Origin of the sequence: Antarctobacter sp. (assembly GCF_048262615.1) — a bacterium.
GTDB lineage: Bacteria > Pseudomonadota > Alphaproteobacteria > Rhodobacterales > Rhodobacteraceae > Antarctobacter.
Window position 1 is genome coordinate 1 of record NZ_JBLXFB010000023.1, and the last position, 55,960, is coordinate 55,960.

The 55,960-nt window shown below is 63.3% G+C and carries 55 protein-coding genes (1 of these 55 cut by a window edge); 30 read left to right on the plus strand and 25 right to left on the minus strand.

Annotated features, from left to right (window positions below; all coding sequences use genetic code 11):
* Together ACN0S5_RS19195 and ACN0S5_RS19200 are read left to right on the plus strand one after the other, a co-directional pair.
* The coding region (locus ACN0S5_RS19195; protein WP_417210495.1) for an electron transfer flavoprotein subunit alpha at window positions 1–87 on the plus strand (87 nt) is incomplete at its 5' end.
* 186 nt (window positions 88–273) lie between these two features.
* On the plus strand, window positions 274–1,098 hold the full coding sequence (locus ACN0S5_RS19200; protein ID WP_417210419.1) for an MBL fold metallo-hydrolase: 825 nt from the start codon (window positions 274–276) through the stop codon (window positions 1,096–1,098).
* A 296-nt stretch (window positions 1,099–1,394) separates the two neighbouring features.
* Here the strand turns inward: ACN0S5_RS19200 and ACN0S5_RS19205 are convergent, their stop codons facing one another.
* Window positions 1,395–2,516, minus strand: a complete 1,122-nt coding sequence (locus ACN0S5_RS19205; protein ID WP_417210420.1) for an NAD(P)H-dependent flavin oxidoreductase — start codon at window positions 2,514–2,516, stop codon at window positions 1,395–1,397.
* 493 nt (window positions 2,517–3,009) lie between these two features.
* Between ACN0S5_RS19205 and ACN0S5_RS19210 the strand changes: the two genes are divergently transcribed.
* The 6 genes from ACN0S5_RS19210 to ACN0S5_RS19235 all read left to right on the plus strand — a co-directional run bounded on the left by ACN0S5_RS19210 (window position 3,010) and on the right by ACN0S5_RS19235 (window position 8,588).
* Entirely contained in the window at window positions 3,010–3,864 is an 855-nt protein-coding gene (locus ACN0S5_RS19210; protein ID WP_417210421.1) for a transketolase, read from the plus strand.
* Entirely contained in the window at window positions 3,861–4,904 is a 1,044-nt protein-coding gene (locus ACN0S5_RS19215; RefSeq protein WP_417210422.1) for a transketolase family protein, read from the plus strand. Before ACN0S5_RS19210 ends, ACN0S5_RS19215 begins: the two co-directional genes overlap by 4 nt.
* A 49-nt stretch (window positions 4,905–4,953) precedes the next feature.
* Complete coding sequence (locus ACN0S5_RS19220; RefSeq protein ID WP_417210423.1) at window positions 4,954–5,706, plus strand: SDR family NAD(P)-dependent oxidoreductase; 753 nt, start codon at window positions 4,954–4,956, stop codon at window positions 5,704–5,706.
* Between the two features lie 73 nt (window positions 5,707–5,779).
* Window positions 5,780–6,745: a TRAP transporter substrate-binding protein gene (locus tag ACN0S5_RS19225; protein WP_417210424.1), complete on the plus strand. Its 966-nt coding sequence runs from the start codon at window positions 5,780–5,782 to the stop codon at window positions 6,743–6,745.
* 1 nt (window position 6,746) lies between these two features.
* Window positions 6,747–7,319 carry a TRAP transporter small permease gene (locus ACN0S5_RS19230; protein ID WP_417210426.1) on the plus strand — a complete coding sequence of 191 codons (573 nt, stop codon included), beginning with the start codon at window positions 6,747–6,749 and terminating at the stop codon, window positions 7,317–7,319.
* 12 nt (window positions 7,320–7,331) lie between these two features.
* Window positions 7,332–8,588 carry a TRAP transporter large permease gene (locus ACN0S5_RS19235; protein WP_417210428.1) on the plus strand — a complete coding sequence of 419 codons (1,257 nt, stop codon included), beginning with the start codon at window positions 7,332–7,334 and terminating at the stop codon, window positions 8,586–8,588.
* Here the strand turns inward: ACN0S5_RS19235 and ACN0S5_RS19240 are convergent.
* Complete coding sequence (locus tag ACN0S5_RS19240) at window positions 8,585–9,580, minus strand: LysR family transcriptional regulator (RefSeq protein ID WP_417210429.1); 996 nt, start codon at window positions 9,578–9,580, stop codon at window positions 8,585–8,587. The two genes, ACN0S5_RS19235 and ACN0S5_RS19240, sit on opposite strands and share 4 nt — an antisense overlap.
* 469 nt (window positions 9,581–10,049) lie before the next feature.
* Between ACN0S5_RS19240 and ACN0S5_RS19245 the strand changes: the two genes are divergently transcribed.
* From ACN0S5_RS19245 to ACN0S5_RS19260, 4 genes are all read left to right on the plus strand, one after another.
* The gene (locus ACN0S5_RS19245; RefSeq protein WP_417210431.1) at window positions 10,050–10,988 is read left to right on the plus strand and encodes a LysR family transcriptional regulator; all 939 of its coding nucleotides are present in this window, start codon (window positions 10,050–10,052) and stop codon (window positions 10,986–10,988) included.
* A 96-nt stretch (window positions 10,989–11,084) separates the two neighbouring features.
* On the plus strand, window positions 11,085–11,627 hold the full coding sequence (locus tag ACN0S5_RS19250) for a thiamine pyrophosphate-binding protein (protein ID WP_417210432.1): 543 nt from the start codon (window positions 11,085–11,087) through the stop codon (window positions 11,625–11,627).
* Window positions 11,615–12,211 (plus strand): thiamine pyrophosphate-dependent enzyme, encoded by a 597-nt coding sequence (locus ACN0S5_RS19255; RefSeq protein WP_417210433.1) that lies wholly within the window; start codon window positions 11,615–11,617, stop codon window positions 12,209–12,211. Before ACN0S5_RS19250 ends, ACN0S5_RS19255 begins: the two co-directional genes overlap by 13 nt.
* Window positions 12,212–12,219: 8 nt before the next feature.
* Window positions 12,220–13,701 carry an aldehyde dehydrogenase gene (locus tag ACN0S5_RS19260; RefSeq protein ID WP_417210434.1) on the plus strand — a complete coding sequence of 494 codons (1,482 nt, stop codon included), beginning with the start codon at window positions 12,220–12,222 and terminating at the stop codon, window positions 13,699–13,701.
* A 409-nt stretch (window positions 13,702–14,110) separates the two neighbouring features.
* Here the strand turns inward: ACN0S5_RS19260 and ACN0S5_RS19265 are convergent, their stop codons facing one another.
* Entirely contained in the window at window positions 14,111–15,220 is a 1,110-nt protein-coding gene (locus ACN0S5_RS19265; RefSeq protein WP_417210435.1) for a DUF475 domain-containing protein, read from the minus strand.
* Between the two features lie 526 nt (window positions 15,221–15,746).
* Here ACN0S5_RS19265 and ACN0S5_RS19270 point away from each other — a divergent pair.
* The 6 genes from ACN0S5_RS19270 (at window position 15,747) to ACN0S5_RS19295 (ending at window position 21,289) form a co-directional block, all read left to right on the plus strand.
* Window positions 15,747–16,571, plus strand: a complete 825-nt coding sequence (locus ACN0S5_RS19270; RefSeq protein ID WP_417210436.1) for an IclR family transcriptional regulator — start codon at window positions 15,747–15,749, stop codon at window positions 16,569–16,571.
* A gap of 17 nt (window positions 16,572–16,588) precedes the next feature.
* Window positions 16,589–17,371: an RraA family protein gene (locus ACN0S5_RS19275; protein WP_417210437.1), complete on the plus strand. Its 783-nt coding sequence runs from the start codon at window positions 16,589–16,591 to the stop codon at window positions 17,369–17,371.
* A 66-nt stretch (window positions 17,372–17,437) separates the two neighbouring features.
* Window positions 17,438–18,445 carry a tripartite tricarboxylate transporter substrate-binding protein gene (locus tag ACN0S5_RS19280; protein WP_417210438.1) on the plus strand — a complete coding sequence of 336 codons (1,008 nt, stop codon included), beginning with the start codon at window positions 17,438–17,440 and terminating at the stop codon, window positions 18,443–18,445.
* A gap of 3 nt (window positions 18,446–18,448) precedes the next feature.
* Complete coding sequence (locus tag ACN0S5_RS19285; protein ID WP_417210440.1) at window positions 18,449–19,000, plus strand: tripartite tricarboxylate transporter TctB family protein; 552 nt, start codon at window positions 18,449–18,451, stop codon at window positions 18,998–19,000.
* Window positions 19,001–19,035: 35 nt separating this feature from the next.
* On the plus strand, window positions 19,036–20,544 hold the full coding sequence (locus tag ACN0S5_RS19290; protein ID WP_417210441.1) for a tripartite tricarboxylate transporter permease: 1,509 nt from the start codon (window positions 19,036–19,038) through the stop codon (window positions 20,542–20,544).
* A gap of 460 nt (window positions 20,545–21,004) precedes the next feature.
* Window positions 21,005–21,289 (plus strand): hypothetical protein, encoded by a 285-nt coding sequence (locus tag ACN0S5_RS19295; protein ID WP_417210442.1) that lies wholly within the window; start codon window positions 21,005–21,007, stop codon window positions 21,287–21,289.
* 47 nt (window positions 21,290–21,336) lie between these two features.
* Here the strand turns inward: ACN0S5_RS19295 and ACN0S5_RS19300 are convergent, their stop codons facing one another.
* The 10 genes from ACN0S5_RS19300 to ACN0S5_RS19345 all read right to left on the minus strand — a co-directional run bounded on the left by ACN0S5_RS19300 (window position 21,337) and on the right by ACN0S5_RS19345 (window position 29,771).
* Window positions 21,337–21,789: a hypothetical protein gene (locus tag ACN0S5_RS19300; RefSeq protein ID WP_417210444.1), complete on the minus strand. Its 453-nt coding sequence runs from the start codon at window positions 21,787–21,789 to the stop codon at window positions 21,337–21,339.
* A gap of 248 nt (window positions 21,790–22,037) precedes the next feature.
* A complete protein-coding gene (locus ACN0S5_RS19305; protein WP_417210445.1) occupies window positions 22,038–22,526 on the minus strand; it encodes a MarR family winged helix-turn-helix transcriptional regulator in 489 nt (162 codons plus the stop codon).
* A gap of 20 nt (window positions 22,527–22,546) precedes the next feature.
* Window positions 22,547–23,725 (minus strand): NAD(P)/FAD-dependent oxidoreductase, encoded by a 1,179-nt coding sequence (locus ACN0S5_RS19310; protein ID WP_417210446.1) that lies wholly within the window; start codon window positions 23,723–23,725, stop codon window positions 22,547–22,549.
* Window positions 23,722–24,045 carry a 2Fe-2S iron-sulfur cluster-binding protein gene (locus ACN0S5_RS19315; RefSeq protein WP_417210447.1) on the minus strand — a complete coding sequence of 108 codons (324 nt, stop codon included), beginning with the start codon at window positions 24,043–24,045 and terminating at the stop codon, window positions 23,722–23,724. Before ACN0S5_RS19315 ends, ACN0S5_RS19310 begins: the two co-directional genes overlap by 4 nt.
* 10 nt (window positions 24,046–24,055) lie before the next feature.
* Complete coding sequence (locus ACN0S5_RS19320; protein WP_417210448.1) at window positions 24,056–25,279, minus strand: cytochrome P450; 1,224 nt, start codon at window positions 25,277–25,279, stop codon at window positions 24,056–24,058.
* A 16-nt stretch (window positions 25,280–25,295) separates the two neighbouring features.
* Complete coding sequence (locus ACN0S5_RS19325; RefSeq protein WP_417210449.1) at window positions 25,296–26,006, minus strand: ABC transporter ATP-binding protein; 711 nt, start codon at window positions 26,004–26,006, stop codon at window positions 25,296–25,298.
* Entirely contained in the window at window positions 25,999–26,745 is a 747-nt protein-coding gene (locus ACN0S5_RS19330; protein WP_417210450.1) for an ABC transporter ATP-binding protein, read from the minus strand. The genes ACN0S5_RS19325 and ACN0S5_RS19330 overlap by 8 nt, the downstream gene beginning before the upstream one ends.
* Complete coding sequence (locus ACN0S5_RS19335; RefSeq protein WP_417210451.1) at window positions 26,732–27,688, minus strand: branched-chain amino acid ABC transporter permease; 957 nt, start codon at window positions 27,686–27,688, stop codon at window positions 26,732–26,734. The genes ACN0S5_RS19330 and ACN0S5_RS19335 overlap by 14 nt, the downstream gene beginning before the upstream one ends.
* A 1-nt stretch (window position 27,689) precedes the next feature.
* Complete coding sequence (locus ACN0S5_RS19340) at window positions 27,690–28,550, minus strand: branched-chain amino acid ABC transporter permease (protein WP_417210452.1); 861 nt, start codon at window positions 28,548–28,550, stop codon at window positions 27,690–27,692.
* A 57-nt stretch (window positions 28,551–28,607) separates the two neighbouring features.
* Window positions 28,608–29,771, minus strand: a complete 1,164-nt coding sequence (locus ACN0S5_RS19345; protein ID WP_417210454.1) for an ABC transporter substrate-binding protein — start codon at window positions 29,769–29,771, stop codon at window positions 28,608–28,610.
* Window positions 29,772–30,492: 721 nt separating this feature from the next.
* Between ACN0S5_RS19345 and ACN0S5_RS19350 the strand changes: the two genes are divergently transcribed.
* The 4 genes from ACN0S5_RS19350 to ACN0S5_RS19365 all read left to right on the plus strand — a co-directional run bounded on the left by ACN0S5_RS19350 (window position 30,493) and on the right by ACN0S5_RS19365 (window position 35,340).
* A complete protein-coding gene (locus tag ACN0S5_RS19350; RefSeq protein WP_417210455.1) occupies window positions 30,493–32,508 on the plus strand; it encodes a hypothetical protein in 2,016 nt (671 codons plus the stop codon).
* A gap of 3 nt (window positions 32,509–32,511) precedes the next feature.
* Window positions 32,512–32,772, plus strand: coding sequence for a hypothetical protein (locus ACN0S5_RS19355; RefSeq protein ID WP_417210456.1), 261 nt, complete (start codon window positions 32,512–32,514; stop codon window positions 32,770–32,772).
* A gap of 92 nt (window positions 32,773–32,864) precedes the next feature.
* Window positions 32,865–34,115, plus strand: a complete 1,251-nt coding sequence (locus ACN0S5_RS19360; RefSeq protein ID WP_417210457.1) for a hypothetical protein — start codon at window positions 32,865–32,867, stop codon at window positions 34,113–34,115.
* Entirely contained in the window at window positions 34,108–35,340 is a 1,233-nt protein-coding gene (locus ACN0S5_RS19365; protein WP_417210459.1) for a Dyp-type peroxidase, read from the plus strand. Before ACN0S5_RS19360 ends, ACN0S5_RS19365 begins: the two co-directional genes overlap by 8 nt.
* Here ACN0S5_RS19365 and ACN0S5_RS19370 read toward each other — a convergent pair.
* A complete protein-coding gene (locus ACN0S5_RS19370) occupies window positions 35,328–36,299 on the minus strand; it encodes a YcaO-like family protein (protein ID WP_417210460.1) in 972 nt (323 codons plus the stop codon). The genes ACN0S5_RS19365 and ACN0S5_RS19370 overlap by 13 nt on opposite strands.
* A gap of 68 nt (window positions 36,300–36,367) precedes the next feature.
* On the opposite strand from ACN0S5_RS19370, the gene ACN0S5_RS19375 reads away from it, so the two are divergent.
* The 3 genes from ACN0S5_RS19375 to ACN0S5_RS19385 all read left to right on the plus strand — a co-directional run bounded on the left by ACN0S5_RS19375 (window position 36,368) and on the right by ACN0S5_RS19385 (window position 39,756).
* A complete protein-coding gene (locus ACN0S5_RS19375; protein WP_417210462.1) occupies window positions 36,368–36,697 on the plus strand; it encodes a hypothetical protein in 330 nt (109 codons plus the stop codon).
* A 32-nt stretch (window positions 36,698–36,729) separates the two neighbouring features.
* Complete coding sequence (locus ACN0S5_RS19380) at window positions 36,730–38,355, plus strand: hypothetical protein (protein WP_417210463.1); 1,626 nt, start codon at window positions 36,730–36,732, stop codon at window positions 38,353–38,355.
* A 255-nt stretch (window positions 38,356–38,610) separates the two neighbouring features.
* Window positions 38,611–39,756 (plus strand): Hint domain-containing protein, encoded by a 1,146-nt coding sequence (locus ACN0S5_RS19385; protein ID WP_417210464.1) that lies wholly within the window; start codon window positions 38,611–38,613, stop codon window positions 39,754–39,756.
* Between the two features lie 26 nt (window positions 39,757–39,782).
* Here ACN0S5_RS19385 and ACN0S5_RS19390 read toward each other — a convergent pair whose 3' ends face one another.
* Genes ACN0S5_RS19390 through ACN0S5_RS19410 form a run of 5 tightly spaced genes read right to left on the minus strand, consistent with a single transcriptional unit; the run spans window position 39,783 to window position 44,355 of the window.
* Entirely contained in the window at window positions 39,783–40,088 is a 306-nt protein-coding gene (locus tag ACN0S5_RS19390) for a DUF4387 family protein (protein WP_417210465.1), read from the minus strand.
* Window positions 40,085–41,434: an acyclic terpene utilization AtuA family protein gene (locus tag ACN0S5_RS19395; RefSeq protein WP_417210466.1), complete on the minus strand. Its 1,350-nt coding sequence runs from the start codon at window positions 41,432–41,434 to the stop codon at window positions 40,085–40,087. The genes ACN0S5_RS19390 and ACN0S5_RS19395 overlap by 4 nt, the downstream gene beginning before the upstream one ends.
* On the minus strand, window positions 41,434–42,939 hold the full coding sequence (locus ACN0S5_RS19400; protein ID WP_417210468.1) for a tripartite tricarboxylate transporter permease: 1,506 nt from the start codon (window positions 42,937–42,939) through the stop codon (window positions 41,434–41,436). Before ACN0S5_RS19400 ends, ACN0S5_RS19395 begins: the two co-directional genes overlap by 1 nt.
* Window positions 42,940–42,949: 10 nt before the next feature.
* A complete protein-coding gene (locus ACN0S5_RS19405; protein WP_417210469.1) occupies window positions 42,950–43,390 on the minus strand; it encodes a tripartite tricarboxylate transporter TctB family protein in 441 nt (146 codons plus the stop codon).
* Window positions 43,390–44,355: a Bug family tripartite tricarboxylate transporter substrate binding protein gene (locus ACN0S5_RS19410; protein ID WP_417210470.1), complete on the minus strand. Its 966-nt coding sequence runs from the start codon at window positions 44,353–44,355 to the stop codon at window positions 43,390–43,392. The genes ACN0S5_RS19405 and ACN0S5_RS19410 overlap by 1 nt, the downstream gene beginning before the upstream one ends.
* Before the next feature lie 98 nt (window positions 44,356–44,453).
* Between ACN0S5_RS19410 and ACN0S5_RS19415 the strand changes: the two genes are divergently transcribed.
* The 3 genes from ACN0S5_RS19415 to ACN0S5_RS19425 are packed head-to-tail and all read left to right on the plus strand — an operon-like array spanning window position 44,454 to window position 47,490.
* A complete protein-coding gene (locus ACN0S5_RS19415) occupies window positions 44,454–45,119 on the plus strand; it encodes a response regulator transcription factor (protein WP_417210471.1) in 666 nt (221 codons plus the stop codon).
* Window positions 45,116–46,486, plus strand: coding sequence for a sensor histidine kinase N-terminal domain-containing protein (locus ACN0S5_RS19420; protein WP_417210473.1), 1,371 nt, complete (start codon window positions 45,116–45,118; stop codon window positions 46,484–46,486). The genes ACN0S5_RS19415 and ACN0S5_RS19420 overlap by 4 nt, the downstream gene beginning before the upstream one ends.
* A complete protein-coding gene (locus ACN0S5_RS19425) occupies window positions 46,459–47,490 on the plus strand; it encodes an ABC transporter substrate-binding protein (RefSeq protein WP_417210474.1) in 1,032 nt (343 codons plus the stop codon). Before ACN0S5_RS19420 ends, ACN0S5_RS19425 begins: the two co-directional genes overlap by 28 nt.
* 29 nt (window positions 47,491–47,519) lie before the next feature.
* Here the strand turns inward: ACN0S5_RS19425 and ACN0S5_RS19430 are convergent, their stop codons facing one another.
* From ACN0S5_RS19430 to ACN0S5_RS19445, 4 genes are all read right to left on the minus strand, one after another.
* Window positions 47,520–48,485, minus strand: a complete 966-nt coding sequence (locus ACN0S5_RS19430; protein ID WP_417210475.1) for an ABC transporter ATP-binding protein — start codon at window positions 48,483–48,485, stop codon at window positions 47,520–47,522.
* Window positions 48,482–50,365 (minus strand): dipeptide/oligopeptide/nickel ABC transporter permease/ATP-binding protein, encoded by a 1,884-nt coding sequence (locus tag ACN0S5_RS19435; protein WP_417210477.1) that lies wholly within the window; start codon window positions 50,363–50,365, stop codon window positions 48,482–48,484. The genes ACN0S5_RS19430 and ACN0S5_RS19435 overlap by 4 nt, the downstream gene beginning before the upstream one ends.
* On the minus strand, window positions 50,362–51,309 hold the full coding sequence (locus ACN0S5_RS19440; RefSeq protein WP_417210478.1) for an ABC transporter permease: 948 nt from the start codon (window positions 51,307–51,309) through the stop codon (window positions 50,362–50,364). Before ACN0S5_RS19440 ends, ACN0S5_RS19435 begins: the two co-directional genes overlap by 4 nt.
* Window positions 51,310–51,447: 138 nt before the next feature.
* Entirely contained in the window at window positions 51,448–53,037 is a 1,590-nt protein-coding gene (locus ACN0S5_RS19445; protein ID WP_417210480.1) for an ABC transporter substrate-binding protein, read from the minus strand.
* Window positions 53,038–53,140: 103 nt separating this feature from the next.
* Between ACN0S5_RS19445 and ACN0S5_RS19450 the strand changes: the two genes are divergently transcribed.
* Window positions 53,141–53,830, plus strand: coding sequence for a DUF1028 domain-containing protein (locus ACN0S5_RS19450; protein WP_417210481.1), 690 nt, complete (start codon window positions 53,141–53,143; stop codon window positions 53,828–53,830).
* Here ACN0S5_RS19450 and ACN0S5_RS19455 read toward each other — a convergent pair.
* Both ACN0S5_RS19455 and ACN0S5_RS19460 read right to left on the minus strand, forming a co-directional pair.
* Window positions 53,800–54,708, minus strand: coding sequence for a glutaminase (locus ACN0S5_RS19455; protein WP_417210496.1), 909 nt, complete (start codon window positions 54,706–54,708; stop codon window positions 53,800–53,802). The genes ACN0S5_RS19450 and ACN0S5_RS19455 overlap by 31 nt on opposite strands.
* A gap of 11 nt (window positions 54,709–54,719) precedes the next feature.
* Window positions 54,720–55,493, minus strand: a complete 774-nt coding sequence (locus ACN0S5_RS19460; protein ID WP_417210482.1) for a FadR/GntR family transcriptional regulator — start codon at window positions 55,491–55,493, stop codon at window positions 54,720–54,722.
* 398 nt (window positions 55,494–55,891) lie between these two features.
* Between ACN0S5_RS19460 and ACN0S5_RS19465 the strand changes: the two genes are divergently transcribed.
* A protein-coding gene (locus ACN0S5_RS19465; RefSeq protein WP_417210484.1) for a hypothetical protein crosses the window boundary here: on the plus strand, window positions 55,892–55,960 show its 5' end (the start). It continues 72 nt past the right edge of the window; only the first 69 of its 141 coding nucleotides appear in the window; the start codon lies at window positions 55,892–55,894; its stop codon lies off the right edge, out of view.

Below are 55,960 nucleotides of genomic sequence, written 5' to 3' on the forward strand. Positions count from 1 at the left end.
GAAGAGGCGCCGATCTTTCAGGTCGCCGACTACGGCCTTGTCGCCGACCTGTTCCAGGCCGTCCCGGAACTGACCGAAAAGCTGTGAGCGGGGGACTTCATGCCCAACCGCCGCGCCGGGACCAAAGGACATACGGCATTTGTCGGGTCTTTACCGCCAAAGGGCCTTTCGGGCCGTTGGACCCGGCGGATACGATTGCAAAACGAACGGGTGCCCCTGTCCATTCGGGGCGGCCAGCCTGTCCGCGACCCCCGATAGTGAGGACTGCCGCGCATGTTTCTTGAAGAACCGCAACCGCTCCGGGCACAGAGCACGCATGTCACCGAGGGTGTCAAAAGGCTCGTGGCCAACAACCCCAGCAAGATGACCTATCACGGGACAAATACCTACATCGTCGAGACATCCGGCAAGACCTTTGTCGTCGATCCCGGACCAGTGGAAGACAGCGCACATTTCGAGGCGATCATTGCGGCGCTGCAAGGAAAGCCCGCAGGCATATTGGTCACACATCACCATTCGGATCATTTCGGGGCGGCCCCCGCATTGCGGCAACGGACGGGCATGCCGGTTTTTGTGTCGCGGGCTTTTCCGGACGACGCCTTTGAACCGGATGGCTATCTTGTCGACGGGCAGAAGATCGCCGGGCTGACCGTTCTGCATACGCCCGGTCACGCAAGCGACCACCTGTGTTTTGCCACAGAGGACGGCGTTCTGTTTTCCGGCGACCACGTGATGAGTTGGAACAGTACAATTGTCAGCCCGCCAGACGGCAACATGCAGGACTATTGTGCGCAACTCCGGCGGCTGATCGAACTCGACAGCCGGATCTATCTACCGGGCCATGGTCCGGTGCTGGAAGACCCGAGACCCTATGTCGAACGATTGCTCAGCAACCGAATGCGTCGGGAAAAGGAAATCCTCGACCACCTGACATGCACACCCGCCACCGTCGAAACGATTGCCAAGGCGGTCTACCGGAAAACCGATCCGCATATCGCGATGGCCGCGGAGCGAAATGTGGCGGCGCACCTTGAAAAGCTGTGCTCAGAATCGCGCGTTGTCGAAAAGGCCGGGCTCTGGAGGCTAGCAGGCCATTGACCACAGGGACAATCTCCTGCCTACCCAAACGGGCCGGGTTCGGTTGGGCCGGGGCAGCCCGCAAGACATAACCACAAGACATGACCGCAAGACTTGACCGCAACGTGCAAAGCCCGGTTCATTCAGTTGATGCCCCATTGAGAGATCGACGCCTGCGCCGCGACAGGAACGGCCAGAGCCCCCCTTGGAGCGGCAGGCGGCGCGCTTGATATCGGGGGGCGTGGCTGCTCCCTTCCCCCTTGCGGCCATTGACATGAAGTCCGGAGCCAAGACGCCCGTCGCCGCCGTCAGCGACCTCATTCGAGAAGGGAATTCATCGCCTCCAGAGCGTCCGCGAAGTCTTCCTTGAAGTCCTGAACCACAGCCGAGGTTGTGCGGATCGCGTCGATCAAACCGACGCCCTGTCCCACATAGTAGCTGACCATGTCATGTGCCTTTGCGTTGCCCTTGTCTGCGGCCTGTTCGGCCTTGTTGAGCGCGGGTATTGCAATCACGCCCTGTAGCGGCATCCCAAGTGGTTCGGGCGCACCGGGTGCCGACCAGGCGTCATGCCAGGTCGAACGCAGTTGACGGCACATCTTGCCGGTGCGCGCCGTCGACCGCACTGTATCGCGCGAACTCGCCTTCAGCATCTTGTCGCGGAATGCGTCCGAAACTTCAGAGTCCGAGGTCGCAAGCCAGACCGAACCGGTCCACGCCCCCTGCGCGCCGACCGCCATCATCCCGGCCATCTGTCGCCCGTTGACGATGCCGCCAGCGGCCAGAACCGGCACGTCGCGGCCCACCTGTTTCAAAGCGCGCAGGACTTCGGGCACCAGCACAAGGGTTGACACCTCGCCGCAATGCCCCCCCGCCTCCGTGCCCTGCGCCACGATGATGTCGACTCCTGCCTCGACCTGACGGAGCGCGTGTTTCGGTGCTCCGACCAAAGCGGCGACCGGCACCCCATGCGCCTTGGCCATGTCGATCATCGGCTTGGGGGCCAAGCCCAGCGCGTTCGCAATCAGCTTGATCGGGTGGCGAAAGGCCACCTCCAGCAGTTCCTCTCCTACCGTCGCCGAAATGGTCGGGGCGCGCAGCAACTGATCGTCCCGTGAGAATTCCAGATCGTGGTCTCTCAAAATTCCGGCTATGAAATCCTTGTGGGCCTGCGGGACCAGCTCCATGAGCTCTTCCTGCGTTGCACCCCGTTTGGCGTTGGTCTTCTCGGGGAAAACCAGATCCGCGCCATAGGGCATCCCGTCCACATTCCTGTCGATCCAGGCAAGCTCCTGTTCGAGTTCCTCCGCCGTGCAGCGCACACCACCGAAGACGCCAAAACCGCCGGCCCGACTGACCGCCGCCACAACGTCGCGACAGTGACTGAAGGCAAAGAGTGGAAACTCTATGCCCAGAAGTCTGCAAATATCGTTGTTCATGAGAGCCGTCCTCCTTGCATAATGGTCGTACCATTTAATGTTTAATCCGTAAAGAGGGGTCGACGCGGCGCCTGCCTTTGAAAATGGACGGCGGGCAGCGCCTGTGTGTCGATCTGTGCAGCAGGCTGATAGCGCGCCATTTCCTGACGCTGGCACGGCGCAAATATCAGGCAGCCCAGCGCCAGATCGGGCTGCAAAACCGCCATGGCCAGAGCGGATACAGGCCCAGACCCATGCCGGATCAGGAGCAAGGCAGGTCTTCGGCGCGCACCGGCATGAGGATCAAGGTCAGGCCCGGACACCCTTTCTAACGCACCGCCCAAGGCGGCCCCTCCCCCGTGGGTCTGGCGCACAGGCCGTCGAAAGCCAATTCGTGCCACCCCAATAGTTGTTAAGCTATGGCTAACGAAACCTGTAATACACGGTTCAGGACGGGATCGCCGGGATCAGATAGTCACACCTCCAACGGCAACGCCGCCAAAGGGAGGACACCATGACGGCAGAGGGTCGCGATCACGCGATTTCGAACGTTTCACTCGCACAACGCGCGTGGAACATCCGGCGCAAGGCGCTTTTGATGGGTGAGGTGCAGGGGCAGGGCTATATCGGCCAGGCCCTCGGTGTGGCCGATGTGCTGGCCGCATCCTATTTCCACGCACTCCAATACCGCGCCGAAGATCCCGAGTGGGAGGGGCGCGACCGTTTCTATCTCTCCATCGGTCACTATGCCATCGCGCTCTATTCGGTGTTGATGGAGGCAGGCATCCTGCCCGAGAACGAGCTGGAAACCTACGGCATGGACGACAGCCGCATGCCGATGTCCGGCATGGCGTCTTACACGCCGGGCATGGAGATCACCGGCGGGTCACTGGGCCACGGTCTGGGCATCGCCGTTGGCGCGGCATTGGGGCTGAAGCGCAAGCAAAGCCCGGCCTTCGTCTACAACCTGATGTCCGACGGCGAACTGGGCGAAGGGTCGACCTGGGAGGCGGTGATGTCCGCCGTTCAGTGGAAGCTCGACAATCTGATCTGCCTTGTCGACTTCAACAACCAGCAGGCCGACGGCCCGACGCGGGACGCGCTTGCGCAGGGTGACGAGGACAAGAAATGGGCGGCCTTTGGCTGGCATGCGCAGCGGGTGGACGGCAACGACATGGATGCGATCGTCGCGGCCTTCGACGCGGCCCGGAATACCGACCACGCCGGTCCGCGCGTCATCATCTTTGACACCAAGATGTGCAAGGGCGTCGACTTCCTCGAAGCCCGTGAAATCACCCATTTTGTGCGTGTCGAAGCCGACGAATGGGCCAAGGCCCTGACCAAGCTTGAAGAAGGAAAGCCGCAATGACCCTCGCCTCGATGAAGCGTAAGTACGAGCCGCGCACCGTCCAGCTGGGCCCCGACGGTCAGAAGGTTGCAACCTCCGCGATGATCGCCTCCCTGGCGGCAGAAGGGTATGACACAGTGGCGGCGCCCTTTGGCCATGCTCTGGTCGAAGCCGCAAAGAAGGACGACAAGATCGTCGGCCTGTCTGCCGATCTGGCAAAATACACCGACCTGCATGTCTTCGCCAACGCGATGCCGGACCGGTTCTACCAGATGGGCATGGCCGAGCAGTTGCTGATGTCAGCCGCCGCCGGGCTGGCGCGCGAGGGGTTCAACCCCTTTGCCACCACCTATGCCGTCTTTGCCTCGCGGCGCGCCTATGACTTCATCGCGATGGCGATCGCCGAGGAAAACCTGCCGGTCAAGATCGTCTGCGCCCTGCCCGGCCTGACCACCGGCTACGGCCCCAGCCATCAGGCGACCGAGGATCTTGCAATCTTCCGGGGTCTGCCGAACATGACCATCATCGACCCCTGCGATGCCGACGACATCGCCGGTATGGTGCCGCAGATGGCCGCCCATGACGGTCCGGTCTACTCGCGGCTGCCGCGCGGCAAGGTGCCAAGCGTCCTGACCCGCCACAAGCCGGACTACAAGTTCGAACTGGGCAAGGCCCAGATCATCCGCGAAGGCAAGGATGCGCTGATCATCGCGACCGGGTTCATGACCATGCGGGCGCTGGATGCCGCCGTCAAACTGGAGGCAGACGGGGTGGAGGCCGCCGTGCTGCATGTTCCGACGATCAAGCCGCTCGACACGCAGACGATCCTTGCGGAGGCACGGAAGGGCGGACGTCTGGTCGTCACCGCCGAGAACCATACCGTCGTGGGCGGGCTGGGCGAGGCGGTTGCCCGCACACTTCTGACGAACGATGTGACCCCGACATTCCGCATGATCGGACTGCCGGACGCGTTCCTGGAGGCCGGTGCCTTGCCGACGCTGCACGAGATGTACGGCCTGACCGTCGACCAGATCGCCGGGAAGATCAAAGGCTGGCTGTGACGACCTAGAGGTCACGCAATCTGAAATTTTACACTGAAGGAGAGAAGCCATGGCGCTTCTGAAGGACAAGTATGCCATCGTGACAGGCGCGGCTTCGGCGCGCGGTCTTGGCAAGGCGACGGCACGGGCCTTTGCGGAACAGGGTGCGACCGTCGCCATTCTGGATCTCGATGCGGATGCGGCAAAGGCCGCGGCGGCGGACCTGGGCGAGGGTCATATCGGCCTCGCCTGCAACGTCACCGACAGAGAGGCCTGCAACGCGGCCATCCGGTCGCTGCTGGGCTGTTGGGGCCGGATCGACATTCTCGTGAACAATGCCGGGATCACGCAGCCGCTCAAGATCATGGAGATCGAGCCGCAGAACTACGAGGCCGTGACCGACGTGAACCTGCGCGGCACGCTCTACATGAGCCAGGCCGTCATCCCGGCGATGCGTGCGCAGAAATCCGGCGCCATCGTCAACCTGTCGTCGGTCTCCGCGCAGCGCGGCGGCGGCATCTTTGGCGGGCCGCATTATTCCGCCGCCAAGGCGGGTGTCCTTGGCCTGACCAAGGCGATGGCGCGTGAGCTGGCCCCCGACAACGTGCGCGTCAATGCGATTTGCCCCGGCTTCATCGCCACCGACATCACCGCAGGCAAGCTGAGCGTCGAACAGCACAGAATGGTGCTGGACGGCATTCCGATGGGTCGCGCGGGCGAAGCGTCGGATGTGGCGGGCTGCGCCCTGTTTCTGGCCTCCGATCTCTCCGCTTACTGCACGGGCACCGAGGTCGACGTCAACGGCGGCTCGCTGATCCACTGATCGCCCGCGCCATGAACCGGCGCCCCGAGGCGTGGCGCTACCCCCGACATCTTCGCAAAGGGAGGAACCCAAAATGAAGACAACCCTGATGGCCGTTCTGGCCACAACAACCCTGATCACTGGCACCGCACAAGCCGATGAGATCATCTTTGCGCATGGCGCAAACCCCGGCAATCCGCGCACTGTTGCAGCCGAGAAATGGGCCGAACTGTTCACCGCCTGCACCAATGGCGCGACGACGGTCAACGTCGCCCCGTCGGCGACCATGGGCGACGACGCCGAGATGCTGACCTCTGCCATTGCCGGGGTGATTCAGGTCACCGCCAACAGCCAGGGCGCCATGAGCCAGATCGTCCCGGAGATCGGCCTGCTTGGTCTGCCCTTCCTGTTCAAGGATCTGCCGACCGCCTGGGCGGTTCTGGACGGAGAGGTCGGCGACATGATCGACGCCCGCGCCCAGAACGCCGGGCTGAAGGTGCTCGGTTTCTGGGACAATGGTGTCCGCAATGTCAGCCACGTCTCAAAGACCGTGTCGGCGCCTGCCGATCTCACTGGCATGAAGATCCGCACGCCCCCCGACCAGATGACCGTCGACATCTTCGAGGCGCTCGGTGCATCGCCCGCTCCGCTGGCTTTCTCGGAACTTCCCACGGCGCTGCAATCCGGTGTCTTCGACGGGCAGGAAAATCCGCTGGTGAACATCTACTCGTCGAAGATCCATGAGATCACCCCGTTTATCACCCTGACCGGCCACAAGTACGAATCGACCCCGGTCGTCGTGGGTCTGGCCTGGTGGTCGGGGTTGGACGAGGCGACACAGACCTGCGCCGTGACAGCGACCGCGGACGCGGGTCGGATGCAGCGCCAGATGGTCGCCGCCTCGGACGCCGATCTCATTCCGACGATGGAGGCCGAAGGCGTGACCTTTGCCGAGGCCGACAAGACCGCCTATCAGGCGGCGACCCGGTCGGTCTATGACAAGTATGCCGAACAGTATCCGGAGCTTGTTGCGGCTCTGCGCGACGCGGCGGGCCTCTGAGATGTCCGCCGGGGATAAATCCTCCCCGGAAAACAGCCAGAAGGGGCGGAAACGCCCCTTCCTCGGGCTGGTTCGGGGAACCACTCTCACACTTGACTGGAGCGGGCGGCTGATTGTCGTCGCATGTCTTGCCGCCATGTTCGTGGCGCTGCTGGTCAATGTTGTGCTGCGCTACGCCCTCGGGTCCGGGATCTCCTGGGCCTATGAAATCCACGCGCTGCTGTTGCCCTGGCTTGTCGCCGGCGGCTTGGTGATTGCCTCGGCTCGCGGCCGCAACATCGCCATCACGATCATGCCCGACATGTTGGAGGGCCGTTCCGTGCTTGTGCTGAATCTGATCATCCAGAGCATCATCCTCGTGATTTGCCTCAGCGTGCTGTGGAGCAGCCAGCCGATCCTGAAGGCGTCACAGTTCCAGTCCCTCTCGACTCTCGGGGTCAAGCAGGTCTGGGGCTATGCGAGCCTGGTCTACGCATTCGGGGCGATGGCCGTGATCGCCGCCCTTGGCATCGTCCGGACTCTGTCGGGTGAGGACGTCACCGACCACGACCCCGGCCACGCAAGCCTGAGCTGAAGGAGAAACCAAATGACCGCCCCCCTGATCTGGATTTTCTTCATCCTGATGGCGATTTCTGTTCCCGTCGCGCACGCGATGCTTGGCGGCGTGGCAGCCGCACTCTGGCTCGATGGCAAACCGATGGCTGTGATTGCGCAGCGGCTTTATACGCCGACGCAAAGTTTTCCCATGCTGGCGATCCCATTCTTCATCCTCGCCGGAAACCTGATGATGTCCGGCAAGTTTGGCGAATACCTCGTCAACATCGCCCGTCTACTGGTCGGCAACTTCAAAGGCGGATTGGGCCAGGTGTCGATCATCGGCTCGGTGATGTTTGGCGGCGTCTCCGGCTCGGCGGTGGCGGACGCCTCCGCGCTTGGCAACGCGCTGATCCCCGTTCAGAAGAAGGAAGGCTATCCTGCCGGTTTCGCCGCCGCGATCAACTCCGCGTCTTCGACGGTCTCGGTGCTGATCCCGCCGTCGATCCCGCTGATCCTGTACGGCCTCGTCTCAAACGTTTCCATCGTCGACCTGTTTGTCGCGGGCATTCTGCCCGGCGTCATGTTGGGGATCGGAATGTTCGCGACTGTCGCCATCGTCGCACATGTGAAGGGTCTGCCCCGGTCTCCGCTCGCCGGTGGTTTCGCTGCCTTCCGCTCGCAAATCGTCGCTGCCATCCCGGCCCTGCTGATGCCCGTCTTCGTCATCGGTACCCTGCGGTTCGGTATCGCGACGCCGACCGAGGTGAGTGTCATGGCCGTCGCCTATGCGCTTTTGGTCAGCGGCCTTGTCTATCGCGACCTGTCCTGGCGCGGGATGTGGGATGCCGCTGTCGACACCGGGCTGATGACCGGGGCCGTCATGATCATCATCATGGCCTCGTCGACAATCCAGTGGGTGCTCACCGCCGAGCGCGTGCCGCAAGAACTTGCGGTCTGGGTACAGGCAACCTTCTCGGAACCCTGGATGGTCATTCTGGCCCTCAACGTCGTGATGCTGATCGTCGGCGCGTTCCTCGATCTGCCGGCCGCCGTGTTGCTGCTCGGACCGCTCTTCGTCACCATCGGGCAAGCCATCGGTCTCGACCTGGTTCAGCTTGGGTTGATGATGGTCGTCAATCTGGCCATCGGCCTCTACACGCCGCCGGTGGGTACGACACTCTTCATCTCCGCCGCGATCTCCGGGGCTCGGATCGGGGAAACCGTGAAGGCGCTGCTGCCGTTCTACGCGGTTGCCATCGCCGTGCTGCTGCTGATCTCCTACGTCCCCTTCCTGACGATCTACTAAAGTCCCCAAGGGGTGACATCGACCAGTTCCGGCCCGGTCTCGGGCCGGAACGTACAGCCAAGCTCTGTCAGCAGCGCCCGTGCTTCGGCTTCATGTGTGCTTGCCATCCTGACCAGCCATTCCGAAAACCGGTTCACGATCCTCCGGTTGAAGTGCCGTGGCGGACAAACCATCCAGTAGGCCGGGAAGTCGATGACCTCGAACGAGGTCGAGAACGGCACGAGTTCGCCGCGCTGAAGCTCTGGCAGGCAAAGCGTCACGCTGTCCAGCGCGAGCCCGCCGCCCTGCTTGGCCATTTCAATCGACATCGACGACCGGTCAAAGCGAAACGGATAGGTCAGGTCAGGGACGTCGATACCGTTGGAGGCCAGCCAAAGATCCCACCGGTACAGCATCTTGACGCTGTCGATCAGGCGCGCAGATTGCAGTTGCTCGATGGGATTGTCTGATATCGACCGCAATTCTTCGAGATAGGCAGGGCTGCAAAGCGGAAGAACGAGGTCGTGCATGATGCAATTGACCGCCAGACCGGACCAGCCGCCCAGCCCGTAGCGAAGATCGAAATCGACCGCTTCGGTATCGAAGACACTGAAATCCGGCGTCGCATCGACCCGGATATTCCAGGTCGGATTGTCGGCGGCAAATTCCGCGATACGCGATCCCAGCCAGCGCACACCAAAGCTGGGGCTGACCCGAAGCGTCAGATTGCGCATGTCACGTTGGCGGGTGATGGCGCTGTGCGTGTTGCGGATCGCGCGGAACGCCTGCGACATGGTCTGAAACAGGCGGTCTCCGTCCAGTGTCAGCACCAGTCGGCGTTTTTCCCGCCTGAACAGGTTCACGCCAAGCTGGGTTTCCAGTTGTCGGATCTGTTGGCTGACGGCCGAGGTGGATACGCCAAGCTCACCTGCGGCCTTGGTCACGGTCCCAAGGCGCGCGACCGCCTCAAAATGCTCGGTCGCGCGGATGTTGATGTCACGTAAACTGCTCAACGCGTTGCCTCCCCCCTGTGCTTCAATTCAGATCTCCGCTCAAATCTACACAGTTCTCGAAGGTGCGCTTCACAAAACCGAACCACAAGCGACAATGCGTCAGACCAGAGCTATGGATTTGGGAGTACCTGCGGTATTTGCCCCAAGTTTTCGCCCCCCATTGGTGAACTGGCCCGCATCAGGATGATGGCCGCAACCGGGGTGAGGGGGCCGTTCACGGCCTGAGGTGCCCCCAGTCCCCGGACACCTGCCCGTTTCCGTTTTGCGCGTTGTTGGTCAGCGACACCTGGACCGGGGCACGACGACCCAGACAACATGGCGGCCCCGACAATACGGCGGCCCCGACAATAAGTACCGCGCAGCGTAGCGCGTGCGCGACCCCGAAATTTCCGGCGGACAGGCTATCGCGCCCAAGCATCCCTTGACCCCGCATCCATGCTGAATATTGATGGCCGCGGAGGGCATCGTCATGGACTTAACGCAGATCAAGACTCTGGTGCACGTTGCGGAGATCGGCTCGATCAGCAAGGCGGCCGAGCGTCTCAATACTGTGCAGCCAGCTCTCAGTCGGCAAATCCGGCTGTTGGAAGAAGAACTCAAGGTCCGGTTGTTTGAACGACACGGGCGCGGCATGCGTATCACGCCAATCGGGCAAGAGGTGCTCGACTCCGCGACACGCATTCTGACGGAAATCGAAGCCATTCGCGAAACGGTTCACGATGGCAGCAAATCGTTTCGAGGCGAGGTTCGGATCGGGCTGACGCCGACGGTGGCCGACATGATGATCGCGGCCCTCGCCCGACGGCTGCGGGCGGATCATCCCAAACTGCACGTCCAGTTCAAGACCGCTTTCAGCGCCTATCTGCTGGATTGGCTGCGGCGCGGCGAACTGGACCTTGTCGTCAGCTACGATCCTGAACCGTCGCGGTCGCTGCTGGTCGAGCCGGTGCTGATGGAAAGCCTGTTTCTTGTTTCCCGGCCCGGTCACGGCCTGTCGCTGAACAAGCCGGTGCCCTTCGCCGACCTGAAAGGAAAGCCCTTCGTTTTGCCCGGCGCGGGCCATGCCCTGCGCACGATCTTTGACAATTGCACCCGCCTGTCCGGCATTTCCGTCGATACGACGGTGACGGCGGATTCCATGCGCGCCATGCTTGATCTCGTGCGGGACGGCTTTGGCATGACCATGCTGCCGCTGGGACCGATTTTTGCGGAAATCGACAGCGGCGTTCTCGAAGCCGCGCCACTGACCGACCCGATGCCGCAACGCCGGTTGGTCATGTGCCTGTCTGCCGACACGTCCATCGCGCAAGCCACGCGGCACGTGGCCAAGGTGTTCCGCGAGATATCCGCAGATCTGGTCAAACGCGACATCTGGCGCGGGCAAGTGCTGGGGGAAGCGGCAGACTGAGCCATAGCAGGCCGCTATATCTCAATGCGCGAACTAGTATTATTTATTGCAGCTTGTGCCTTCTAGATTGCTCCGGACCTGACCCCGGAGACACAAATGCCCCTCGATATCGAAAAAGAACCGCCAGCAAGCGACTGGCAAACGGATGTCTTCGACGTCCTGAAGACCCATGACATCAAACACATCGTCTACGTCCCCGATGCCGGTCATTCTGTGGCCATTCGCATGGCCGAAGCCGACGCGGATATTCATTCTGTTGTTCTGACCACCGAAGAAGAAGGCATCGGATATCTGGCCGGAGCTTGGCTGGGCGGAGAGCGCGGCGCTTTGCTCCTGCAATCCTCGGGTGTTGGAAACTGCATCAACACGCTGGCCCTTCAGGCCTGCGCGCGGTTCCCGCTGCTGATGGTGGTGACGATGCGCGGCGAATGGGCCGAGTTCAACGGTTGGCAGACCCCAATGGGGCAAGCGACCGAAGGCACCTTGCGGCAGATGGGCGTGATGACCTGGAAAGCCGATCAGCCAGAGGATGTGGCGCCGCTTTTGCACGGTGCCGCCACCATGGCCTTTCACGGCGACAGTGCCACCGCCCTGCTGCTCAGCCAACGCCTGATCGGAGAAAAAGAATGGATCAAGTGACCAAGGGCGGCCCCCTGCCCCGCCGCGACGCCGTGGCCGAACTCCTGAAGGATCGCAAGGATCTGCTGGTGGTCACCGGGCTTGGCTCTCCCTCCTATGACGTGATGGCGGCGGGCGATCACGACAGCAATTACTATCTCTGGGCCGCGATGGGTTCGGCGGTGACGGTGGGCTTTGGCCTCGCCATGGCACAGCCCAAGCGCCCGGTTCTGGTCTTGACCGGAGACGGCGAGGTGATGATGGGCGTCGGCGCACTGGCGTCCATTGCCGTGAAACAGCCAAAGAACCTGACCATCGCGGTGCTGGACAACGGGCATTTCGGAGAGACCGGGATGCAGGAAAGCCATGCCGGGCGCGGAATTGCCATCGACCGGGTCGCCGCGTCGATGAATTTCCCGCACACCGCCTGTATCACCGACATGAACGGGGTGGCCGCTCTTCGCGACCGGCTTGACGCGAAAGACGGGCTTCGCCTCGCCGTGCTGAAGATCCGGCCGGGCAACGAGAAACGGGTTCTGCCGTCGCGCGATGGCGTGCATATCAAGAACCGTTTCCGCGCCGCGCTCGGCTTTCAGCCGATCTGAGGGGCGTCATGACCGAACGGTTTCTGAACATCGTGAACGGCGCGCCGGTCGCAAGCGGGTCGGGCCACTGGTTCGACAGTGCCAATCCCTATGACGGCAAGGTCTGGTCGCAGATCCCGCATTGCGACACGGCGGACGTGAACGCCGCCGTCGCTTCGGCCCACGCGGCTTACAACACCGGTCCCTGGGCCACGATGACCGCCACCCAGCGGGGCAAGCTGCTGCGCAGGCTGGGCGATCTGATCGCGCGCGACGCCGAAAAGCTGGCGCAGCTCGAAGTCCGCGATAACGGCAAGCTTTATGCCGAAATGCTGGGCCAGGTGAAATACCTGCCGGAGTATTACCATTACTTCGGCGGGTTGGCCGACAAGATCGAAGGCAGCGTGCTGCCAACCGACAAGCCCGAGATGTTCAGCTATACCAAGCATGAGCCGCTGGGAGTCGTGGTTTGCATCACACCCTGGAATTCGCCGCTGCTGCTGTTGACCTGGAAGCTGGCGGCGCTTTTGGCGGCAGGCAATACTGCGGTGATCAAGCCGTCAGAAATCACCTCAGCCGCGACACTGGCCTTTCTGGCGCTGTTCAAGGAGGCCGGGTTTCCCGATGGCGTGGTCAACAGCGTCACCGGCTTCGGCCACGAGATCGGCGCGGCGCTGGTCGAGCATCCGCAGGTGGCCAAGGTCGCCTTCACCGGCGGCGATGCCACCGGGCGCGCGGTCTATCAGGGCGCGGCCAAGGGTCTGAAACATGTCTCGCTGGAACTGGGCGGCAAATCGCCCAACATCATTTTTGACGACGCCAACCTAGACGACGCCGTGAAAGGCGCGATTTCCGGCATCTTCGCGGCCTCGGGGCAGACCTGCATCGCCGGCTCGCGGCTGCTGGTGCAGCGGTCGGTCTATGACGAGGTCTCCGAACGGGTGACGGCGTTTGCCGCCACCGCGCAGTTGGGCGACCCCATGCAAGCCAGCACCCAAGTCGGCCCGATCACCACCCGGCCACAGCGCCAGAAGGTTCTGGATTACATCGAAATCGCCAAGAATGAAGGCGCTCGGTGCCTGTTGGGCGGCAAGACACCGGAAGCGGCGGATCTGGCCGAAGGCTGGTTTGTGGAGCCGACGATTTTTGCCGATGTCAGCAACGACATGCGCATTGCCCGCGAAGAGGTCTTTGGCCCGGTGCTGTCAATCATCCCCTTCGAGGATGAGGCCGATGCGATCCGCATCGCCAATGACACGATCTATGGTCTCGCCGCCGGAGTCTGGACCACGTCGATGCGGCGGGCGATCAGGATGGCGGATGCGCTCAAGGCCGGGACGGTCTGGGTCAACACCTACCGCGCGGTCAGTGTCATGGCACCGTTCGGCGGCATGAAGCAAAGCGGCATCGGCCGCGAGAACGGGCAAGAGGCGATCCGCGAATTCCTGCAAACCAAATGCGTCTGGCTGAACCTTGCCGACGGTGTGCCCAATCCGTTTGTGATGCGTTAACCCCCGCCGGATCCGCCCGAGGCCCCTGACGGGAGAAAACAGGGGCTCAGGGATGATCGCCGTCTTCACGCTGCGCATAGGGGCCATTGCCCGCGTGTTATGCGGCTGACAGGCGCGGCACATGCATCCAGCCGATGCCATGCGCGGCTGCGATGCCGCAACCCAACTACAGCGCCCTGATCTGCCCAGCCCGGTAAGATGTGCCGGAGTAATCCGCGCCTCGTGGCCTGTCGCGGCGCTTTTGCGCGCGCGCCGCTGCGATCCGGCGCAGGTTTCGACACCAACCGATACATGGTCCGCAGCGGCCAAGACTTGAACCCGGCGTAAACAGTGGAGATCGGTATCGTGGCAACACGCATCAGCCCGATACCGATATCCAGAGTTCAGGCAGTCCGCCCCTCTTGGGGGATCAATCCGCCAAGACCAACCCCTCGCGCATTGCGGTCCTGTTCCATCTGATCGAGGACCATAGCGACACCGCAATCAGAGCGGCGCCGCCAAGACCGGTGATCACTTCGGGGATGTGCACCAAGGACTGGGCAAACATCACGATGGACAGCGCGACGATTGCGTAAAAAGCTCCGTGCTCCAGAAACCGATACTCGGAGAGCGTGGCGTTCTCGACCATCATGATCGTCATCGAACGCACGTACATGGCACCGATCCCCAGACCGAGGGCGATGACAAACAGGTTCTGGCTAAGGGCAAAGGCCCCGATCACACCGTCAAAGCTGAACGAGGCGTCAAGCACTTCGAGATAGAGAAATGCGCCCAGACCACCGCGCGCGGCGCCCTGCAACGCTTCTTTGGAACTGTCCAGAAGGCCACCCAGCACCTCGACCAACAGGAAGGTCAGCAGCCCCCAGATCGCAGCGCCAAAGAAAGAGTCCCGGTCGGCCCCGTCGAGAAGCCCGGAAAACCCGGTTACAAAGATCAACACGATGGCCACCTCGACACCGCGGATCGTGGCATATTTCGCCATCCGGGTTTCAAGCCAATGCGCCCAGTGCACGTCCTTTTCGTGGTCAAAGAAGAATGACAGCCCGACCATCATCAAGAATGTGCCGCCAAAGGCCGCAATCGGCAAATGTGCATCTTGCATGATGCGGGCGTATTGCTCGGGCTGGCCTGCGGCCAGTTGGATCGCTTGCCAGGGTCCGATGTTGGCGGCGATCACCACGATCAAAAGCGGGAACACGATCCGCATGCCAAACACCGCGATCAGGATACCCCAGGTCAGGAACCGGCGTTGCCATTCCGGCCGCATCCCCTTGAGTTTGTTGGCGTTGACGATGGCATTGTCAAAGGACAGTGAGATTTCGAGTACGGCAAGCACCGTGCAAACGAAGAGAATGGCCAGCATCCCGCTGAACGTGCCGGTCGTATGCCAGCCGAGCAGCGCACCAAGCGCGAGGCCGGCGAAGGTGACGATTATCGCCCACTTCAGATAGGAAAAAAGTGAACGGTCGCAAACCTTGTCAGGCGCGCCGCCGATTTGGGGTCTTGGTCCCTGAGACATGTTGGAGTGATCCAGGCGGCTGGAAAAAACAGGTGCCGACATCACGAAAGCGCCGCCACTTCCGCCAGAGGGGCCCGGTCACCGGTTGAATGCGCGGTCAGGCAGACAGACCCCTGAACGCGCGACTTGCCAGTTTGCCGACATGGGAGGGACTGCACCTCTTGCACCCGCAGCAAATAACAAGTCTTCACAACTTGGTTATCCGCTCCCCGCGGTTCAATGCATCGCCGCAACAATCTTCGGCGGGCCGCCCCAGGAAACGGCGGCTATCCATGGAATCGTCTCCGGCCTTGTTCGGCTGTCTCGGGCATCTTCGTTTCGGCTGGCGAAATCGCAGGGACGAATCACAGCGCCCCGGCCGATGCGCGGCACCTTTCCCACAAGCTGCGCGGCCAGGGCTTCCATCCCGGCGACATGCCCGAACCGAGCGCTTGCGCCGAACAAAGCGTTGCTCGACATGGAAAAAACCGGCGCGCGGCTGGCCCCGGACAGTTTAGGATCACGCCAGAAACCAGGAGGAAAGCCATTGACCGACCAAAAAAAGAGTTCTACACATCAAAATATGAATTCTATTAAACGAAATATGAGCGAAGCAGAACGCACCGTGGGCGCCGTTGAATGCGCGATGGAATTGCTGCTGTGCTTTCAGGAAAACAGTGTCCTGAAACTTCATGCGCTCCACGAACAGACCGGGCTGAACAAAAGCCGGATCCTGCGCACCGCGGGCACTCTGGTGAAATACGGGTTCCTGAAGTTCGACCCGGATACCAAGACCTACGCGCTGGGTTCCGTGTTTCTTTCGCTGGCGGGCACCATGGCGCCCGCACTGGAACGAGCGAAACGTGCGGCACAGCCGATCCTCGACGCTCTGACCGGGGAGTTGGGACAAACGACCATGCTGTCCAATGCGGTCGGCGAAGAGCGCGTCGTGGTCGTCCGTGCCGAACCGCAGCTTGGCCTGCGCTATGGGGTGGCCGTGGGCCAGCGGCGTTCGCTGTATCACGGCGCCACCGGGACGGTGCTGATGGCGCATTCCGGCAGCGACCGCGATTACGCCGCGCGGTGGCCGCGCGTCGCGGCCCTGGCGGAAGAGACCTATGCGGGCCCGGATGTTCTGACACAGGCCCTCGCGGCGTGCCGCGAGACCGGAACGGCGATCAGCCAACGCGGCAATGCCTTTGCGCTGGCCGTGCCTGTACGGCTTGAGTCCGAAGTCGCGGCACTGACGGTGGTCGGGGCCACCGCCGACCTGACAGATGAAAAAGCCGAGTTCTACACCGCCCGCGCCCAGGCCGCCGCCGCGGCGATCCGCGGCGCGGTCATCGCATCAAGAGACCATCCACATACCTGACAAGAGGAGATAGCGGCATGTCCAATGTTGCAGAGGTATATGACAATTACGACCAGGCTGGACGTATCTGGGGCGAAGTCCCCAGAGAGCGTGTCAAGGCGCTGGATTTCCCGCGCGTGAGCGAAGAAATCCGGCAGGGCTACCTCAACCTCAAGGACCTGTCGACGGGCGTGTCTGACTGCCTGGACAAATACGGTATCTGCGGCGCCATTGCCCAGGCCCACCTGCCCGGCCTGATCCCCGGAAAGCGCATTGCCGGTACTGCCGTCACGCTGCGCAACATCCCCGAGCGCAAGACCCCGACACAGGGCGGGTTTGACAAGGATCCGATCAAGATGTCGAGCCGCGAATGCCACTACGTGGCAGAGCCGGGTGACGTGCTGTGCGTCGATTTCGGCGGTGATGTCGAGGCGTCCAACATGGGCGGCCAGTCCTGCCTGGTCGGTCAGACCCAAGGATTGTCCGGCGCCATCGTGCACGGCGCGGTGCGCGATGTGAACACCATCCGCGATCTCGGCTTCCCGGTCTGGTGCAAGGGCGGAACGCCCAAGACCGGCAAGTATCGCATGGAGGCGATCGAGGTGAACGGCCCGATCACCATCCACAACATCGTCGTATATCCCGGCGATTTCATCGTCGCCGACGATTCCGGCATCTGCGTTATCCCGCCACATCTGGTCGAAACCATTCTGGCCGAGACACAGGAAAACGAAGCCTCGGAGGCCCGTGGCCGTGACTTGATCGTCAGCAAGGCACCGCTCGCCGAGCTGAAACCGCATTTCCGCGCTCGCTACAAGTGACCGCGATCTCAGCGTGCCGCGAGGGGCGGCACGCGACCTGAACGTATAGTGAATTGGGAGGAACCGATGACCAAGACCAACCGCAGAACCTTTGGACTGTTTCTGGGTGCAAGCCTGGCCGCGTTGACGGCCACGACGGCCACGACGGCCATGGCCGACAATTGCGGCCTGACGCAACCGATCAAGATCATCGTCGGCTACGGCGCCGGCGGCGGCACGGACGGCTACGCGCGCGTGCTGGCAGCCACCCTGCCCGACGTGCTCGACGGCACGCCAGCGGTGGTGATCAACCGTCCGGGTGGCGCGCAAGTCGCCGCCATGAAATTCGTCAAGGCCGCAAATCCCAATGGCACCACCCTTCAGGTCGTGGCCATGGGCGGCGGGCTGATGTCCACCATGCTGCGCGATCAAGGCATTTCGTGGTTCGAGGATTTCGTGCCGATCGCGCAATTCGGCGTCACCAATCAGGCGCTGGTGGTGCGCAACGATTCCGGTATCACAACGGCTCAGCAACTGATCGATTTGATCAAGGAAAAGGGCGCAGCGGGCGAAAGGGCGCGCTGGTCGCACCCCGGACGCGGGTCTGTCAGCCATGTCGGTGTCACCGCTTTTCTGGCGCGCAACGGCCTGTTGGACATGACCCAGGACGTGCCATATGACGGCGGCGCGGGCACCCGCAACGCCCTGCTGTCGGGTGAGGTCGACTTCTCGGCCAGCGGCGCGCACACCGTCCCGGCATTCGAGGATCAGGAAACCGCTGTGGGCCTTCTGTCCGATGAGCGCGACCCTGTGGTGGACTCCATTCCGACACTTCAGGAACAGGGGCTGGATTTCGTTCCGACCTCCTCGCCGATCATTTTGGCCGCGCCTGCGGGCGCATCGCCGGAACTGGTCGACTGCCTGTCGGCCGCGGTGGGCAAGTTGCCTGAAAACGTCGCCTTTTCGACGATGCTGAAAAAGGCGCAACAGGCAATCCGCTACCGCAATGCCGCCGACACAGAGGCCAACCTGCGGGCCCTTGCCGAGGCCTGGGCGCCGACCATCGCCGAAGTCCGCGAAAATCTGGCGGACTGACCCGTGGCTGCCGAAGATCAGACCGCCGTGCACGGCGGAGAGGCCATCCGCCAATCCGCCGTCGCCCTGCTCTGCCTCTCTGTGATCGCGGTCTTCGCGACGCAGCTGGGCAAGATTTACGTGGAGCCGACCGACGCGGGCCTTGGCGCGCGCGGTTTGCCCACGACGGCGCTGGTCTTCGGCGCCCTGCTTGCGGGCATCCAACTTGCCCGCAACATCAAACCGGCCATTCAGGCCCTTGCGCGACCTGACCAGCCCGCCGACTGGACGGCTGCGCGGCGCACGGCCCTGCTGACCGTCATCGCCTTCTCCTATGTGTGGGCGATCACCCTGTTCCAGTACGCGCTGCCGACGCTGGTGGCCATGAGCGGCCTGCTCTGGCTGTTCGGCGCGCGCGGTCTGGTGCGGCTGGTGCTCATACCGATCATCGCTGTTGTCGCCTACTACGTGCTGTTTTTCGTGCTGTTGGGTGTCTTCGAAAGTCCGGGCACAATTCTGCAATACGACTCCTACAGCTTTGCCTACAAACTGCGCCAGCTGATCGGTCTGCAATAATTCAAACGAACTCGACCCTTTGGGAGGGGAAAGACATGGCAATCGTTGACGGCCTGATCGCGCTGTTTTCATCATGGCAAGCGGTATTGTTCACGATCCTCGGCACGTTGATCGGGCTGATCGGCGGCGCGGTGCCCGGATTGTCCTCGGGCGCGATGATCTCGCTTCTGATCCCGGTCACATTCTACATGGGGCCGCTGCCGGCGCTGGCGATGATCTATGCTGTCAGCAAGTCCTCGGATTTCGGCGGCTCGATCCCGGCGATCCTGTTCAACACGCCCGGCACGCCACAGGCCTCGGCCACCCAGATCGAAGGCTTTCCCCTGACCCAACAGGGCAAGCAAGGCAAAGCCCTGCGCACCGCGGTCATCGCCTCGGCACAGGGGGATTTCTTTTCGGAACTCCTGTTGATCTTCGGCGCGTCGTTCCTTGCGGTCTACGCGGCGCGTCTTGGTCCGCCGGAATTCGTTGCCGTGTACCTGTGTGCCTTCATCGTGATCGGCAGCCTGCTGGGAAAATCGCTGATCACCGGGATGTTGAGCGTGATCCTGGGATTGATCCTGTCCCTTGTGGGCACGGATCCGATCACCGCCGGAGAACGCTTTACCTTCGGCAATTTCCACCTGCTTGACGGTTTCGGGCTGGTGCCCGTCCTGCTGGGTGTCTTTGTGCTGTCCGAAGTCTTTGAAAAGGTCGGAGAGCGGTTTTCCGCAAACGCCTCCGCCGCCATCGCCGGAACGCCGAAATCCCGCGACGACAGCCGCCTGACCTGGCCGGAATACAAACGCATCTTTCCGACGATCTGCCGCAGTCAGGTGATCGGGTCCGGCGTCGGCATCCTGCCGGGGCTGGGATCGGTGGTGGCAAGCTTCGTGGCCTATTCCGAAGCCAAGCGCACCTCGAAAACGCCCGAGACATGGGGCAAAGGCGAGATCGAGGGCATTGCAGCGGCGGAGGCCTCGAACAACGCCACTTCCGGTTCCAACCTGATCCCGCTGCTCACGCTGGGGATACCGGGCAGCACGTCCGCCGCGCTTTTGGCGGGTGTCATGCTGATCCACGGGGTCGAGATCGGACCCCGCGTGTTTCAGACCTCTTATGAACTGATCTACGGCCTTTTCGCTGCCGGCTTGCTCTGCATCCTGACCTATCTGGTGGTCGGCTACTGGGGCGCGGCGCATCTGGGGCGGATGATCGCGAAGATCCCGGCGCAGGTGGTGTATCCGATCATCTTCCTGACCTGCTACATCGCGGTTTATGCCACCGAACAGGAAGTCTTCGACATGGTGCTGATCACCATATTCGGGCTGCTGGGGTTCCTGATGAAGAAAATCGGCATGAGCCCCCCGGCCTTCATCATCGCCTTTATCCTCGGCCCTGGCCTGGAAGAGACGTTGCGCCAGACGTTCCTGCTTAGCGATGACGGCCTGTTGTTCTTCCTGCAACGCCCGGTCGCGCTGGTCTTCTTTGGGCTTGGGGCGATTGCGTTGATCCTGCGGGCACGTACCCAGGTTCGCAACAGCCGGAAAGAACGCGCGGCCTAAGGATGTCGCCCGGTTCCTTGCGCAAGTCGTCAGGCAGGGCTTGTGGGCACTAGCGAAAACCCACTCAGACGCATCGGGGCCTAAGCGGCCCTGATGCAAGGAGCCCGCCGGATAAGCGTGCCGCCGGACGCTGGCATTTCCCGGCCGTTTCACGATGACGGGCCGGTGACGTGATCGGAACACGACATGGCGGTCGGGTTGTCCTGTCCGCTGTGCGAAGGCCGGCCCTGTTCGCTGCGGGTCCAAAAAATTTGCCCGTCACGGGTGAAGCGGCGCTAGGGGTGCTCCTTGTCGTCGGCGCAACAGGCCGTGGTGTCGGTGTGGATGTTAAGGCGGTGCCCCTGAGTAAGGACGCCTTGCCCAAGACCGGAACAAACGTTCCGTCCGCGCCGATCACCGGCACCGGATCCTTGGTTCGGCGTCCGACCGTCAGAACCGGGTTCAGCGAACTCATCTTGCCTTGAAAGATCATGGCAATCTGACGCCCGCAGACGGTGCGCATCTCACGTTCCGAAGGCTCGGCCAGATTCTTGCCCTCACACAACACCGGTCCGCCGGTGATCTTTCCCGGCGGATTGGGCACAAGGCGCAAGAACGCCAGCGCCAGCATGGAAAACGCCATGAGCACATTCATGACCCTCTGAATCAACTTATCCAGACGCCTCCCGAAAAATCCGCTGATCAACCCGAGCACCGCGCCGGTGGTCGTGCCAGGGATGACCGCCATGAATCCGACAAAAAGTGAGATATGCGCCCGAAATCATGCGGCTGAGGATGTGACGACCGAATTCGTCAGTGCCGAACCAGTTCGCACTGTGGGGCGGTTGCAGCAGCCCGCTGGACTCGATGGTCAGGGGCTAGAAGAATGCCAACAAGGGCGCACAGATCGCCACGCAGAAAAGTGCAAACGCGCGTGAAAGCCTCACCACCCGCAATTGCGCCATTTCGCCCTGTGACGGCCCGGTGGGCGGGGCTGATCCTGACGCTGTGTTCAGCCAGAACTGCCTTTGCGACGGTGGGCGACATTATCCGGAACGGAATGACCGCAAAGTGGATGAGCTTTTTGCCAAGCTGACCAAGGAGATGGATGAGGCCAAGCGGCTTGATATGGTGCGCGAAATGAGGATTGCCGCGGCAGAGAAACTGGGCATGGCAGATGCTGTTCTGGCGGGCCCGTTTGCGTGCCTCGGGCAGCACTGTGCGCGATCTGAAATTGCACCCCGCCATGGACAACAGCTTTCGCATGCAGAACGTCTGCTTGGCCCAGGCAAGGATTCCGCCAGCGGCCAATGCCGGTCTACGCGACCGGCATTGTCATTTCAGGTGCAACCGGGTTGCAAACCCGTGTAGACCGGTTCTGTATCGGCAGTCTTTTCCAAGGCTTTTCAGGCGCTTGCGCCGTGCGCTGTTTGCGTCTGTCCGGCCCGCTGCCGCGCCGGAATTTGACGGACCGGCCCCCGGAGGCTGGCCGTCAGGATCAGCGCAGTCTGCCCTCAGGGGTCGATGTTCGTCAGCATCCGGCGGATCACGGCCAGAAAGACCTCCAGATCTTCCGGCGGCACACCGGCCAGCATTTCACCTTCGCTGCGCAGGGCGATTTCCATGATCTCGGCGTGTATCGCCCGGCCAGACTCTGTCAGCCACCACCGGCGCTTGCGCGGGTCCGACGTCAATGCCTCAAAGCCCACAAGGCCGCGTTGATTCAACAGCTTCAGCGAACGGCTGACCGCGGCCTTGTCAAGGCGGATGACTTCACAGATCCGGTGAGCCGTGATCTCGGGCTCTATGTTGAGCATGGCGATCACCCGCCACTCCACGATACCAAGATCGAATTCCTTGCGATACATGGCCGATGTCTTGCGCTGCCATGCGTTGCTGACCGCGTTCAGCAGAAAAGGCGCGTAATGGTCGATGTCGAGGATCTTGACCCCCGAGCGCAGCTTGGTCGGGTTCGAAATCCGGTCTTTGGGCGTGTCAGTCACGTCTGGCCTGTCCAACTCTGTCAAAACGCGCTCAGGTCATAGTCTTTCGCTGCAAGGATGTCACGGGTGGGCACATGATCCGATGCCAGCAACCTGCGAGCGGCCATATGAATTTTGGCGTCGTTGAGTGTTTCGACGGCGGTCAGCCTGTCGTTACGGAACCTCAACACAGCTTTTTCGCCCGCAGGCATTTCCTCATCCTCTGGCGTGGCGAGTCCGGCGATCTGCAACTTGCAGTCGGCCTGATCGGACCAGAACCACGGAACCGCGTCGAAGCGGCAGGGCTGCCCCGAACTTATCGACCGGGCGATGGTGCGGGCGTGATCCGTGGCGGCCTGCACGCTTTCCAGACGGATTGCCAACCCCGACACCGGGTCGGGAAAGGCGGCGCAATCGCCAAGCGCATAGATCCGCGGGTCCGGCGTGCACAGGCATTCATCCACGACGATGCCATTTGCAACCGGCAGCCCGGCCGCGACCGCCAGCGCGTCGTTCGGACGAACACCGGCGGCCAGCAGGACCAGGTCGGCGGCAATCATGTGACCGTCACCAAGCACCACACCCGCGTCGGTGACTTCGGCCACCGGCGCATCCAGATGCAAACCGGTTCCCATAGACCTGTGCAGCGCTTCGAACCGCCGGGACATTTCGGGCGACACCGCGCGGGCCATCAGACGCGGCGCGGCCTCGGCGACGGTGACCTGATGGCCAAGCGCACGGGCGACGGCGGCAAATTCCAGCCCGATGAAGCCACCGCCGATGACCGCAACGCGGCGCGGCCGTTCGAGCGCCTGCCGCAAGGCGCGGGCATCCTCCAGCGTCCGCAGGCCAAGCGCCCGGTCGATGCCGGGTAGCGGCGGGACAACGTTCCGGGTGCCGGTCGCGAGGATCAGGTGATCATAGGGTATCTCTCCGTCCCCGATGCGGACAACCCGCGCCTGACGGTCGATGGCATCGACGCGACTGCCCGGCCTGAAAGTGATCACCTTCTTCTCAAAATAGGATGCGGGGCGCAGCGCCAGCTTGTCAGCCTCTCCGGTCTTGAGAAACGCCTTTGACAGCGGCGGGCGTTGGTAGGGCAGCCCCTTTTCGGCACCGATCAAAGTGATCGGCCCTTCGTGCCCGGCCTGCCGCAAGGACATCGCGGCCTGCAACCCGCCCTGCCCCGCGCCGACGATCACGACATGTCCGGCGCTCACACCTGTTCCTCCGGAAGATGCACGACCAGTCCATCCAATTCGGCGGTCAGCCGGATCTGGCAGGACAGGCGCGACCGGTCCGTAACGTCGCAGACCGCGCTGTCCAGCATGTCGTCCTCGCCATCCGCACGGGAACCGGCGCGGTCGGCCCAGTCCGGATCGAGATAACAGTGACAGGTGGCGCACATCATCGAGCCGCCGCATTCGCCGACGATGCCGTCCAGACCTTCGGCGATGGCGGCGCTCATGACGCTGTCGCCTTCGGCGGCCTCGACGGTGATCTGATCGCCGTCATGGGTGATATAGGTCACTTTGACCATGTTCGTGTCCTCACTTCGGAATAAGCGTCAGGGGAAGGCGATCCAAGGCGCGGATCGCGTTGTTGGGCCGCCATTCGGGCGCGCCTGCGGGTTCGATCCGGTCGACCTTGTCCAGCAGCGCGCCAAGGATCGCCTCCAGTTCGGCCCGCGCGATGTTCTGCCCGACGCAACCGTGAATGCCCGCGCCAAAGGCCATGTGCCCGACCGGCTTACGGTCGATGCGAAAGGTGTCGGCGTCCGGCCATTTGTCAGGGTCCGAATTGGCCGCGCCAAGGACGCAAATGACCTTGGTGCCTTCCTCGACCGGAAAACCTGCGATCCGGGTGGCGCGGCCTGCGGTGCGCCCGAAGGTGTGAACCGGCGATGTAACGCGCAGCACCTCTTCGAATGCGGCGCGGGCCAGCGATGGATCGGCCTTGAGCCGCGCCCACTCTCCGGGGTTCTGCGAAAAGCACCAGAGCGCGTTGCCGATCCCGGTCACGGTGGTATCGACCCCGGCCGACAGGAACGAACGGACCAGCATCCCGGCCTGCTCGTGGCTTATCTCGCCCGCGTCGGCGGCGGCATAGACCATCGCCCCAAGGCCGCCGTCGCTCAGCCGGTCCCGCGCGCAGGCCGCCGTGATCCACGGCACGATTTCGCCCGCATGGCTCATGGCCCGGCGGCGGATCGCATTGTCGGGACCAACCGCGTTAAAGACCATCGCGCCGTAATCGACGAGATAGCGCGCATTGGTGTCCTTCATGCCAACCGCCTTGGGAAAGACCGTGGTGGGAAAAGGCTCTGCCATGTCGGCGACCGCCTCGATCGTGCCCTTTTCGAGCAGCCCGGCGATCAGTGTTTCGGCGGTTGCGCGAAAGAGGTCTGCAAAGGTCTTGGCCACTTTGGGGGACAACGCCCGTGACATCACCTTGCGGGTGATCGTGTGATCCGGCGGATCGGCTTCGAGAATGATCGAAGGCGGACGCCACGGGTCTTCCAGCGCGAAATCGTTCAACCCGACCCCGCGCGACGAGACAAAGTTTTCGTGATCGCTGAAGACTTTGCGGGTCACTTCATAGCGCCCGACGGCCAGAACGCTGTAGCGCGGAATATAGACAACCTCGCCCAACCGGCGCAGTTCGCGGTGGTAGTCGTGCGGGTCGCGCAGGATCGCCTCGTCATAGGGATCGACGTCCCAGACCGGTATGCCGTCAGCGGGCGTTATGGGCCTGTGCCCTTCGATGAGCGTCATTTCATTTCCTCCAGAATTAGGCCCCGACGGCCAGCCCGACGTATCGGTGCAACAGCTCAGGGTCGCGTTGCAAAGCCTCGGCCGGTCCGTCGTGGACGATGGCGCCGTTCGCAATCAGGACAGCGCGTGTCGCAAAGGCCAGCGCGGCGTCGGCGTGTTGTTCGACCAGAACCACGGACCGCCTGCCATCGGCGGCAAGTCCCTCGAACACGGTCATGAGTTGCTCGCAGATCACCGGCGCAAGACCTTCGAGCGGTTCGTCCAGCAGGACGATTTCGGGGTGCGTCATCAGCGTGCGGGCAATCGCCAGCATCTGCTGTTCGCCACCCGACAACTGCGCGCCGCCATTTCGTCGCCGCTCCTTCAGCCGGGGGAACAGGGCATACGCCTCTTCCAGCGAGGCATCGCCCCTCATCGCCGCCAGCAAGTTTTCCTCGACGCTGAGCGAGCGAAAGATATCGCGGGTCTGCGGCACAAGACCAAGGCCAAGCGCATTGCGGCGATAGGGTGCCAGCCGGTCGATGACCTGCCCCTTGAACCGCACATGCCCTTCGTGCATCCGCGTCAGTCCCATGATGGTGTTCAGCAGGGTCGTCTTGCCCGCCCCGTTGCGCCCGATCACCGCCAGCCGCTCTCCCGGAGCCAGCGTCAGATCGACGCCGCGCAGCACATGCGTCGGCCCGTAGCCTGCGGTGACCTCTTTCAGGTCCAGTACCGGATCAGCCATGTCCGCCTCCCAGATAGAGTTCGCGGACCTGCGCATTGCCGGCAATTTCCTGCGGCGTGCCCTCTGTCAGGATACGCCCCTGCACCAGCACCACGATCGAGTGCGCAACCCGAAAGACGAGGTCCATGTCATGTTCGATCACCAGCACCGCCAGATCCTGTGGCAGCCGTTCGATGGCATCGGTGATAAGATGCGTCTCGCTCGACGGCAAACCGGCGGCGGGTTCGTCAAGGATCAGAACGCGGGGTTTCAGCGCCAGCGTCAGCGCCATTTCGACCAGCCGTTGCTGACCGTAGGCCAGATCCAGAACAGGCCGGTCCGCCAGCGCGTCGAGGTCGAACTGGGCGATCATATCGGCCACTTCCGCCTCGATCCGGGGATCGCTGTCGGCGCTGCGGAACAGGCGGCCTCCCCGGCCCTCGCGCTCCAGCACCGGCAATCGCAGGTTTTCCCGCACGGTCATCTTCGGGAACAGCGTGGTGATCTGGAATGTCTTTGCGATGCCCAGCTTGACCCGCTGCGCCTCTGCCAGACCCGCGATGTCCTGACCGTCAAAGCGGATGGTCCCGCCGGAGGGCGCAAGGATACCGGTCACAAGGTTGGCAAAGGTGCTTTTTCCGGCACCGTTCGGCCCGATCAGCGCCTTTCGCGCGCCTGACGGCAGGTCGAAGTCGATGTTTTCCGAAACCACCAGACCGCCGAAATGTTTGGAAAGACCGCGCACCTCAAGACCCTGCATGGCGGCCTCCCTTGATCAGCCGGGTCAATGTCACCGGCAGGGCGATCAGCCCGGTTGGCAGAAAGAAGACCACCGCCAGCACCATCGCTCCGATCACGAAAAGCCAGTTGAAGGGATCGTTTGCGGCGGCCGTGTGGTGCACGGACATGAAGATCACCGTGCCCAGAACCGCGCCGTAAAGCCGCCCGGCGCCCCCGAGGATCAGCATGATCAGCGCCTCCGCCGAAAGCGCAAAGGCAAAGGTTTCCAGACTGACAAGCTGGGTGATCTGGGCGGTCAGCGCCCCCGCGATCCCGGCAAAGGCACCGCCCAGCATATAGGCCGTGACCCGGCGGGCGTAGATCGGCGCGCCGATGGCCTCCATCCGGGCCGGGCTTTCGTGGATACCGCGCAGCGACAATCCAAAGGCCGACCGGACAATGACAGCCATCAGGGCAAAGGCCAGCGCCACGGTCACCAGCGCGTACCAATAGCCCGTCTGGCCGATGAAATCGAACTCGAAGAGGCCCAGAACCGGTTGCATCCGGATACCGCGAAGGCCATCCGCGCCGCCGGTCACATCGCGGGCGCGGTTGGCGATCTCGGCGCAGATCTGTGCCACGGCGATGGTCAGCATGATCAGGGTCAGGCCCTGCGTCCGCATCAGCACAAGCCCGGACAGTCCGGCAAGGAGCGCGCCAGCGGCGGCGCCGACCAGCAACCCGGCGACGGGATCGGCCCAGACATGGATGGCGAACAGTCCCGCCGCATAGGCTCCGGCGCCATACATGGCGGCCTGCCCCAGTGTCGCGATCCCGGCAAATCCCAGCACAAGGTCAAGCGACAGCACCAGCAGGATCATGATCAGGATACGGGTCAGAAAGGCAAGGTTGTAGGGAAAGAGGAAATAGGCCGTGATGGCCGCGATGGTCATCAGAACGGCAGGTCCGTATGTGCGCAACATCTCAGGCCCTCCCCAACAGTCCGCGCGGACGCACCGCAAGGAACAGAATGACAAGGGAAAAGAAGGTGATGGTGGCGAGATCGGGCACGAGATAGCGGCTGGCCGTCTCGATCAGCCCGATGCCAAGCGCCGCAGCGAACGACCCCAGGATCGACCCCATGCCGCCAATCGCCACCACGATCAGGAACAGCACCATGTAGCGCAGCGGGTAATAGGCATCTATGGGCAGCAATTCCGCCCCGAGGATACCGCCCATGGCGGCCAGACCGGCCCCCAGTGCAAAGGTCAACATGTAGATCCGTCCCGTGTCGATCCCCAACGAGGATGCCGTGTCATTGTTGTCGACCGCCGCCCGCAGCCGGATGCCGAACCGCGTGCGGTCAAGCAGCAGCCAAAGACCGAGGATCACCATCAGCCCGACGCAGATGACCAAGGCCCGGTGCGCCGTCAGCTTGCGAAAGCCAAGATCGAAGGACTGTCGCAATGACTGTGGCAGTTCGATGGTCAGCAGGGTCGACCCCTGCCATGCGTTGATCGAGGCGATCATCAGAAAGGTCAGGCCGATGGTGGCCAGCACCTGCTGCAACTCGCCGAAACCGTAGATCCGGCGATAGATCACGCGTTCAAGCGGCAGCGCCAGAACGACTGTGCCAAGGATTGCCAGCAGGGCGGCCAACCCAAAGCCAAGCCCGAGATCCACGCTCAGCCAATGCGCCAGCGCACCGCCGATCAGGGCAAAGCCGCCATGCGCAAGGTTGACCACCCGCATGAGGCCCATGGTCACTGACAATCCGACGGCGATCATGAAAAGGATCATGCCGTATGCGATGCCATCGACCGCGATGTTGAGAAAAAGGTCCATAATGTCCTGTCCGCTGACTGTGGACGGGCCGGGTCGGTCCGGCCCGTCGGACGTCGCTCAGTTCCAGCCGAGGTCGCCGACTGTGGCGATCACACCTGTCTCGGTATTCTCCAGCAGGCCGGTGTCGGGGTTCCGGGTGACTTCGCGGATGTAGACGTTCTGGATCACGGTCCGCGTCTCCGGGTCCATCTTCAGCGGACCGCGCGGGCTTTCCCATTCCAATCCCTTGGCGGCCTCGACCGCAGCAGGGCCGTCGCTGCCCGCCTGCTTCACCATTTCGTAGATCAGGTGCACGCCGTCATAGGCCCCGACCGACGCCCAGTTGGCGATGGCATCGGGATGCAGGTCCGCCAGCTTGGCCAGAAACGCCCGGTTCGCGTCCGAGTCGTGTGCCGCCGAATAGTGGTAGGCGGTGCTCAGACCGATGGCCATGTCACCCAGACCCTGAAGGTTGGTCTCTTCGGTTTCGGCGGTGCCAAGGAACCTGATCCCCGCGTCCGCAAGCCCGTTCTGGTTGAAGGTCTTGGTATAGGTAAAAGTCGGCGGACCGCCCGGCAGAAAGGTAAAGACCGCATCCGGGGCCTGATCCTTGACCCGCTGGAGGAAAGGCGTGAAATCGGTGGTCGAGAGCGGCATCCGCACCGTGTCCATCACCGTTCCGCCCTTCGCTTCGAACGCCGACTTGAACGCTTTTTCGGCGTCGATGCCCGGCCCGTAGTCGGACACCGTCGTGACCACGCTGCGGATGCCTTGGTCATAGGCCCAGTCGGCCATGGGGGCGGAGACTTGCCAGAGGGTGTAGCTGGTGCGCAGGTAAAAGGGGCTCTCCTTGTTGATGACCGAGGTTGCCGCGTTGAAGATCACGGTCGGCGTTTCCGACTGCGTGATCACGGGCCCGACCGCCAGCGCGTTGGGGGTAAAGGTGAAACCGGCAAGGTAATCCACCCGGTCGCGGATCAGCAGTTCCTGCGCGAGGCTGCGCGACTGATCCGGGTTCACCCCGCCCACATCCTTGTAAATGAAGGTGATTTCATGATCGCCCACGCTGGTGCCGTGTTGCGCCTGATAGACCTCTATGGCCTGCTGATACTGAATGCCGTATTGCGCGAAAGGGCCTGAGAACGGGGCGATCACACCCACCTTGATCTGGTCCGCAAGCGCGCCTGTCGCCGCGCCGATAGCGATGGTCAGGCACAGTGCCCGTGTCGTGAATCTGGTCATGTTTCCTCCATTTGCGGCCGTTCGCGAAGCCGCAGGTGATGCCTCTCCTCCAGAGGCAGGACAAACCTGTCCGGTCCGCCCGAGAGGTTTCCGTCGGACGGTCGTAAGGGTCTGTTATGTCGGATAGTCGTCACTGGATCGGCAGCGCCTTCCGCGGCCTGCCGGGTCCATGGTCTTGGTGGCTTAAATCCGCGTTGCCAGTATCCTGACAGACAAGGCTTTTGCCCTTGTCATGCAGGCGCACCCGCGTTCCGGCGGGCATCCGCCGGACGTCATTCATCACATGCCTCGGTATCCTCCTTGGACCGCTCCCCACGGCCTCAGTTGAGTTATCAACTCGTGGCACCATATCGCTCACCGAGTTGTTTTGTCAACCCGCCACCATCGGGCGATTGCGTTTTCTCAAGCCGGTCCCCGCGCGCCGCCCGCTTGCCGCATCGGGCTGGCCCTTGTCCGACAAGGCCCGACTTGGCGCGCAGGGGGGCACAATACCGCCGTCGCACTCGCCTGCCGCAGCCGTCGAGAGCGGTCAGCCCATGTGCAAATCATCCGAATTGCCTGTCGAACCCAGGGCCCGATTCTCACGGAGGCAATCAAAATCCTCCGGAAGCAGAGCGGATGAAAGCACGCCTTTACAGATGGTTAATCCAACCACCCTGTCGCGGTCACGATCCGGTAACGCCCTCAATGCCCGATGCTCTTTGTAGAAACGGAGGCCATCATGCCCAAGGATACAAATTACACCCAGCCACGGCCCGTTCCCGACGCGGCCGATCACCGGGCCGAAGCCCGGAAACGCCGCGATGCTGCCAACGCGGCCAGCGCCGGAGCGGTTGAGACCACCCACAACGGCGAGGCCGAGGCCTTTGCCGGCACATGGCCGACCAATTTCTCCAAAGGGTTGCCGCACGACCCGAACGGGATCGTGGAGTCGACCGCCTATGCTGCGTTCTTCAAGGAAATCGCCGACCCCACCTACCTTGAAACCGGCGGCAAGAAGAGCGCGCCTTTCGACGTTCCCGCCTACGGCGGCCCTTACCGGACCTCGTCGGGTTTCGACAATTCCGACTTCATGTGGCGGGCTTGGGAAAGCCCGATCGCCGGACATCAATTCGTGCTTGAAGGGCCCGATCCGGCTGCCGTCGGTATCGCCCCCGCGCCCCGGCTGGGGTCCGATGAATTGGCCGCCGAAATGGCCGAAGTCTACGCCATGGCGCTTTTGCGCGACGTGTCCTTCGAGGCGATTCGCGGCGGCTCTGACGACGCGCAACAGGTGACAGAGGCACTGGGCCAGATGACCTGGTTTGACAGTGACGGCACCCCGAAGGACGCCGACGGAGGCGAAATCAGCGCCGTCTCTGCGGCGCGACGCGCCCGCGACGGTGGCCCGCTCACCCGCCAGACCCTGTTCCGCGGGTCCAGCCCCGGTTGCGCCAAGGGGCCGTACCTGTCGCAATTCATGCTGCAAGGCCATGATCCTCTGGCGAACGGCAAGTCCCAGTTGGAAGGCCCGCAGCAGATCCCCGGTCGCGCGATGATGCCGGATGGCAGCCCGATCACGGCACGCGACGGGATGATCCTGTTCGGGGCGCAGCGGATCGATCAGCGGATCGAACCACAGGCCAGACAGGTCGACTATTTGCGCGACTGGGCCGAATGGCTGGATGTGCAGAACGGTGCCAACACCAAAAACGATCAGGCCTTTGAACCCGGCGGTCTGACATTCATTTCCACGCCGCGCGATCTTGCAACCTACGTGCACTTCGACGCGCTTTATCAGGCGTATCTCAATGCCTGCCTGTTGATGTTGAGTTGGGGCACAGCCGCCGGCGACGGTCTGCCGGAACCCGGCGGCAAGAACGGCAGCCGGGATCCCTTTGCCACCTGGGGCGGGCCGCATATCCTGACACTGGTCACGGAAACCGCAACCCGCGCCCTGCGCGCGGTGCGGCGGCAGAAGTTCCAGGTGCACAACCGCGCGCGTCCCGAAAAGCTGGCAAGCGTGGCCAGCCTTTGCGCCAACGGCCACGGTGCCGTTCTCGGCCCGGCAGAGGCCATGGCAAAAGCGCATCTGCAAAAGCTTGAAACCGCCACGCGGGGCGGCTTCAGCCTGATGGACGCGATTGCCGCCGCGCCGACGCAGCCACGATTCAGGCACAAGGCCGGGTCACATGACGGGCTGCCCGACAACAGCCGCAACCTGCTGTTGCCCATGGCCTTCCCCGAGGGCTCGCCGATGCACCCCGCCTATGGGGCGGGCCATGCCACGGTGGCAGGCGCCTGCGTGACCGTGCTCAAGGCCTTTTTCCGCACCCACGCGGCTGACGGATCGGCGGTGTCTCTGCGAGAGGCCGGCGCACCTGCGGTCTACGTCCCGGCGATGGACGGTAAAACGCTGGTCACGGCGACACACGCCGGGGACGATGTGGACAGCCTCACCCTGAACGGTGAACTCAACAAGCTGGCCGCCAATATCTCGATCGGTCGCAATATGGCGGGGGTCCACTATTTCAGCGATTACTTCGACAGTGCCCGCATGGGGGAACGTATCGCGGTTGGCATCCTCGCGGAGCAGATGACCACCTACACCGAAAGCGTGACACTGTCGCTGGAGACCTTTGATGGCGACCATCTGAGTATCCACGGTGACGGCAAAGGCGGCACGGAAATACGCCCTCACGGCAGCACGGCCAAAGCCTGGTGGACGCGGCACCTGCCCGCGCAGACGGGGGGCTGACCGATGGCGACCGCTCCCGTACCCAATTGCCTGAAAGCCAGCACCGCGCGGGTCAATCGCGCCCCCGCCTTTCGCAATGTCCCTGTGGTGGACCCAAGGGCAGCACTGGGCCACGCCCTGATCCGGTGCCTCCCTGCGGCGGTGACGGTCCTGACAGCGGACCGCGGACCGGACCGCGTGGTGCCGGAGGTGCCTGACATCTTTGTCACCGCGAGGGCGGCAGCCATGGGCGCGCTGGCCGGTCGGCCACTTGCCCGGTCCTGACAACGGCCCATCACAACCAGTCCCGGTGACCGCCGAAGTCCCTTTGCGCGGTCGCCGTAATCCCCCCTTTCAACAAACTCAGGAGATTTGTCATGCATATCTTTCAAAGCCCCGGCCTTGCCGATCCCAACGTAAACGACGCCGCGCTGACCTCGTGGAACGCGCAGATCCGGTCCCTTGTGGACGGTCACCGGGTCAGCCCGTTTCTGGTGCTCGACCCCCGCGACATCAAGGACGGCGACATCGCCAATTCGGTCAAATGGCCGGGAAACCCGCGCGAACCGCTCGATTGTCTGGGCGAGGACTTGGCCACGAAACTGTCGGATTGGGGTTGGCCCGGCCGGGCGGAACTGCACAACGAGTATCTGGAATACACGCTGGTGATGCGCCCCGACGCCAATGGCAAGCTCCGCCCAAAGCGATTTGTCGCCACAACCGAATTGATGGAGTGGTGGTTGACGATGGCGGTGTTCGACCTCGAGTATTTCCTGCTCACGATCAAGAACATCACCGGGCACGCCTACACCGCCGCAGATCTTTTCCTTCTCCAGCCGGACCAATGGGCCGCCTTGCCCGTTCAGGCCCGCGCAGAGGTGTTTCATCGCCGCCTTGTTGGCCTCGGCCGCACCCAGCCGCCCGAACATCCGCTGAATATCGAACATGTTCTGTTCATGTCAGAGAACATCAATGGATTGAACGATCTGATCTTTGTGGTCCATTTCGGGTCCTTTCCCTACGCCGTGACCGAAAACAGCAGCCGCAGGCGCGCGCGGATCGAAGAGATTTTCCTGTCGGTCAACCGGCCCGATCTTTTCTGCCGCAACGCCGATCCCGGTGCCGCGCAGGGCGCCTACGATCAGGCGTTCATTCCGGGGTCGACCCCGCCGCAGGGCAAGGCGCTGGCCTTCGCCGATCCACTTGGCATGTACATGCGCGGGTTGACGACAACGGATCTGCGGATCGCCGGTGCGCCGGTGCCGAATGACTGGGTGCGGTTTTCACGCGGCGTCGACACGATGCATATGCGGCTGGAATTCGGGCCCGACGATGACGACCCCCGCTTTCTCGATGAGGTGGTGGCCGGCACCGGTGACGCCGCACCGCCGATATCGGGCTATTTTCTTGCCCGCGAGATCGAAGTCGGCCCACGGGTGGTCATTGGCCGCACGCCGCGCGCCATCACCGCGGCGGAGTTCGAGGACATTCCGGCGGTCACGGCACAGGACGCGATCACATGCGGTTTGCCCGGCAATGCGCGCTGCCGCATGATCTCGGACTTTGCAGACCTATTCGAGAACCCGCTGGGTATCGTTCCCGGAACGCGGGGGCAGCGCGATGGCTAAGTTGCAGGACGGCATATACTGGGATCATGATCAGGTTCCGCCGCGCCATTTCGCGATCATGTTTCTGCGTGTCGCCGGGCGTCCCGCCGCTGCGGAGGTCGATCTGGCGCTGAGCGATCTTGTCGCCATCTGGCGCGGCCTTGCCTCCGGGCAGGTCCCGCACCTGCCGGGCACCACTGTCCCGGCCAGCGGTTTTACCTGGCTTCTGGCCTTTGGCCGCAAGATCTTTGACATCAAGGGGGCCGCGCGCAGTGCGCCGCGCGGCCTCACCCATACCAACGTTGTCGAAAGCGCGTTGCCCGGCGGCGGCGGGGCCGTGGTGCTGGGCGGCGGAATTGACTACGCGCCCGATGTCACCCGAAATCCCGGATCCGAAGAGATTGCGGTGCAGTTTCTGGGCGACACACCTCTGGCGGTGGCCCGTGCGGTGGTGGAAACCGAAAGCTATCTTCAGCAGGCGCGCGCGGCGTCAGGCGGCCTGTCGCCGGTGCATATGGGCGCGGTCTATACCGGCTTCAACCGCGAGGATCACCGCAGTTGGATCGGTCATCACGATGGCATTTCAAACCTCGAAGCGGGCCGCCAGCGTCAGGATGCCATCGAAGTCCCGCCTGTCGGGCTTGACCCGAAAGACCGCTGGACCGCTGCGGGCACCTATCTTGCCTTCATGCGGCTGGATGTGGACCTGCCGTTGTGGAACGCGTTGCCACGTCAGGACCAGGACTTTCTGGTGGGCCGGGACAAGATCACCGGATGTCCGTTCGGATCAATCGACGCCGCCGGTCGGCCAACGGCGGTGGTCGGCTGCCCGGTCCTGGGGACACAAGGCCCGACAGATCCATTGAACGCGGCGTTCCGCGAACCGCCGGATGGCGTTCCGCAACAGCTGCGGGAAAGCCACGTACAACGGGCAAACCACCATCAGGACCCGGCAAGCCGCCCGGAAAACCAACGGTTTTTCCGTCAGGGATATGAGTTTCTCGATCCCCCGGACGGCACGCGCCCGCTTCGGGCCGGTCTCAACTTTGTCAGCTTTCAGGCGCAGATCTCGCGGCTGCGCGACACGCTGCGGCGCAACACCTGGCTTGGCGGTGTCAATTTCGGTGGCGCGCCCGGTCCCAGACTGATCCACGCGCGGGCCGCCGGCTTTTATTTCTGCCCTGCGGACGGGGTGCCGGATGAGGCCTATCCGGGTCAGTCGATCCTGCGTGCTCAGGCGATGTGATCGCGATGCCCCGAGATGATCGGCAGGGCCTTGATCACGGGAAGGGGAATGTCGGCCGCGGTCATGTCGAACACCGCGACGGTCCGGCCCGCGACCTTGGCCGCGGCGCTCAGCGCCGCCGCCAAGGTGGGGCTGGGCGCGGTCCAGGCGTCCGCGTCAAAGGTGGCCCCCGGACGGATTGGCCGGTCGGTGGACGCGCCTCGGTAAAGGTGGAACAGCCGCGCCTCGTGGTCGTCCATCGCACGCGGGATGTTCCCCTTGAAGTCCAGCGTGACCATGTTGCGCCAAGAGACCACCGCCTCGCTGGCGGCCTGCCAGACCCCTGTGCGCACATCGCCGGAAAAAGCGGTGCCATAGGTGGGGCGACCGTTGTCACGGTCCGAACAGACCGCACGAAACAACAGGCCAATTCCGGTTGTTTCGGCCACATGCACCTCCAGCTTGCGCAGATTGCCATCGAGCCATGTCGTCAGGTCCGACGGCAAGACCTCTGGCGGCAGCACATGGGTATAGGCGTCGCGGTCATCAAGCCCGTGTTCGAGGCATTCCAGCACGGCCCGCAGGGCCGCAGCCTCGGCCGTCGGACCCGCCGCCGCCCCCTTGGAGGTGATACGCCCGTTGCTGGCGGGCGCGCCCAGCGCAAGTGCATCGCGCCGAACCATGTGGGTGCCGCCGTCGGAAGCCAGCAGGCTTTCGCAGGTGTCGGGCAGGCCGTCGCAGTATTGCAAAGCGTAGCGTTCTATCGCCTCAAAACCCGAAATCTGCGCGGCCTGTGCCGGTGTACGGGCAGCGCCAAAGGCCACGCGACGCGCCATTGCCCCGGCGGGCGGACGGGTTCCGGCTCGCAGTTCAAGGAACCGGAACGCCACATGAATAGGTGCGCCGTGCGGGAACTCCGCAAAAGAGGGTTTGGAAATGAGCCTTGCGGTTTCGGCCAGGTCGATCAGCGATTCAGCCATTTTCATTTCCGGAACAAAACAGAAGGAGGTATACCAATGGTTGTAGACTTTGACGGAGGGGATTTGAAATGGCCAGATTGAAACTGAACCCGAATTACGCGCTGAAGGATCTGGGCAAGGAGGTTCTGATTGCGGCGCAAGGCAAATATTCCGGCAATCCGACAGTCTTTGGATCGGCAGAAGCCAATATCAGGAAGATGCTTGCGGATGATGGGAACCTGCTGCTCGAAAACCCGACGGTGGAATTCGTCTACGACAGCGAGGACAAGGTCCATATCGTCGTCCCCTATGTGGGCGACAAGGTCGTGCGCGATCAGGACTTTTTCCCCGAATTCGATCTCGACCACCTCGCCGCCGAAACAATGGGCTTTATTGTCATCTTCGGTTGCGCCAAATGAGCCTGGGACCGCGACGCGCCTGATTGTCGGCCATGGCCAAGGCGCGGACCAAGATATTCCTGTCCGGCCCGCTTCAGATCATCTGTGACGATGGGCGCGATGCCACGCCGCGAGGGACCAAGGCCAAGGCGCTTGTCGCCTTGGTCCTGCTGTCCAGCAACGCCATTCGCAGCCGGACATGGCTACAGGACCGGCTGTGGAGCACCAGCGCGCCCGCGCAGGGCGCCGCATCTCTGCGCAAGGAACTGAGCGTTCTGAGCAAACATTTCAGTGCGTTCGGCCTGACCTTCTTTCAGATCGGGCGCGAGACAGTCGCGATCGACCTGTCTGCGGTAGAGGTCGATGTTTTCGAAGACCGGCCAATGTCCGATCGGGCGGAACTTCTCGAAGGGCTCGACGTGGGCGATCCGGAATTCGAGGACTGGTTGACGGTGGAACGTCAGGCCTACTGGGAAATAGAGACCGCAGACAACGCCCCAAATGGCATGCCGTTTCGCCGAAACGCCCCCGCGCACTGGGGGCGGCAGCGGCCCGCGGTGGTCTTGGAACCGATGGAGGTGGTCGGAGAGACATCCGACATCGCCGTTGTGGCGACCTCTATTCATGATGAGTTGATGTTCCTTCTGGGGACGCTGTCAAACATGATCGAGCTGCGCGATTCCCGGCGACAGCAGGGCCCGGTGGACGGCTATATCCTGAGCGGCAGCGTCGTCGGAGCGGAAGGTTTGAGAGTGGCGTCGCAACTGACCGCAACGGCGGATCGGACTTGCCTTTGGACGCAACGATGGCGGTTCCGGGGGCAGGACACCTTTGACGCCGTCGAAGGCATTGCCGTCAAGGTTGTCGAGGCCCTGCAATTGCAGCTCAACGATGGCCACTGGACAGAAATCTGGTCCGGTCGGGCGACCACAACAGAGGCCTGGACCGCGTTTCAACGTGGCAGGGGGTTTGAAGGTCAGGCCAGCCGTGATGGTTTGGCCCGCGCCATTCGGCAGTACCACATCTGTCTGGAGCAGGACCCGGACTATCTGCCCGCCAAGGTCGCCATCGGCTTTTGTCGGCTGGACCTGATCCGGCTGGGGATGGACGTAACCCCCGAGCAGACGCTGGCCGAGGTCGACGATGCCTGCGCCCTCCTGCGCGCGGCGCATCCCTCCGACCCCTATTGCGCCGCGTTGGAGGCCTTTATCCGCAATGTTGCGGGCAAGACCGAAGAGGCCTGTCACCTGATGCGGCAGGTCTTGGAGCGTTTTCAGAACAGCCCCGAGCTGCTGGGCTATTATGCCGGTCTGCTGGGCTATGACGATCAACTGGAGGCCGAAATCGCCGTGTACCGGCAGGCGCTGGCCCTGACGCCACATCCACCGGTCTGGATCGAGGCAAACCTCGCCATGGCGTTGGCGCTGAATGCCGATCAGGCGGCGTGGCACCATGCGCACAACGTTGTCCGGGTCGATCCGGACAACGTGCGCGCGCGTGTCGTGCTCTGCGCGTTGTCAGTGGACGGCGGCAATCACTCGCTTGCGCGACGGCACGCGCGGCGCATCGCCGACTTGCAACCGGGGTTCACCGCCGCACGCTGGGCCTGGCCCAACTGTTTCAAGAATGGCGATCACCATGCGCGAATGGCGCATTTGCTGGCAACGGCGGGTCTTTAGGCGCGCGCACCAAGGCGGACCACGCAGATGGCCCGGCGCAAAATATCCGGCAATCCGCACCCCAAGCGCCGCGCCGCCGCATCGGTGCACCGGGGACACCGCCACCCGATGACAAAGGTGAAATGCCCAGCAGGCGCTTTCGCATCACTGGTGCCGCCCCAATGGCAGGGGCCGCGCGGGCCCAGACAATCGGCGGCTTTCACGAAATCAAAAGCTATTTGCGTCAGACCGATTGCCATCTCAGGAGTTACGGTCATGCCTACAACCTTCACGCCTCCGGGCACTGAATTCGCCACCTCGACCGGCGAGAATGTGAACTGGGACCCGGACTGGAGTTACTTTGATCACCCGCCGGACTCTGGCGCGACCCTCGCCATAACCTCAAACGATGGCGATCTCGACCCCGGCAAATTTGAAACCGGCGAATCCTATGATCTCTCATGGACAGGCCATGGCGGCGGAAACATCGAAGATGCCGTGGTCATTCGCTCAGACTATCTTGGCCCCGGACAGGGTGTTGTTGTGTTCGAGGGCACCAATACCGATACGGGTGAGCTCGTTCAGATCGTCTGGACCCCCTCGTTCGATCTGGGATCGTGGTATCACAACCATAGCGCAGACTCTTCCTCTCGCCCCGCATTCTGGACCTCTGACCAAGACCCCGAGAGTTTTCAATTCGCATGCTTTGCCAAGGGGACGATGATCGAAACGCGCGATGGTCCGCGCGCCGTTGAAACCTTGCGCGCGGGCGATCTGGTGATGACGCTGGATCACGGCCCGCAGGAAATCCTGTGGACCCATTCCAGCGATCAACCGCTGGAAAACGCGGACACGCAGTCGAAACCCGTGCTGATCAGGGCGGGCGCCTTTGGTCCGGGCCGGCCAGCGCGCGATCTGGTCGTTTCCCCCCAGCACCGGATACTGGTTGGCGGACAAGACCAGATCGAAGGGCTGTTCGGGGACGAATGTCTGGCCCCCGCCAAGGCGTTGGTCGGTTTGCACGGCATCCGGTTCATGAAAGGCAAACGCCGCATCACTTGGGTGCATTTTGCCTGTGCCCGCCACGAAGTGGTGTTTGCTAACGGTTGCGCGTCGGAATCGCTGCTATTGGGACCAATGGCGCTGCAACCGCTGACTCCCGGCGAGCAGGCTCAGGTCTTTGGGACGTTCAGCGCCCACCAGACAGAGGCAGAAGCCTTGAACGGGCCCCCCGCCCGCCCCTGCCTGAGTGTCGGTTCGGTCCGTCAGCAAATTGACCCGCACGTCAGGCCGACGTCACGGCAAAAAGCGCAGGAAATCCTGAAATGGCATATCGACCTCGCGGTCGAGACAGCCCGGACACGGGACAGTTGCCCAAGACAGTCAGGCCTCCGCGGGTCGGATTTCAGGGCGCGGCCCTGAGGGACACCAGACGGGCCGCCGCCCCGTCATATGTCGATGTCGATGTCGCCAAGGATCAGCGCGAAAGAGGCGCCATGCATGTCACGGTCGAAAATGGTTCCCTGAATTTCCGGGCGCGGCAGGCTGAACTTGACGACATTCAGATCCGGCATGTCGAACCGTTTGAGCGTCGCCGGATCGGTCCCGAACACCTGCGCCACGCGCCCGGTGTCCAACCCGCCCGACACCCGTGCATAAACCTCGGGCGCACCGCAGAAGATGTCGACCGTCAACCAGAACGGTCCGGCGTTCTTGGACCGGACCTTGGGGACCAGATCGGCAAGCTTGCTCATGCGCCCAACTCCTCGGTGGTCAGGGTAAAGGCCGCCATCGGATCGTCCAGCACCAGCACATGGTTCAGGCAGAATTCGTAGATCGCCCCGCGTGACATTTCCGCCGGTGAAAACGGAAAGGCAAAGGTCGGCATTTCTTCCTGCTCGGTCAGCGGATGATGCAGCAGATAGGGATTCAGCATCTTGGCCACCTCGCGGCTTTGCGCCTCTGTGGGGGCGGTGACGATGCCCAGCACCCCGACTTCGCTGCCGACAACAGGGCCGGTGTCAAGCGGGCCAAGGGTGGCATCGACACCGATCAGGCGCAGTTCCATGGTGAATTCGCCGCCCACACGGTCGCGGGCCTTGGCGCTGCACTTGGCATGGATGTCGTCACACCATTCGCGGATATGAGCCACGTACCGCGGGTCACGCACCAGCGCCAGTGAGACGGTCTGGTAACCGCCCAGCAGCGCGCCTTCCAGTTTTACGGTGTAGGTGTCGGAAGGCACCCATGCGCTGCCCTCGACCCGCACCCGCCTATCGTCCAGCGCGGTATAGCTGGCCCCGCGCACGTCCAGATGGCCGCCCGGTTCATACAGAATATAGGGGTCAGAGTTTTCATACAGCATATGGGCGGACACGGTGTGCGGCGTGGCGCGTGCCTCTGCGCCCATCGGGGTCATGGTGAACCCGGTTTCGTCAAACGCGATCAGGATGGTGCCGGAATTGGGGCTGGTGGTGGCCAGCGCGCCGCATTCGCCGATCTTGGCCCCGTGCCACGCGCCGCCCGCGTGACAGCCGCGCGCCAGCGGCAGGGCCGAGATGATCGCCGTGTCCGTGGTCCGGCCCGCGATGACGATATCCGCGCCGGTGTCCAGCGCGGCCTGAACCTGCTCGGCTCCGGCCAGCGCCACGATGTTGGTGCAGGCGCGGAACGTCTCAGCCGTCACCTCGGGGGCGGCGGCCAGCGGTGTGATGCGCCCGGCCTCGAACGCCTGCGCCATGGCCTCGGGCGACTGGCCGCTTTTCAGCACCGCCAGCTTCAGCGAGGCACCGGTTTCGGCGGCGATCTCGCGGGTGATCTCGACCAGCCAGTCGACCGCATCATCCGCGCCACAGGTGCCTGCGGTGCCGATGATCAGCGGCACGCCCGCCTCGGCCCGCGCCGCCATCAATTCGCGCCACTCGGCCTTGGTCGAGCCGCGCGAATATTTGGAGGTGCCAGTGCCCAGATAATGCGGCCCGCTGTCGGTGGACCCGCCGTCAATGGCGATGATGTCGGGCCGCTCGGCGATACCACGGGCCAGCGCGGCCCGGTCATACCCCAGCCCCAAAGCGCCGGAGGGGATCAGTACCTTGACCATCAGTCGGTGATCCTCTGCGGTTTCTTCATGATGCCGCGCAGGAACATCGGCGCGACAAAGCCAGCGACAGCGACAACCCACAGCGATATGGCGATGCCAGAGCTGAACAGATAGGTCCAGTCGCCATCCGACAGCACCATGGCGCGGCGCAGGCTGTCCTCCATATGGCCGCCCAGCAGGATGCCAAGGATGATCGGCACCGTCGGCACGTCCAGCTTGCGCAGCACCCAGCCCAGCGCGCCAAAGCCCACCATCAGCAGCAGGTCAAAGTACGAGCCCGACAGCGAATAGATGCCCACGAAAGAGATCATCGTCACACCCGGCAGCAGCACCCAAGGCGGCACGCTGAGGATCTTGACGAAGATCTTGACCATCGGGACGTTCATCAACAGCAGGACAAAGTTCGCGATCAGCAAGGAGGCGATCAGGCCCCAGACCACCTCGGGCCGTTCGGTGAACAGCGTCGGGCCGGGGGTGATGTTCAGCGTCATCAGCAGCGCCAGCAGCACCGCGGTGGTGCCCGATCCGGGCACGCCCAGCGTCAGCATCGGCACCAGAGCGCCGCCGGCGGCGGCGTTGTTGCCTGCCTCGGGGGCGGCGACGCCCCGTGCGACGCCGGTGCCGAACTTGCCCTTTTCACCGGCAATGGATTTTTCCGACATATAGGCCAGGAACGACCCCAGCGAGGCCCCTGCCCCCGGCAAGACCCCGGCGACAAAGCCGATCAGGGAACTGCGCAACTGCGTCCACTTGGTGTCCCAGATGTCGCGCCACGGAACGGTGACCTTGTCCAGCTTGACCCCGATCGAGGTGTTCTTGCCGTGGCTCTCGATGAAAAAGAACACTTCGGCGATGGCGAACAGACCCACGATGGCGACAAGGAAATCAATTCCGTCGAACAGGTGCATGTTGCCGAAGGTCAGGCGCGGCAATCCGGAGTTGTTGTCGACCCCGATCATCGCGATTCCCAGACCGATACAGGACGCTATCGCCGCCTTGGCCTGATTGTTCGAGGCGATGCCACCCAGCGTGGCAAAGGCCAGCAGATAAAGCGCGAAATATTCCGCCGGGCCGAACTGGAAGGCGATCCGCGCCAAGAGCGGCGCCAGCAGCATCAGGCCGACCGTCGACAGGAACGCGCCGGTAAACGAGGCCACGCCCGAGATCACCAGAGCATCGCCCGCCCGGCCTGCCTTGGCCATGGGATAGCCATCCAATGTGGTCATCAAGGCGGGTTCGTCGCCCGGAATGTTCAGCAGGATGGAACTGATCCGCCCGCCGTACATCGCGCCGTAATAGACGGCTGTCATCAGCACCAGCGCGCTGGTCGCATCCAGTCCCATGGAAAAGGTCAACGGGATCAGGATCGCCACGCCGTTCGACGGCCCAAGGCCCGGCAGCGCGCCGATGATCGTCCCGATGAAACACCCAAAGACGGCCAGCATCAGGGTAAAGGGGCTCAGCGCGATGCCAAAGCCGATCGCGAGGTTCGAAAACAGTTCCATGTCGACATCCTCAGCCGTGCAGGACGGCCGGCAGCGCAACAAGGCCGAGGCCCAGCGCGAATTTGAAAATGATGAACAACCCGACCGACAGGCCGACACCGGCCAGCGCGGCCGCGCGGGGGCGCGGGCTGATCTGATAGCTCAGGATCGCCGCCGTGATCGCGGTCGGCAGCAAGAAACCCAGCGGTTTCAAAGCGTAGGCATAGCCCACCAGAACCACCACGGCGACAAGCAGCGCGCCCAGCGTGCCCAGAACCGGCCATTCCGGGTCCGCGTCCGGGCGCAGGACCACAAGGATACCGCAAAGGGCGGCCACGCCTCCGACGATGAAGGGAAAGGTGCGCGGGCCGACCGGATCGGCCAGAAAGCTGGTCTGAATCTGTGTGGCGCTGGCAATATATGCCAGCGCCACCAGGGTCACGACCGCTCCGAAGATGCGGTCCGAAACCATTACTGGATCACCCCGATCTCTTTCGACAGGGTGCGGATTTCCGCCACGACACCATCGACATAGGTCTGGAAATCAGCGCCGACCTTGGTGAACGGTGCAAGACCGTTCGCGGTCATCGCGTCTTTCCACTCGGCGCTGTCAGCGACCTTTTGCAGACGCTCGGCCCACATGTTGAAATCGTCGTCGCTGATGTCCTTGGGGACATAGAGACCACGCCAGTTCACGGCGACCACGTCGATGCCCTGCTCCTTGGCGGTGGGGATGTCCTCAAAGCCGGGAACCCGCTCTTCGGTCAGCACGGCAATGGCGCGCACATCGCCCGACTTCAGAAAGCCGACAACTTCGGACATGTCGCCGGTCATCGCCTGGGTAAAGCCCCCCACGGTCTGGGTGATCGCATCCGCGCCGCCGTCGACACCGATGTATTTGATCGCCCGCACGTCCGTCACACCGGCGCGTTGCAGGATCATCAGCGGCTTGAGATGGTCAAACCCGCCCACGGCAGAGCCACCGGCAAAGGCGATCTTGCCCGGCTCGGCCTTGATGGCGTCGACCAGATCGTTCAGCGACTGGTAGGGGCTGTCCGCCGCCACCACGATCACACCCGGATCGGCACCGATCGCCCCGACAAAGCGGACCTGATCGGCGGTCATGCCGGCATAGGCGTTCTGTGCCAGCCGGGTCGAGGTCGCCGACGAGGCTGCAACGATCAGGTCGGCGTCATCGCCGCGTTCGCTGACCACATGGGTAAAGGCAAGACCGCCACCGGCGCCCGCCATGTTGGTGACCTGCACAGGTTTGTCGACGACGCCGATGTCATACATGATCTTGCCGATCTGGCGGCAAGTGAAATCCCAGCCACCGCCGGGGTTTGCCGGGGCGATGCACTCCGCCGCATATGCAGCGGACGCGCCAAAGCCCAACACGGCGCTGGTCACCAGCGCCTTGAGTACGTGATTTTTCATATTTTCTCCTCCCGTTTGACACAACGTGCCGTGTCCAACATGCTTAAAGGAAATCCTGAACCTGACAACAACCTGTCACGTTCCTAAAAAGGTTGCCGATGCGGTTCCTGCTGATCGAAGACAGCCCCAAGCTGGCCCGCGCCGTTGTGGAACGGCTGCAACTGGATGGACACGCGGTGGATCATGCCGAAACGCTGGACGCCGCCAGCGCCTGTATCGCCGTGGCGGACTACGATCTGATTTTGCTGGACATCATGCTGCCCGACGGCGACGGGCGGGATTTTCTACAGCACCACCGCGAGGCGGCGAACAAAACGCCCGTCATCGTCATCACGGCGCGTTCGGCGGTGTCGGACAGGGTGGGACTGCTGGATCTGGGGGCGGATGACTACATCACGAAACCCTTTGATTTCGCCGAACTGGAGGCCCGCTGCCGGGCCGTTCTGCGGCGACAGGGCGGCCCCGCCGACAACCGCAAAAGCTTTGCCGGAACGGTTCTTGATTCCAGTGCCGCCGAATTGCAGTTTTCGGGCAAATCCATCCCGCTGCGCAATCGTGAGTTGCGCCTGCTCGAGGTGTTCTTCAACGCGCCGGGACAGGTATTTTCCAAGACCTATCTGCTCGACCGGCTGTTCTCGCTGACCGATGAGGCCAGCGAAAACGCCATAGAGGTCTATGTCGGACGGCTGCGCAAGCGTCTTGAAGGTTCGGGTACGATCATCGAAACCGTGCGCGGTCTGGGCTATCGCATGGTCGCCGCGTGAACGCGCGCGGATCGATCCGTCGCCGGCTGTTCTTTCAACTTGCGGGTGTGGCCGCGCTGTTGTCTCTGGCGTTTTTTCTGGTGCTGCGCAGCGTCGCGGAACGCGCCGCCGAGGGCACGCAGGACGGCATTCTGGCCGCCTCGGCCACGGCGATGGCGGATAGCCTGCGCAATGTGGCCGACGGTGTCACGCTGGACCTGCCCTATTCGTCGCTGTCGATGCTGGGCTCTGTCGGGCAGGACCGCGTGTTCTACCGCGTGGTCGTGGATGGCCAGACCCTGACCGGCTATGACGACCTGCCGCTGCCGCAAACCATCCCCTCCAACGGCGAGCCGGAGTTCGATTCACTGGTCTTTCGCGGCGACAAGGTGCGCGTGGCCGTTGTCAGTCGCACGGTTGGCAATCTGGGCAGCCTGATCCGGGCGGACGTGGCCGTCGCCCAGACGCGCGAGGCGCTGGAGGCCACCTCACGCCGGATTACGGCAATCGCCACCGGCGTCGGTGCCGGGTTCTTTGTTCTGGCCACACTGCTGAGCCTCTGGGCCGCGCAATCGGCGCTTGCGCCCATCGACCGGATGACCGCCTCGGTGACACGGCGCGGGCCAAAGGACCTGCGCCCGGTGACAACGGACACGCCTAGGGAACTGGTGCCGCTGGTCGATGCGCTCAACAGTTTCATGTCGCGATTGCGCGCCTCATTGCTGCGGACCGAGGATTTTATTGCCGAAGCGGCGCACCGGGTCCGCACGCCGCTGGCCACCGTGCGCACGCAGGCCGAAGTGACCCACCACAAACTCACCAATCCCGAGCATAAGGCCGCCATCCGCGAGATGATCCGCGCCATCGACGAAAGCTCGCGGTCGGCGGGGCAGATGCTGGATCATGCCATGGTGACATTCCGCGCCGACAGTCTGGCCAAGGACGCGCTGGATCTTGTCCAGTTGACCGTTGAGGCGTGCAACCGCCTTGGACCCACCGCGGAACTAAAGGACAACGCCATCCTGCGCCACCTGCCGGATCACCCCGTGACCTTCCACGGCGACGGCATCCTGCTTCAGGCCGCCTTGCTGAACATTCTCGACAATGCGATCAAATACTCCCCCGCCGAAAGCGACGTGCTGGTCCGTGTGACCGAAGGCGAAGAGATCTGCCTGTCCGTCACCGATGAGGGACGCGGGTTTGGCGGCGTGGACGTGTCGCGCCTGACGGAACGCTACCAGCGCGGCTCCAACGTGGGCGACATCGTCGGGTCGGGCCTTGGGCTGACCATCGCCCATGACGTTGCGCGCGCCCACGGCGGCCGGTTGTCGATCTCCGAAAACGCGAAAGGACAGGGCGCATGCGTCTCGCTTTTCTTGCCGCGCTGATATTGTCGGCTCTGGCGTTGCCGGCCGCCGCGTTCGAGATCGAGGACAGGGTGGTCTACCCGTCCACCACACCCGGCCCGCTGCTGCGCATCCTGTCGACCACGGACCGCGAGGCGTTTGAGCCGATCATTCTGGCATTCCAGGCCGAACACCCCGGCATAACGGTGGATTACACAATCGCCAGCACCACAGAGCTTATGACCGCGCTCCACAACGAGGGCGCGGCCTTTGACCTTGCGATTTCCTCGGCGATGGATCTGCAAACCAAGCTGGCCAATGACGGCTTTGCCGTGACCTACAGCGCCGCAAACACCGGCGCATTGCCGGAGTGGGCCAACTGGCGCAAACAGGTCTTTGCCTTCACGCAGGAACCGGCGGTGCTGGTCCTGTCCGACAGGTTTTTCCCCCCCGGCACCGCGCCGCGCACCAGAGACGACCTGATCGACCTTTTGCGCGCCGACCCCGACCGGTTTCAGGGCCGCGTCGGCACCTATGACATTCGCAGTTCCGGTTTTGGCTATCTCATGGCGACGCAGGACAGCCGCAACAGTCAGGCTTTCTGGCGATTGATGGAGGTCATGGGCAGGCTGGAGGCCAAGCTGTACTGCTGCTCCGGCGACATGATCCGCGACGTATCCAGCGGCGAGCTGGCGCTGGCCTACAACGTGCTGGGCACCTATGCCGCCGCGCAGCAGACGCTGGGGGACGGTATCCAGATCGTCGTTCTGGAAGACTATGCCAATGTGATGATGCGCACGGCGTTGATCCCGGTGACCGCCGAAAACGTGCTGGACGCGCAGAAGATGATCGATTTCCTCATCACGCTGGGGACGCGCCCCGATCTGGTGGCGTCCTCGGGGCTTGCCGCCATCGATTCCACGGTCCTGCGCGAAAACACCGCCCTGCGCCCGATCCGCTTTGGCCCCGGACTGCTGGTGTTTCTGGATCAGTTGCGGCGCAAGAACTTTTTGCGCAACTGGCAGAACTCATTGGTGCAGGAATAGGCGGGGCAAATCCCGGCGTTCTTGCCCTGTCATCCGTCCCCGGTGTCCAGCGGATGGAAGCAGGCCACCTGCACGCGCCCCTGCCCGTCCAGAACCGGCACCTCGGCGCGACAGCGCTCTGACGCGCGCGGGCACCGCGCCGCAAAGGCACAGCCGGGCGGCGGGTGAAGCGGATCGGGCAGTTCGGTCTCACGCCCCTCGGGGGCGGTCAGCGGGCGGCCAACCACTGGCGCGCTGTCGGCCAGCAGGCGCGTGTAGGGATGGCGCGGCGCGCGAAAGATATCCTCTGCCGGGCCGAGTTCCACAACGGACCCAAAGTAAAGCACCGCGATCCGGTCGCTGACCGCCTCGACCACCGCAAGGTCATGGCTGATGAACAGGTAGGTCAGGCCAAATGCGCGCTTTAAATCGGCCAGCAGGTTCAGCACCTGCGCCTGCACCGACACATCCAGCGCCGAGACCGGCTCATCCAGAATGAGAATACGTGCCTGCGCCGCCAGCGCGCGGGCAATCCCGATCCGCTGCGCCTGCCCGCCTGAAAACTCATGCGGATAGCGGTCAAGGAACTCTTCGCGCAGGTTCACGCTGGCGAATATCTCGGCGATGCGCCGCGCCCGCTGCGCCTTGTCCATGCCATGCAGATGGATCAGCGGCGCCTCGATGATCTGGCGAATGGTCTTGCGCGGGTTCAGCGAGGAAATCGGGTCCTGAAACACATACTGGATGCGTTTGCCAAACAGCGCTGGATCGGCATTGTCCAGCGCCGCGCCGTCAATTTCGATCGTGCCGGTGGTCGGCTCCAGCAGCCCCACCAGCATCCGCGCCAGCGTAGACTTGCCACAGCCCGACTCCCCCACGATGCCCAGCGTCTCGCCCTGCGCTACGTTTAACGTGATCGGATGCACCGCCTTGACCGAGGCCTTGGGCGCGCCGAAAAGCCCGCGGCCGACGGGAAAGCTCTTGGACAGGTCGGTCAGTGTCAGCGCGGCCCTCATTCGGCGGCCTCCGTCAAAGGGGTCACGGGATGCAGGCAGCGCACGGCGCGCGCGCCCTGCCGGTCCAGCAAGATCTCACCAGCGCGGCAATCAGCCTGCACCCGGTCACACCGGTCGGCAAAGGCACAGCCTTCGGGCAGGTTGTCGACCACCGGCGGCAGGCCCGGAATCGCCTCCAGCCGCCGTTTGCCGCCGCCCAGTTCCGGCACGCAGGCCATGAGCCGTGCGGTATAGGGATGAGTTGGGGTTTCCAAAACCGATTGGGTCGGTCCCTCTTCGACAATCCGCCCGGCATACATGACGGCCACCCGATCACACAGCTGCCCGACCACGCCAAAGTCATGGGTGATAAAGACAATCGCCAACCCGCGTGAGCGACGCAGATCATCCAGCAGCGACAGGATCTGCGCCTGAACGGTCACGTCCAGCGCGGTGGTCGGCTCATCCGCGATGATGATATCGGGATCATTGGCCAGCGCCATGGCGATGCCCACCCGCTGCCGCATCCCGCCGGACATCTCATGCGGGAAATCCGTCAGCCGCTGTTCGGCGTTGGGAATGCGCACCGCCTTAAGCAACTCGATAGCGCGCGCCTGCCCTTCGCCCCGCCCGATGCCATGATGCGCGCGGATCGCCTCGATCAACTGGTCGCCGATACGGTACAGCGGATGCAACGTGGCCTGCGGATCCTGAAAGATATAGGCGACGTTGCGCCCGCGCATGTCGCGCAACTTGTGATAGGGCGCGCCGATCAGATCGCTGCCGTCGTAGCGCACCGCCCCGCCGGTGATCACACCGGGCGGCGAGGCCACCAGCCCCATGACCGACAGCGCCGTGACCGATTTGCCCGACCCGCTTTCTCCAATGATGCCAAGGCATTCACCCGGTTTGACGTGTAGCGACACGCCGCCCACCGCGCGATAGATCCGGTTGCGAACATGGAACTGCGTCTGCAACGCCTGCACCTCCAGCAGGCCTTTGCCCTCTGGCCCTGGCACCGGCCCCTGCCGCCGGACCATGGTCGAGGCCATGGGCCGCGACAGCGCCCCGCTTTTCAACCGCGGGTCCAGAGCATCGCGCACCCCGTCCCCCAAGAGGTTGATCGCCATGACGATGATCAGGATCATCACCCCCGGCACCACGGAGGTGTGCGGGTTGGTGATCAGGGCAGAGCGCGCTTCGCCCAGCATTGACCCCAGATCCGCCTGCGGCGGCTGCGACCCAAGGCCCAGAAACGACAGACCGGCGGTTTCAAGGATCATCCAGCCGATGGTGGTGGACATGGCAATCACGATCACCGGCACCACGTTTGGCAGGATCTCCGTCAGGATGATCTTCGTGTTCGACAGCCCCGCCAGCCGCGCGGCGTCCACAAATTCCTTGTGGGCGATGCCCACGGTGATGCCGCGAATGTTGCGGGCAAAGAACGGCACATTGACCGCCGCCACCGCGATCAGCGCATTGAACAGACCGGGGCCCAGCGCGGCGACAATCGCCAGCGCCAGCAGGATATAGGGAAAGGCCATCAGCATATCGACGCCGCGCATGATCAGGTTGTCGGTCCGCCCGCCATAATACCCTGCGATGATGCCGATGGCGGCCCCCAGCGTGGCCGCGACAACCGCAGCGGCAAAACCCACCGCCAGCGACAGCCGCGTGCCCCACAACAGCCGCGACAGCAGATCGCGGCCCAGATGATCGGTGCCCAGCAGCGCGCCTTCGGAAAAGGGTCTCAGAAACCGCGCCGAGGTATTGGTGACATTCGGCTCTGCCAAAGGCAGCAGCGGCGTCACCAGCGCCAGCAGCATCACCAGCACCAGAACAATCCCGCCCGCCAGCGCCAAGCGGTTGCGCGCCAACAGCTTGAGAAACGCCCTCATGTCTTGATCCTCGGGTCCAGCAGGCTTTGCGCCACGTCCACGAGGATATTGAACATCACATAGCAGGCGGCCACAAAAACCACGCCTCCCTGCACCAGCAGGATGTCCCGCTTCAGGATCGCATCGACCAGCATCCGCCCAACACCGGGCCACTGGAAAACGATCTCGATATAAACCGCCCCCGACAGGACAAAGCCCGCCTGAATGCCCAGCACCGGAATGATCGACACCATCGCCGCCCGCAAGGCATGCCGCCAGATCACGCCACGCTCATGCACGCCCTTGGCGCGCGCGGTGCGGATGAAATCCTGCCGCAAGACCTCCAGCATGGCAGAGCGGGACAGCCGCGCAATCACCCCCGTCGCCACCACCGCCAGCGCACTGGCCGGCAACACAAGGTGGTCCAGCAAGGCCCAGATGTCCCGCGTCCCATAGATTGGCCACATGCCCGACACCGGGAACAGCCGCAGGTTCACCGCGAAATAGAGGATCATCATCATGCCAAGGAAAAACGACGGGATCGAAATCCCCAGCAACACCACAAAGGTGATCGCCTTGTCGCCCCAACCATACTGATTGGCCGCCGACACCACGCCCGCCGCGATCCCCAGCACGGAACAGATCACAAAGGCGGTGCCCGCCAAGATCAGCGTCGCGTTGAACCGCTCCAACACCTCGTCGATCACCGGACGGTTCAACGAAAAACTGGTGCCGAAATCCCCCTGCACCATATTGCCCAGCCAGATGAAATACTGCGCCACCAGCGGCTTGTCCAAACCCAGATCGCGGTTCAGCTTTTCGACATTCTCGGGCGTGGCGTAACTGCCCAGAATGGCCGTCGCCGGATCGCCCGGAATCAACGCCATGATCGCAAAGACGATCACCGTGATCCCCAGCAGCACCGGCACCGCCGATACCAGTCGTCGCAGGATATAGCGCCCCATGCGCGCCCCCCAATCCGAAATGCACTGCCCCGGTTTTCTTCTGTCCAGAAATATCCCGAGGGTGCGCGCCAAAGGCGCGCTTTGGGGGCAGAGCCCCCGCCGGTCCGGGCCGGGCTCGATGCCCGGCCCGCACCGCGATCAGTTTTTCACCACGTCATCCAGCAGCAAAAAGAACGACGGCTGCAAAGAGAACTCTTCGACCTTGTCGCTGGTCACCGCGTTCTGTTTCCAGTTCGCGACAAAGACCCAGGGCGCATCCTCCTGCACGATCACCTGCATTTCCTTGTACAGACGCGCGCGCTCGTCCTGATCGGTGGCGACACGGGCGGCCTCCAGCAATTCGTCCACCTTGGGGTTGGAATAATAGCCCGAGTTGAACCCGCCCTTGTCCGGCCAGGCCTCGGTCCGCAACGCAAGGAAAGGCAGCGTGTCCGGGTCGTTGGTCATCCAGGCCATCTCGGCCATGTCCGCCTTGCCCTCCAGCCCCGGATTGACGTTGCCAAGGAAGGTGTTCCACTCATAGGTCTCGATCTTGACGTCGAACCCCACCGCCTCAAGGTCGGCCTGAATGGCCGTGCCCATCGCCACCGGGTCCAACATGCCCGATCCGCCTTCGGTCACGTAGAAGGTCAGCTCGGCACCTTCGACACCGGCCTCCGCCAGCAGCGCCTTGGCCTTTTCCGGATCATAGGGATAGGGCTCCAGCGTCTCGTTATAGGCCCAGGCAAAGGCCGGGGGTGTCGGCCCTGCGGCCACGGCGGCGGTGCCTTCCAGCACCTCGTCCACCAGCGCGGTCTTGTTGATCGCATAGTTCGCCGCCTGCCGAACCAGCTTGTCCGCAAAGGGGCCTTCCTTGGCGTTCAGGATCAGGAACCAGACGTGCGGCCCGGCCTGCTCATGCACGGTATAGGCGTCGCCCTGAAACTCGCTCAATGCCACGGGCGGCACTTCGACCATCAGGTCGATCCCGCCGGCCAGCATCTCGGCGGTGCGGGTGTTGGCATCGGTGATGGGGCGGAAGACAACCGCCTGCAAGGCGGGCGCGCCGTCCCAGTAATCGGCGTTGGCCTCAACCACCACCGCCTCGTTCGAGCGCCATTCGGCGAATTTGAACGCACCGGTGCCCGACGGATTGCGGCCAAAATCCGCGCCATGCTGTTCAACCGCCGCCGGAGAAACGATCAAACCCGTGGGATAGGCAAGGTTCGACAGGAACGGCGCGTAGGGTCCGTTGAGGGTGAATTTCACCGTCGTGGCATCCACCGCCTCAACCGACTCGACCGCCGAAAAGAAGAAGGCCAGCGGGAACGGCCCGGTGTCGTGGTAGGGGTGGTCCTCGTTCAGCATCCGGTCAAAGTTGAACTTGACCGCCTCGGCGTTGAACGGGCTGCCGTCGTGGAATGTCACCCCCTCGCGCAGGGTAAAGGTGTATTCGGTGCCGTCCTCGGAGATGGTCCAGTCGGTCGCCAGCGCCGGTTCCACCTCCAGCGTGCCGTCCTTGTAGCGCACCAGCCCGTCATAGACGTTCATTAGGATGCGGAAATCGTTGACGGCTGTGACCGCCGCCGGGTCCAGCGCCTTGGGCTCGGCGATCTGGCCGACGATCAGAACCCCCGGCGGCGTCTGCGCCTGAGCGCCCGACACCGTGCCAAGCACGGGGCCAAGGGACAGCGCAAGCGCCGTCCCTGCGGCCAACACCCCGCGACGCGTGAATGAAAAGAGCGACATTGCGTTACCTCCGCTGTTGTCTTTGATTTTTATTTTTCATGATAAATTGCATCAGGCCAAATTTTCATGATAAATTCAAGCCTCATGATGAGGAGGCCCGCATATGACAATCTCGATCCTCGCCCACGATGAAAAATCAGGCCATTACGGCGGTGCCGCCACAACGGGCAGCCTGTGCGTCGGCGGCTGGGTGCTGCGCGGCGATGCCGAATCGGGGATGTCAGCCGCGCAAGGGTCGCTGCCATCGACCCTGTGGGGTACCGATACGCTGGCGCTGATGAAGGCGGGCAGCGCCGCACAAGCGGCGGTGGATCAGGTGACAGGGGCCGACAGCGGGCGTGGCCAGCGCCAGTTGGCGACGCTGGACCCACGGGGCGGCGTCGGCCATTTCACCGGCGCGGACAGCATCGCCGTGGCCGGTGCCCGGCAAAGCGGGTCCGTGATTGTCACCGGCAACCTTTTGTCCTCCGAGGCGGTGCTGGACGCCGCGCTGGAGGGGTATCTGTCCGCCGAGGGGCCGCTGGACCTGCGGCTGATGGCGGCGCTGGACGCGGCCTTTGCCGCCGGTGGCGACAGCCGGGGCCTGCTGTCGGCGGCCTTGTTGATTGTCGGGCGCGACATGGCCCCGCGCACCCTGCGCATCGATTATTCGCCAACGCCGCTGGCCGACCTGCGCGCGCTGCACACCCGTGCCACAACCGGCGACTACGCCGACTGGGCGGTTCTGGTGCCCACGTTGGACGACCCGGTGCGCGCCACGCCCTATGGAGCGAAAACCGACCAGCCGGTGTAATCGGCGATTTTTTCGGCCAGCCAGGTTCCGACCTTTGAGTTGCCGTAGCCGTCCAGACCCGGCGACCAGACCGCGATCGAGGCGCGTCCCGGCGCGACCAGCAGGATGCCCCCGCCCACCCCGCTTTTGCCCGGCAGACCGACGCGAAAGGCAAAGTTGCCCGACCCGTCGTATTGCCCGCAGGTCATCATCAGTGCATTGATCCGCCGCGCCCGTTGCGGTGAGATCATCGTCGGCGTCCCCGGCAGCAGCGCCAGCATCCGCCCCGACCGCGCCAACTGGCGACAGGTCATCTCGATGGCGCATTGATGGGCGTAGGTGCCCATGACCATCTCTGGCGGACACTTCAGATTATCGTGGGATTTCAGGTAGTAGAGCAAAGACATATTGCGGCTCGCCGTGGCCTTTTCCGACTCTGCCACCGCCTTGTCGATATGGATGTCGTCATCCTCGGCCGCCGCGCGCACCAGATACATGATCTCTGACAGCGCCTGACGCGGCTCGCGCCCGCCCAGCAGCGCGTCGGTCGTCACCAGCGCGCCTGCGTTGATAAACGGATTTCGCGGCCGCCCCTGTTCCTGCTCCAGCAGAAAGATGCTGTCAAAGGCGGTGCCCGACGGCTCGCGCCCGACCCGCCGCCAGAGATCGTCGCCCAGACGTCCCAGAACGGCGGCCAGCGAAAACACCTTTGAAATGCTCTGGATCGAAAACGGCACCTCGGCGTCCCCCGCCCCGATCTCCTGCCCGTCGGCCAGACAGACCCAGACCCCCACCTGCGCCGGGTCCACCTTGGCCAGTTCCGGGATGTAGTCCGCAGGCACCCCCCAATCCTGCGCGGCGCGGGCCTCCGCCACCAGCCGCCGCAGGTCTTCCGCCAGTCCCTGCACCGCTATTCCGCCATGAACCGCTTCATGACCACCGCCTCCTGATCCTCCATCAGGCGGCGGGCCATCTGCATGTGTTCACGCATGATCGCGCGCGCGCCCTCGGCGTCCCCGTCCCGCAGCGCCGCGACCAGTCCCGCCTGATGGTCGCGCCCCTGCTTCCACAATTCATGGTTCGGCTTGGCGTACAGCCGCTTGTAAACCGTCAGATCGGCGAGGATCTGCGCCATGAAGCCGATGAAGAATCCCAGCAACGCGTTGTCCGCGAATTCGGCCAGCCGGGCGTGGAACTTCAACGAGGCGACATGTTGCGCGCGCTCTTCCTCGGCATCGGCGGCGGGGGCGGCATAGGCGGTCATGATCTCGTCCAGTTCGGCCAGTTGGTCCTCGCGCAGCCTTCCGGCCAATGAGGCGGCAAGGTCCGGCTCCAACGCGATGCGCACCTGATAGATGTCATCAATGGAAATGTTGCGGAAGAAAAAATAGTTTCCCAGAAGCGCGTGGGCACGGTCCTTGCCAACCTCACCGACAAAGCTGCCACCCCCCGGCCCGGTCTTGGTCACCACCAGCCCCTGCGCCTGCAACAGGCGCATGGCCTCGCGGATGGTGCCCTTGGACATGCCGAACCGGGTGATCAGATCGGCCTCACCGGGCAGCCGGTCGCCGGGTTGCAGCCCGCGTTCGACCACCCAGTCCTTGATCGCATCCGCCACCAGAACGGGGCGCGATCTGCGGGCGCGGCTTTGGATCAGGGGACCGGGCCCCTTGAGATTCGTCATGAGAGACAAAGGCGTGTCAGCATTCACCGATGCAATCAATTCATCATGATCAATTCAAGAGGCAAAGCGGACTTAGGGCCAAACCAAAGGGCTTTCGCGGCCTCATCGTGGGGCCGGACGGATAAAATGCGGTCAGTCTGGCGATCTGCGGGACCGCCGCGGCCATATGCGCCGCCTCTTTTGCACGGTTGGCGGAACGGTATCGCAGCAAAATGCCGCGCAAGACCGGACCGCGACGGCAATCGGCACCGCAACGCGGACCTGCCTGCCACCGCCACAGATGACCCGAGCCATCTGATTGAGGCGTTTCACATCAGAAATCGCCCGTCGTGGCATTTGACCTGATGCCCCTCGCGGGCATCTTGCCACCAGAGTTTCACAAAAGGACCCCACCTGAGATGAGCCTACGCATTGCCATGATCACAGCCGCCGTCCATCCGGCGAGGCGCTGGCGTCTCGTCGCCACC

Excerpts from the sequence above, each read along its gene's own strand:
- ACN0S5_RS19200 (WP_417210419.1), top strand. The coding sequence starts at position 274 with ATGTTTCTTGAAGAACCGCAACCGCTCCGGGCACAGAGCACGCATGTC.
- ACN0S5_RS19205 (WP_417210420.1), bottom strand. The coding sequence starts at position 2,516 with ATGAACAACGATATTTGCAGACTTCTGGGCATAGAGTTTCCACTCTTT.
- ACN0S5_RS19210 (WP_417210421.1), top strand. The coding sequence starts at position 3,010 with ATGACGGCAGAGGGTCGCGATCACGCGATTTCGAACGTTTCACTCGCA.
- ACN0S5_RS19215 (WP_417210422.1), top strand. The coding sequence starts at position 3,861 with ATGACCCTCGCCTCGATGAAGCGTAAGTACGAGCCGCGCACCGTCCAG.
- ACN0S5_RS19220 (WP_417210423.1), top strand. The coding sequence starts at position 4,954 with ATGGCGCTTCTGAAGGACAAGTATGCCATCGTGACAGGCGCGGCTTCG.
- ACN0S5_RS19225 (WP_417210424.1), top strand. The coding sequence starts at position 5,780 with ATGAAGACAACCCTGATGGCCGTTCTGGCCACAACAACCCTGATCACT.
- ACN0S5_RS19230 (WP_417210426.1), top strand. The coding sequence starts at position 6,747 with ATGTCCGCCGGGGATAAATCCTCCCCGGAAAACAGCCAGAAGGGGCGG.
- ACN0S5_RS19235 (WP_417210428.1), top strand. The coding sequence starts at position 7,332 with ATGACCGCCCCCCTGATCTGGATTTTCTTCATCCTGATGGCGATTTCT.
- ACN0S5_RS19245 (WP_417210431.1), top strand. The coding sequence starts at position 10,050 with ATGGACTTAACGCAGATCAAGACTCTGGTGCACGTTGCGGAGATCGGC.
- ACN0S5_RS19250 (WP_417210432.1), top strand. The coding sequence starts at position 11,085 with ATGCCCCTCGATATCGAAAAAGAACCGCCAGCAAGCGACTGGCAAACG.
- ACN0S5_RS19255 (WP_417210433.1), top strand. The coding sequence starts at position 11,615 with ATGGATCAAGTGACCAAGGGCGGCCCCCTGCCCCGCCGCGACGCCGTG.
- ACN0S5_RS19260 (WP_417210434.1), top strand. The coding sequence starts at position 12,220 with ATGACCGAACGGTTTCTGAACATCGTGAACGGCGCGCCGGTCGCAAGC.
- ACN0S5_RS19265 (WP_417210435.1), bottom strand. The coding sequence starts at position 15,220 with ATGTCTCAGGGACCAAGACCCCAAATCGGCGGCGCGCCTGACAAGGTT.
- ACN0S5_RS19275 (WP_417210437.1), top strand. The coding sequence starts at position 16,589 with ATGTCCAATGTTGCAGAGGTATATGACAATTACGACCAGGCTGGACGT.
- ACN0S5_RS19280 (WP_417210438.1), top strand. The coding sequence starts at position 17,438 with ATGACCAAGACCAACCGCAGAACCTTTGGACTGTTTCTGGGTGCAAGC.
- ACN0S5_RS19290 (WP_417210441.1), top strand. The coding sequence starts at position 19,036 with ATGGCAATCGTTGACGGCCTGATCGCGCTGTTTTCATCATGGCAAGCG.
- ACN0S5_RS19300 (WP_417210444.1), bottom strand. The coding sequence starts at position 21,789 with ATGCGAAAGCTGTTGTCCATGGCGGGGTGCAATTTCAGATCGCGCACA.
- ACN0S5_RS19315 (WP_417210447.1), bottom strand. The coding sequence starts at position 24,045 with ATGGTCAAAGTGACCTATATCACCCATGACGGCGATCAGATCACCGTC.
- ACN0S5_RS19320 (WP_417210448.1), bottom strand. The coding sequence starts at position 25,279 with ATGACGCTCATCGAAGGGCACAGGCCCATAACGCCCGCTGACGGCATA.
- ACN0S5_RS19325 (WP_417210449.1), bottom strand. The coding sequence starts at position 26,006 with ATGGCTGATCCGGTACTGGACCTGAAAGAGGTCACCGCAGGCTACGGG.
- ACN0S5_RS19330 (WP_417210450.1), bottom strand. The coding sequence starts at position 26,745 with ATGCAGGGTCTTGAGGTGCGCGGTCTTTCCAAACATTTCGGCGGTCTG.
- ACN0S5_RS19335 (WP_417210451.1), bottom strand. The coding sequence starts at position 27,688 with ATGTTGCGCACATACGGACCTGCCGTTCTGATGACCATCGCGGCCATC.
- ACN0S5_RS19340 (WP_417210452.1), bottom strand. The coding sequence starts at position 28,550 with ATGGACCTTTTTCTCAACATCGCGGTCGATGGCATCGCATACGGCATG.
- ACN0S5_RS19345 (WP_417210454.1), bottom strand. The coding sequence starts at position 29,771 with ATGACCAGATTCACGACACGGGCACTGTGCCTGACCATCGCTATCGGC.
- ACN0S5_RS19350 (WP_417210455.1), top strand. The coding sequence starts at position 30,493 with ATGCCCAAGGATACAAATTACACCCAGCCACGGCCCGTTCCCGACGCG.
- ACN0S5_RS19355 (WP_417210456.1), top strand. The coding sequence starts at position 32,512 with ATGGCGACCGCTCCCGTACCCAATTGCCTGAAAGCCAGCACCGCGCGG.
- ACN0S5_RS19360 (WP_417210457.1), top strand. The coding sequence starts at position 32,865 with ATGCATATCTTTCAAAGCCCCGGCCTTGCCGATCCCAACGTAAACGAC.
- ACN0S5_RS19365 (WP_417210459.1), top strand. The coding sequence starts at position 34,108 with ATGGCTAAGTTGCAGGACGGCATATACTGGGATCATGATCAGGTTCCG.
- ACN0S5_RS19370 (WP_417210460.1), bottom strand. The coding sequence starts at position 36,299 with ATGGCTGAATCGCTGATCGACCTGGCCGAAACCGCAAGGCTCATTTCC.
- ACN0S5_RS19375 (WP_417210462.1), top strand. The coding sequence starts at position 36,368 with ATGGCCAGATTGAAACTGAACCCGAATTACGCGCTGAAGGATCTGGGC.
- ACN0S5_RS19380 (WP_417210463.1), top strand. The coding sequence starts at position 36,730 with ATGGCCAAGGCGCGGACCAAGATATTCCTGTCCGGCCCGCTTCAGATC.
- ACN0S5_RS19385 (WP_417210464.1), top strand. The coding sequence starts at position 38,611 with ATGCCTACAACCTTCACGCCTCCGGGCACTGAATTCGCCACCTCGACC.
- ACN0S5_RS19390 (WP_417210465.1), bottom strand. The coding sequence starts at position 40,088 with ATGAGCAAGCTTGCCGATCTGGTCCCCAAGGTCCGGTCCAAGAACGCC.
- ACN0S5_RS19395 (WP_417210466.1), bottom strand. The coding sequence starts at position 41,434 with ATGGTCAAGGTACTGATCCCCTCCGGCGCTTTGGGGCTGGGGTATGAC.
- ACN0S5_RS19400 (WP_417210468.1), bottom strand. The coding sequence starts at position 42,939 with ATGGAACTGTTTTCGAACCTCGCGATCGGCTTTGGCATCGCGCTGAGC.
- ACN0S5_RS19405 (WP_417210469.1), bottom strand. The coding sequence starts at position 43,390 with ATGGTTTCGGACCGCATCTTCGGAGCGGTCGTGACCCTGGTGGCGCTG.
- ACN0S5_RS19410 (WP_417210470.1), bottom strand. The coding sequence starts at position 44,355 with ATGAAAAATCACGTACTCAAGGCGCTGGTGACCAGCGCCGTGTTGGGC.
- ACN0S5_RS19415 (WP_417210471.1), top strand. The coding sequence starts at position 44,454 with ATGCGGTTCCTGCTGATCGAAGACAGCCCCAAGCTGGCCCGCGCCGTT.
- ACN0S5_RS19425 (WP_417210474.1), top strand. The coding sequence starts at position 46,459 with ATGCGTCTCGCTTTTCTTGCCGCGCTGATATTGTCGGCTCTGGCGTTG.
- ACN0S5_RS19430 (WP_417210475.1), bottom strand. The coding sequence starts at position 48,485 with ATGAGGGCCGCGCTGACACTGACCGACCTGTCCAAGAGCTTTCCCGTC.
- ACN0S5_RS19435 (WP_417210477.1), bottom strand. The coding sequence starts at position 50,365 with ATGAGGGCGTTTCTCAAGCTGTTGGCGCGCAACCGCTTGGCGCTGGCG.
- ACN0S5_RS19440 (WP_417210478.1), bottom strand. The coding sequence starts at position 51,309 with ATGGGGCGCTATATCCTGCGACGACTGGTATCGGCGGTGCCGGTGCTG.
- ACN0S5_RS19445 (WP_417210480.1), bottom strand. The coding sequence starts at position 53,037 with ATGTCGCTCTTTTCATTCACGCGTCGCGGGGTGTTGGCCGCAGGGACG.
- ACN0S5_RS19450 (WP_417210481.1), top strand. The coding sequence starts at position 53,141 with ATGACAATCTCGATCCTCGCCCACGATGAAAAATCAGGCCATTACGGC.
- ACN0S5_RS19460 (WP_417210482.1), bottom strand. The coding sequence starts at position 55,493 with ATGACGAATCTCAAGGGGCCCGGTCCCCTGATCCAAAGCCGCGCCCGC.